Here is a 57,671-nt window from a genome sequence, read left to right on the forward strand (position 1 = left end):
ACCTACCAAAGATGAACTAACGCAAATAGCAAAAGTGCCTATAACGATAGATGTCTTATATGGCACTAGGCAAATGAATCTTTATGATTTTATTAAGCTTAAGGCTGGAAATATTATTGAGTTAGACCAGTTTTTTGATGAACCTTTAGAGTTATGTGTTAATGGCGAGATTATTGCAGAAGGTGAATTAGAAAAATCTGAAATGGGTTGGGGCATTCGAATTACATCTATTCGTAGCAAATCAAAGCGCCTTACCAATCTTGGTAAGGCATGTTATGAAAAAGGTCATAAGTAACGAATTCTTATTGGCACGAATAGTGCATAATTTTCTATAAATAAAAGGAAATGTTTTAAGAAGCTGAGCTGGTTTTAAGGGAGATTATATGACAAGAAAGCAGGAAACTAAAAGTGAGACGAGCTTTCATCATATGTCTAATTTTAAACCTGTAAAAGTTATTGCTGTCTCAGCTGGTAAAGGAGGGGTAGGCAAAAGCAGTGTTTCGGTAAATTTAGCAGTGGCTTTAGCACAAAAGAAAAAGAAAATATTACTTTTTGATGCTGATTTAAGTCTAGCTAATATTGATATCATGTTAGGGCTTTCAGCTAAATATAATTTATCTCATGTAATACAGGGTACATGCCGTTTAACAGATATAATATTAACTGGCCCTGAAGGTATCTCTGTGATTCCTGCTGCATCTGGTACAGAGTACATGACTCAGCTTACGGCAGTACAGCATGCGGGTATTATTGATGCTTTTAGTGAGTTAACAGATGATTTTGATTACATGATAATTGATACTGCTGCTGGTATTTCCGATACCGTTTTAAGTTTTGCTCGGTCTTCTCAGGAAATTATTGTTATTGTATGTGATGAGCCTACAGCCTTAACAGATGCTTATGCTTTGATTAAGGTGATGAATAAACGATTTAATTGGTCTCATTTTAGGATTTTATCTAATATGGTGCGTACCCTACGAGAAGGGCGCGAACTTTTTAACCGACTTTATCAAGTGGCTGAGCAATTTTTAGATGTAAGGCTGGATTATTTAGGTGCTATCCCATTTGATGAACGGATGCATGATGCAGTAAAAAAGCAACAGGCTGTGTTAATGGCTTATCCTAACTGTAGTGCGTCTAAGGCTTTTTATCAGATGGCTGTTACGATAGAAAGTTGGCCTTTTAAACAGGCCCTAGGAGGAAATACCAGTTTTTTCTTAGAACGTTTAGTGTCAAAAGAGTATTAGTGTTTTTTATTATTTAGCTTTCTTAAAGAAGATTAGGGCGTACTTACAAACAGAGAATCAAGATAATAAGGAGACAGTCGTGGATGCGTTAGCAGCATACGGCAAGGCTACTCAAATAAAACAAGAAACTTTTATTAAAGCTTATGCGTTATTAGTAAAACGCATTGCTCATCACCTTCAGGCTAAGTTGCCACATTCTATTCAATTAGATGATCTAATCCAGGCTGGCATGATGGGGCTCTTAGAAGCAGCAAGGCATTATGATATTACTAAAGGTGCTTCTTTTGAAACTTATGCAGGTATACGTATTCGTGGGCATATGTTAGATGAGGTTCGCCGTAATGATTGGGTTCCACGCTCAGTTTACCGAAATGCTAGAGTTATCGCGATGGCCGTTAAAACGGTAGAGAATCGTTTAGGACGGGAAGCAAAAGATAATGAAGTAGCGGCTGAATTAAACATCAGTCTAGATGAATATTATGATATGTTAAGGGATGCAGCTGGTAGTCAGTTATATGGTTTTGAAGATTTAGGCGTCACCGATGATATGCTTAAATCAGATAATAATAGTATTACTGAACCGCACACACATGTTATGCAAGCTGATTTAAAGCAGCATTTAACAGAAATTATTAAAGGCTTGCCTGAAAAGGAACGTTTAGTATTATCCTTATACTATGAACAAGATTTGAATTTAAAAGAAATTGGCGAAGTGCTTGAAGTAAGCGAATCTCGAGTATGTCAAATACATACCCAAGCGATGTTGCGAATTCGAGCCCGCTTAACTGGATAAGCTTCTTTTTAGGAATAGAGTTCTTGCCTCACTTGTGAATTTTGCTTTAGTGCAAGACGTAAACGTGTCGAGGAGCGGAGTTTGCATAGCATAGAGATCTTAGAAATGTTTACAACGCTGTATTAAAGTAAGAGACGCGGGTTAGTCAAAAACTCTAATAAATCTTAGGTAAGGTAAATGCCCTTAAAAAGGTATTATAGATGGCCTTGGTTTATTATCATCATATGTATACTTTTATTACTAGGGATAGTTTATATGTTAACTATGCCAGGCAAATCTTATCGTGGCCCTTTTCTACCATTAACAGTTTTAGAAGCAGAGATTGCTAAGTTAACAAAAAAGCATATTCATGTACTTGCGAAAGATATTGGTGAGCGAAATTTATGGCATGAAAGTAGTTTGCTTGCCGCTGCAGATTACATTGAAAAAGAATTTAAAAGTTTAGGTTATCAGGTAAATTCTCAGGAATACTTGGCTCAAAATAAGCCAGTTAGGAATATTATTGCTGAGCATAGAGGCTTAAAACTGGTAGATGAAGTCATTATTATTGGTGCCCATTATGATACAGTATTTGGTTCACCGGGTGCCGACGATAATGGTTCCGGCGTGGCTGCACTACTTGAGCTGGCGCGATTATTAAAAGATCATCAAATAAACAAAACAGTACGGTTTGTGGCTTTTGTGAACGAAGAGCCTCCTTTTTTTCAAACCCATGAAATGGGTAGCTTTTATTATGCTAATTCTTTAAAGGAAAACAATACTCAAGTTGTTGCTATGCTTTCCCTTGAGAGTATAGGGTATTATTCGACTGTAAAACACTCTCAAAATTACCCGTTTCCATTTTCCTATTTTTATCCTAATACTGCTGATTTTATTGGTTTTGTAGCTAATTTTTCCTCAAGAAATTTACTACAAAGGACGATTGCTTTATTTCGCAAACATAGTTCTTTTCCTTCAGAAGGCCTAGCTGCACCAAGTAGCGTAACGGGTATTGGTTGGTCGGATCAATGGGCTTTTTGGCAAAAGGGTTATCCAGGCATCATGGTTACTGGAACTGCTTTATTTCGTAATCCTAATTATCATCGTGCGTCTGATTTACCGGACACTATCGACTATCCTCGTCTTGCCCGCGTTATCTACGGTTTATATAAAGTAATTTTGGATTTAAGCGAGCGTTAGACTAGTCTCTTATGCCTTACGGTTTTAATCGCCTATGTTAAGCTTTTCATCCATGTACGTTTATGAAGGAGATTGTTGGGCTGCTCAATGCTTAGCCACCTACATTTGCTACTACGTTCCTCGACTTGTGCGTGAAATCCAAGTTGAAGCTATGCTATTGGATCCCGCGGATCAGCCAAGAGAGGTTAGTGTGAGAAAAGAGTTTAATTGAGTAATTTTTAATTTTTGTTAAGTCATTGGCAAATATTAAAGAAATATTGCTCTTTAGGGGCTAAAGCAAATTAATCTTAGTAATAAAGGCTAAAACAGGCTATTATTTACTTAAAATGGGCTAAATTAAAGCAAATAAATGCGCAAGAGTATTATAATTTTGTTTTTCCTAGGTATTGCTCCTCTTTATGCAAATCAACAGGTTTTAGTATTATCTGGCGGTGATAATCCAGGATTAAATCATTATACGCAATACTTGCAAACAAAAACGCTATATGAACATTTACTGACTCGCTTTACTCCTCAAACAGTCACTGTATATTTTGGTGGAGGTAATAATTTAACTAACCAGCCTATGCCTTTTGACGTTCATAAGATTATTAATGCTCAAGGAGATAAACAGGATGTTATGTTTACAGGAATGATTGCCAATAACCAACAAGCTAACAAACATAATATTAATACCTTCTTTTTATCATCTAAAATACAACAGATTAACCCTAGGGATAATTTGCTTCTTTTCGTTAGTGATCATGGTATGCCGCACGAATTTCAAGAGAGTAAAAATAGTAATCCCTATGGTAACAATTGTATTGATCTATGGCATTATCAAAAACCGTTTATTAATAATTTCATTAATCAAAATAACTTTAACAAAGTCTGTTTATCTAAAAATGAATTGTCTTCCATTCTGGCGCTAATACCTAGCCAATACATAATTTTTGCGATGTCTCAATGTTATTCAGGGGGATTTCATCAGTTATCTGTTACAACAAAAGGGCGGTATCCCACCGCTAACCCTAGAATTTGTGGCTTTACTGCTTCTACTGACGATCATTATGCCAGTGGCTGTACAGCGGACGCAAATGGTGCTACCTATCAAGGCTATGAACGATCATTTACTGAATGGTACACAGGCCATAGTGTTATTGATGGTAAAAAAATTAGAGATCCTGCTAAAACCATGTTTGCTGCGCACCAAAACGCAGTAATTGAAGACATGACTGTTGATATTCCTTTAACTACGTCCGATTATTATTTGCTGCAATGGGCAAAAGTGTTTATGGCTAAGGATTTTAAATCCCGTGTTAAAAATTATGACAATCAAGCAATTCAATCGATTTATTTAGATTATAAAAAAGGACTTTTATCGATTAAAAATCCTGCTCTTGCACACTTTATTAACATGGCTCAGTCGTCTGAGAATAAAATAATTCAATTAATGCCAGAAGCGCGTGACTTTGCTGATTTATCCTTAAACGAACAAGAAGAAAAAATAAACGCAATAGAAGAACAATTAGAACAACAAGGTCAAGAACTAGTAGCTATGTGGGAAGGCATGATGAATCTTACTTTGCATATCATTATGCCCATTTGGCAGGAAATAGCTAATCAATCACTCAATTCACCTCTTACTAGTAAACAGCAAGTTTTTGAAAAAGAATTTTATCAAGCCATCATTAAAGAAAATTTATATACTAAGCCTTATCAATTTGATATGTATTATTTGCAATATCTTTCAGAAAAACAAAATGATCCTGACTTAATGGCTTATAAGAAAAATCGCAATACCATTATTTATGAATGGGCTATGAATAATAAAAATTTTATGCTTGCCAACGCAATAATTAATTGGAAAATTTTGGATCAAAGACAACAGGCTTTAAGCGAGAAAATAGCTCAAAAAGAAAAGCAAAAACAATGGCTAAAAAGGATTTTTACTTATCATCAAATTATTGCAGCTTGGGTTACCTTATTGACAATACAAGATGAAAAGGCAATAACTAATCTTGATGGTTTATTAAAATGTCAAAATGCCAGTTAATAAGCTTATAATTATTAAATGGTATGCGGGTGTAGTTCAATGGTAGAACTTCAGCTTCCCAAGCTGATAGCGTGGGTTCGATTCCCATCACCCGCTCATACACAAAATAATGTCTAAATTCTGCTGGATTTACTTTCTTTGTCTAGCTCTGTATTAATTGTGTTGTATAAAATAGAATCTTTTGTTGGACATACTACTTGTCTGTATTTTTCTATTATTTCATCATTAAATTTATCTTTAAATTCTTTTACAATGTTTTTGTAATTTTCATCAGTAAAATTTCTTTTTTAAAAAAATTTTAGTAGATAAAAACTGTTGTAGTTTACTTTTATCAAAGCTTTTCAATAAATGACTGGTTGCATAAGGCGTTAAATTTCTTGATACAGCATTTTGCGCTAGCCTTACTAACTTGAGATCTTTACCCTCTGATCTTTCAGATTTATCGTAAGACATGAAATTCCTTAATCAATTGTATATAGAGAAAATATTAAAAAGTGTCGATTCTAAAAAGTCATCAGGGTAATTTAAGTTTGGAAGCTATTATAAACAGTCTTACTTATTGCAGACATATTTTTGTATTAAACTATATTTAGTTTGTAAAACAAGACTTTTCAAGATGATCTATGAAGAAAAAAGTATCAATGTTCCTGGTTTTAGGATTGGCTTAAAAATTTGGAATGCTCCATGCCCAAATCCAGTATTATGCTTGCATGGCAAAATGGATAATGCTGCAAGCTTTGACTTCTTAGCACCTTTATTTCCTGAGCGGCAATTTATTGCTGTTGATTATCCAGGAACAGGATTTTCCAGTTCCTATCCAGAAGGGGTCATGCCTAATTGGAAAAACGATGCGTATTTAATGTTACATCTTCTAAATAGGTTAGGATGGAAATCAGTTGATATTATTGCTCACTCGTTAGGTTCACTTCTAGCAGCTATTATAGCGGTTGCCAAGCCACAGCAAGTAGGCCGATTAACTTTTCTTGATATTTTAGGGCCAACCATTAATTTTAGTGAACAAAGAATGAATTATTTTCATTCTGATGTGGAAGCCTATTTATCTTATAATCCGCGGCAACGTACTTGCTTTCCCGATCAGGAAACAGCAATTCAAGATAGGATGAAGATTGGTAATATAAGCTATCAAGCAGCACAAGCGTTAGTTGCTCGAGGAACTATAAGGAGTAAAGATGGTTGGCATTGGACATTTGATCAACGATTGCGTTGTGTTAGTTCAACGCTGCCGGGTGAGGATGAATTAAGGCAACTATTGAAAGCTATTTCTTTACCCGTATGTCTTATTCGGGCCAAGCAGGGCGTTGCTTACCCAAAAGAAATATTTCAAAGCAGGGCTAAATGTTTAAAAAAGTTAACTGTGTATGAAGTGCAGGGCGGACATCATGTCCATATGGATGATCCAGCCCCAGTGGCAAAACTTATTTCACAATTTTTTATGTCTTAGCTTAAATGGGCGGTTCAATAAGTCGCCTATTTAAATTTATTAGTATTAACTTTTTTCTATCTTATTCTTCAAGGTTTTAAAATTTAAGAGCAAAGCATATCTTGGCCACAGCAAGTAGGTGATTTAATTCTGCCGCATCCATTAGGACATTTTGCTACTTGTACTTGATTATTATCTTTGGATGTTATTGTATCAGTTACCAGTGATTCATCACATTTACCACATACTATTCCTTTAACGCTCATGCCACATACATTGCATTTACATTCCATTGTTTTCTCCAAGAAAATTAAACATTAAATATCGACAATATCAATTCAAAAACACAAGATCAATAAGATTAAAAAAATTTTAATTATCTATTGTATTTTTATCATAATGAATCTTTCATAACAACTTAAGTGGTTTAACAAAGTTCTGCTAAGCCAATTCAAAATTTTTTCTCTGATTTAACCCTAAAAATAAAGAAATTATGATCTCAATTTGTTTCATATATTTGCTAATAAGTTAAAATGAGTGATCTTTATCAAAAAAAAGCCTTTCTAAATTCTGTTTATTGATTATGAAAACAATAGTCAATGAGGTTGTTAGATACTTGTTTTAGAGGTAACAAAGAAAATGATAATAGAAAATAATGGAAGTGTATTAAAAAAAGTTGATGAGATTGATATTCAGCCTGATGGTTCTTTTAACGTGCCGGAAGGAATTACTGAAATTAGTCATAGTGCATTTTTTATGGATCAGGACTCAAAGAGACTTACCATCCGAAATAATGACACCATAGGGTCTACATTTCCATTTTATTATGTCAATAATATTGAGCCAATCAAATTACTCAGAAATTTGATTAAGTTTTTTTACAGCGCATCCAATTCTATCAATTCCTTACAATCTCTTATATTACCTAATAGTATTAATTTGATTGGTGCATCTGCGTTTGAAGGTAACAGGAACTTAAAAAATATCAACCTGTCACCCAATATTACGGTGATTAAGCAGAATACATTTGCTAACTGTGAAAGCCTAGAGACCCTGACGATACCGGAGCAGGTCACTAAAATTGAAGGTTATGCATTTTACCGCTGCAATAATCTGAAAACAATTACGATACCTGACCGTGTCACCAAAATTGGAATGTTTGCATTCTCCCGCTGCATTAATTTAAGAACAATTACGCTTCCTGCTAATATTTATCAGATTCATTATACTGCCTTAGATAATTGTCGAAAATTAGAGCTTATTATTATTAATAGTCATGATCCGGATGCTATAGCGCGTATGACTGATTTATTACCGGAAAGCTTAAGTGAAATAGTTGTTTCTCAAGAATTTGCTCAGAAAATTTCTAATGTGCGTGAACAGCTGCTAAAAAAAATTATTAGTAAGCCAAACACGAATCCACTTTTTCGTTTTTTTAATTACCATGGCCGTACAATGATAACGCAAAAAAATAAGGTTGAGGTAGTGGAAAAAAACTTAGAAAAGCAAGCTGGAAGCTTTCCTTTAGAAATTCTTTCTTATATAAACACTTTTTCAGTCCATGATAATAGGTTTTATCAAAAAGCAAAAAAGTTAGCCCTTAATCTACCCTTGCCCACCAATGAAAAGGAACTTACCGATTATAAAGATAAAGTGCAAGAAATCGTTAATGCATGCATTGAAAAGGTAGACGAGTTGACTACGCCTGCTGCTTTGTCTACAGCTACTGAAGTGCCCGAAGAAAATTTAACAGCACCCTGTTAGAATAGAACCGACATGATGCATTATGTTATATCAATAAATTTAAGTACTACCTATTTTTGGCTACTTACATTTATTATTTTAAGAGCAGTGTAGGTAAAAGTTAAATATAGTAATCCATTAACGCTTAACGTTTGTTTTCACCCATTTAGCAAATGTATCAATAAAATTTTTTAAGAACTTTTTAGTGTCTTCATTGATAATATTATTTTTATCATCAAATAATTTTGCTACGTTACCAATATAAGCTTCTGGTTGCTGCATACAAGGTATATTTAAGAAAACAAAACACTGTCTTAAATGTTGATTAGAGCCAAAGCCTCCAACAGCGCCAGGTGAAGTACTTATTACAGCTCCTGGCTTGCCATCCCAAGCGCTCTGACCATAGGGCCGAGAAGCGATATCAAGGGCATTCTTTAATGCACCAGGAATTGAGCGATTATATTCTGGTGTAACAAATAATAAGCCGTCTACATTTTTAACTTGATTTTTAAATTCTACCCAGGACTTTGGCGGATTACTTTCTTCGTCTTGGTTAAATAATGAAAGCTTATCTATTTCAATAAGTTTTAAATTTAATGTCTTAGGTGCAAGGGATATCAAGACATTAGCAAGTTTCCGATTCCAGGAGCCTTTACGTAGGCTTCCAACGATCACACCGATATTGTATGTTGTCATCATCATTCCTTTGGCAAGAAGTTAATTTCCTTTTTTAAATAGTAGCGCCCTAAATAAAATTTAGTTAGAAAATTTAAATTAATTTTTAAGAAAAATTGGTATATATTTAATTGTTTTGTACTAAAATTAACAAGTATCCAGCACAAAAAGTGCAAGGACTTAAGTTAAATGGTTTAACAAATATTATTAAGATAATTAAAGTCTAAGTTATAAAAGTTATGAAAAGAAGTAAAACTTATCATCATGTATTACCTAATAGTAAAGTAGGATGGGATATCATTAAAGATAATACTGTTCGTGCTACTAGAAGGCAAATCAAAACGCAACAATTAGCTACTGAAATTGCTAGAAAAATTAGCAAAAACCAAGGTACTTCCTTAATCGTCCATGGTAAGGATGGGAAAATCTATCGTAGAGTTCGCAAAAGACAGCCTGAGTCAGATAACTCTAATTTAATAGACTTCTTCTAAAATTGCCATTGAGGGCTAATCTCAGCCGAAAAAGGTTTTCAAAATGCTCATGTACTTCATGACATGGTACTTTTTCCCTTTTTTCGACAGACCTTGTCTCTTCACTAACAGTTTCCGAAGAAGTCTAATAGGTTAAGCTTCGTTAGCTAAAATAAATCTTTTTGCCTATATTTTACTAAAACAATCAATATAAGGCACTTATGAACCTTAAACGTTCTCTTTTGTTCTTCTCACTTACTATGTTTTTAAGTCCAATTTTTGCCACAACTGAAGAAGGCGAAAAAGCATATAATCAACAACGTTATGAAAAAGCTTACCTTCTTTTATTTGAGCAAGCCGAGAAAGGCGATGCAAAGGCACAATATTTATTAGGTAAAATGTATTATAATAATCAGGGAGTTACTTATAATCCGCAAAAAGCAGAACTATGGTTATTAGCTGCTGCCAAGCAAGGAAATGTTAAGGCGCAAGTTTTATTAGCTGATTTTTACTGGTATCAAAAGTCACCAGAAAGTTATGTAAAGGCGCTTGAATGGTACAAAAAGGCAGCTGAAAAAAATGAGCCCCAAGCACTCTATAGCCTAGGCTATATGTATGAAAAAGGGAATGGTGTGCCACGAGACTATAATTTGGCAATGTCCTACTATAAACAATCAGCACAAGCAGGCAATTCAGAAGCTGCGCTAGCAATAGGTTATATGTATGATAGTGGCATAGGCGTTAACAAAGACTTAGCGCAGGCCTTAGAGTGGTATACCAAAGCTGCGAATCAAGGTAATGCCCGCGCGCAATATAATCTTGGTTTATTATATCAATATGGTGAGGGCGTGCCTAAAGATGAGAGTAAAGCATTTGATTTTTTTCAAAAGGCGGCAGAACAAGGTCATGCTAAAGCTCAGTTACAGTTAGGTACTTTTTATGATGTAGGTAATGTCGTGCCAGCCAATTTTGAAAAAGCTTTTTTTTGGTATAAAAAAAGTGCTGAGCAGGGTGATGAGAATGCTCAATACAATATAGCTGACATGTATTTCTATGGTGATGGTGTTGGTAAAGATACACAGTTGTCTCTTATTTGGATGCGTAAATCGGCAGAGCAGGGTTTAGGTAAGGCGCAAAATAAATTAGGTATATTTTGCCGTGATGGCATTGGCATTTCTGCAAATCCAGTAGAAGCGTATGCATGGTTTGCTACAGCTGCAGCTAATGACTTTACAGATGCAATTAAGAATCGGGATGAATTAGAAAAACAATTAACGTCTGAGCAGTTACAACAAGCGAAAAAGTTAGCAGAAGATTATATTTTGCGGTATAAACAAAAAGATGATTTGCTCGAAAATTAGAGTTATTTTCGTAAAGCCACGTGTAAATATTAAATTTTTTAAGTTAATTTAATAATATATTGAAATTGGCATTTCAATACAGTTGCTTGTATAGTTAAATAGTAAATTTAAAGAGCTTGATATTTAAGAAAAATTTTTATTAACTACATTAAGGATCGATGATGTTAAAACAAATAGCAACTTTAAGCATTTTTGTAATTTCCTTGGTTAATTCTACAAATGTACTTGCAGCTTGTCCTGGAGCAGCTTTACCATCAAGTCCAGCATTTTGTAGTTCCTTTAAAGTATCCGCTCAATGTCACTGCACGAGCAATGGTTTACCTAAGTCAATTTGCAGTAATATGCAACAGTTATATCAACGTATGCTTGGAATATTTGGTACTTTAGAGCGAGCTTGTGCATATCAGCGTGAAACATCTGCTCAAGTCTGTATTGATTCATGGAATTGTTATCGCAAAGGTGGTAAAGATTCTAAAGGTAGATTATGTAGTGGCACAGGAAAAGCCTGCAGATAATTCAGTAAATTTAAATTTTGTTTTAAGTGAATTCTAATGCATAAAATAATTATTCTTTTAAGAGGCTATTTTTTTATAGCTTTACTACCAAGTATTGCCTATGCAGAAATAGCCCCCCCTTTAAATACTATTTATCTTGGCTTATCAGCAGGATATGGTGCAACAACTTGGGAAGGCTTAGTGCCTTCAGAAAAAAATAAAAATGGTGCGATGACTATTTCAACGCCTATCCGCGTACAAGAAGGTGGTGTAATGTGGGGATTTTTTTCAGGATATGAAATTAACCCTTTTTTTGCGCTTGAGTCTCACTATCGACGTTATCCAAATGCACGTGTGAAGTTTGATAAAGATAGCTTATTTGCCTTTAATCATGATATGACCCATTTTAATAGTCATACAGAAACCATTGGTCTTATAGGTAAAGTTATGTTAATTGTACCAGATACACCAGTAAGTATTTACTCTGGGGCAGGGGCGGCTATTCTTCATCGTTACGATAAAATTAATAATGATTGGCGAGCAACACCAACGTTCGATATAGGCTTTAATATTCAGCTAAGTCGCCATTTTATGTTAGGTTTTAATGGTAATTATACAGCCGGTTATGGTGAATCCGAGATTGATCCAGCTAAAGATTATTTTCCTTTTCTCTATTCTGTTTTTATGAATTTAGCTTATCGTATTTAATTTTGGCTATAATTGATAGCTAAATTAATTCATATTTAAGTAATCAACCTCTACCTATCGCAGGTATGTATTTAGTATATTTTACATGAAAATTTGTCCCGCAAAAGGGTCGCATAGGTAGCTATGCTGCACTTTTTGTTCTTATTTTCGTACTCCTGATCTCCAAATTTATATTAAATTATTAGTATAATCAGACAATCAATATTACCAACCTTTACTAGCACAAATTTGTTCATAAGCCTTAGTAATTTTTTGTGTTTTGTCATTAGCCATTTTAATCATTTCTTCTGGTAATCCTTGAGCAATAAGCTTATCAGGGTGATTTTTACTAATAAGCCGACGATAGGCTCTTTTAACTTCTTGTTTTGTAGCTGATTGACTGATTTCTAAAAGTGCATAAGCTTGTGCTAATGAATTAGGTGGTGAAGACGTTTGATAATTGTAATTACGGTTGCCTTGATATGATCCTTGCTGCCTTGAGGAATGGGATGATGAGTGAGAGCGAGTATTTCGTTGGTAATGGAAATCTTCATAAAAACGATATTGTTGGCGTAGAGGTGCAAAACCTAAGCGTATAAATACTGAATCGAGCACTTCAACTTTCTTTTCAGACAATCCATCTACTTGAGCGGAGCGATATTGAATATCCATGAATAATTTTAGTAATTCAAGGTTATCACGGCAAACACTTCTTAAGGTAGACAGCATGGTGTCTAAATTAAAGCGTTTATCCTTGCCTTGGTGAAAAAATCGTTTTGCTAATATTTGCTGTTCTTTACCTAGACGCATTTCATCCATTAATTGCCTAGCCATCTGTATTTCATTTTCCGAAACCCGGCCATCTGCCTTAGCAACATACCCCATTACTGTAAAAGTTGCCTGAAAAAAAATTTTTTGAACCGATTTACGCTTCTCATCATGATATGTCCAATGTGGGCGTGAAAAATGAGAAACTAAGCCTCTATCAAAAAGGTTACCAATTAATATTCCAAAAAGAGCTCCCGTAGCGCCGGCTATCAAGTAGCCAAAGAAGCCTCCTAGAATTTTTCCCCACCAGGCATGGGTGGTAAAGAAATGACGAAAATTCACTATCATAGTTCCGATATAGTTATACTTTAATTAAACCTGACCTAAATCTTACTTTTAATAAAGTACAAGGTCCTTGTTAATTTTAGCCTTAATTTTGCCAGGTGTTTTGAACAATTACGAGTTTTATTAAGTTTTAACAATCTTTATCGTCTAATTTTAATGTTTTTTGCTAGAGTTTGTGCTTTTATACCGGGTATAATGGCGAATTTTGTTATAAATTTTTTTATATGCGCCAACTTTATTCTTTTTTACTCTATTGTTTAAGCCCCTATTTGTTTTTCCGTTTATGGTGGAAAGGACGAAAGTTACCTGCTTATAGGCAGCGTATAAATGAACGGTTTGGTTATGGTAATAAAACAAAAACTCACTATGATGTATGGATCCATGCTGTTTCTTTAGGTGAGGTCATTGCTGCGATTCCACTGATTGAAGCACTACTGCAAAAAAATATGCAATTACTCATTACTACTATGACGCCTACAGGTGCTGAAAAAATTCAAGTCCACTTTCAAAATCGCGTGACACATCGTTACCTCCCTTACGATTTACCTCAGGCTTTGTGGCGTTTCTTTAAATTTCATAAGCCACGGCTAGGTATTATCATGGAAACAGAATTGTGGCCAAATCTGATTACAATCGCAACTAAAAAGGAAATACCGTTATTGTTATTAAACGCTAGATTGTCTAAACGGTCTTATGATGGTTATAAAAAGATTAAATATTTATTTAAACCTTTGTTAAATAAATTTAATTTAATTCTTGCGCAAAGCCCCGAGGATGCTTCTTATTTTAAACAACTAGGTGCTAAAGAAGATAGGGTACAGATTGGTGGTAATATAAAATTTGATTTACAAATACCATCACCCAATAAGCACTTATTAGAGTTTGATAACTATTTAGGTAAAAATAGCATAAGGGTTATTGTTGCAAGTACACATGAAGGGGAAGAGCAGCTTATTTTAGCCCGTTTGCATCAATTAAAAGCCCATATTCCTAATCTTGTATTATTAATTGCTCCTCGTCACCCCGAACGCTTTCAAAAAGTTTATCAATTATCCTGTAAAATGGGCTATAAAACTGGGCTAAGAAGTCAAATTAAAAGTAAGATAAGCGATGAAGATGTTATTATTTTAGATTCTATTGGTGAGCTACTAACTTTTTATAAAATCAGTCATTATGCGTTTATAGGCGGCAGCTTAGTTCCAGTTGGCGGTCATAACGTACTTGAGCCTATTGCAATGCAAACTCCAGTTATCAGTGGTAAGTATACGCATAATTTCAAGGCAATTTGCAATGCATTGCAAGAAGCTAACGCAATTATTTTAGTTGATAATGCAGATGAATTAGTTAGTAAGCTTATAGACCTTCATCAGCATCAAGATAAACGGCAGTCTTTAGTAGAGAACGCAACACAAATTTTAAATAAAAATAAAGGTACTGTGTTACGGTATCTACATCAGATCGATAACTTATTATAAATTTAAACACCAAAATAAATTTTTTCTCTAAGCCAACACCTATAGCTTCTCCGTGGGAGCCAATGATGTTGCCTGATTATAGATTCCGCGAACAAGTCGCGGAACGTAGGTAGTTAACAGGGTTAGTTATTGAAGGCTGCTCAGGAGGTTTGATTATCAACCCAATTCTATTAAATCAACGTCCCGCGGCTTGTCCGCGGGATCCAGTAGTAGAGTTGTTTAGTTGTGGATTCCGCTAACAAGTCGCAGAACGTTAGTAAGAGGAAGGAATTAACTACCTTGGTTCTGCCTTTCTTTTATTTCAGAAAGTGTTTTGCAATCAATACAAAGCGTTGCAGTTGGCCTAGCTTCTAGGCGACGTAAACCAATTTCTATGCCACATGCTTCACAATAACCAAAATCTGCATCTCTCAAGCGCTCAAGGGCGTCTTCAATTTTTTTAATAAGCTTTCGCTCTCTATCACGCGTACGTAATTCTAAGCTAAATTCTTCTTCCTGACTGGCACGATCAGAGGGATCGGGGAAATTAGCAGCTTCATCTTTCATATGGGATACAGTTCTATCTACTTCCTCCATAAGAGACTGACGCCATGCTAGTAATATTTTTTCAATATGTGCTAGCTGCTTTTCATTCATGTACTCTTCACCTTCAGTTTCTTGATAGAAGGGAATACCCATGTTACCGGTAGCATCGCTTTTAAATTTTGACTTAACTGATTGCGCTGGCATAATTGCCTCCCACGTTGGTACTAATCCACATACACGCCCTATCCTTGTTTATAATTCAACAAAAGTTTCAAGCGCATATTAAGCGAAAATAATTCTAAGACCTTATTATTTATATAAATGTTTTAGAATTAACTGTACTTAATTTGCACTTAAATCTGACTTTCCTTTCAGGATTTCTTCTTGTCACTAAAAGAATCAGATGTAAACCTAAGGGCATGACAATTTAAGGCGCTTAGGTATACCAAAAATTAGCTCTGTCATCAACTAATTATATACTTTCCTACACTAACTCGGTCATGCCCTTGTAAATCTTGCCAACATCTTATATCTTGATAGCCATAATTATTAAGCATAGACGCAACTGCAGATTTTTGATCAAAGCCGTGCTCAATTAATAATATGCCATTCGGTTCAAGCCTAGCAATACTGTGTTTAATAATGTGTTCTAAGGCGGCTAGCCCATTGGAACCGCCAATTAATGCTAGTTGCGGTTCAAAACGTAGGTCACCAGAAATCAAATGCGGATCATTTGCTGCAACATAAGGTGGATTGGAAACAATAGCATGGAATTTTTTTGTCTCATCAATTTGTGAAAACCAATCAGAATAACAAAAGTGAATATTAGATAAATTCAAAAGATGCGCATTATTTTTAGCGGTTATTAAGGCACCTTCGCTACAATCACAAGCTGTTATTTCCCAATCTGATTTTTCTTTGGCTAAAGCAAGCGCAATAGCGCCACTGCCTGTTCCTAGGTCTAAGATACGTACCTTAGGGCGATCTTTTAATAAATTTAAAGCAATTTCAACGAGTAATTCTGTTTCTGGTCGCGGAATAAGTGTTTCTTCACTAACTTTTAAAGGTAGAGACCAAAACTCACGTGTTCCAATAATATAGGCAACGGGTACCCCCAGTGAGCGGCGAGCAACAAACCGTTGAAAAAGTTTGAATTCTTCTTTCGTTAGTTCAGCTTCAGGATGAGTATAAATATAGGTACGGGTTTTACCCATCGCATGCGCTAATAAAATCTCAGCATCTGTTCGCGCATCGCCTTGAATATATTCGGCTAATTGTCTTATTGCAAGCTCAAGGGAATATTTAATGTTATTATTCATGGCGTCCAAGTTCTGCAAGAAGCTCAGCATGATGCTCACGTTTGAGCGCATCAAGCACACCTGATATATCACCTTCAATAATATCAGTGAGCTGATAAAGAGTTAAATTAATCCTGTGATCCGTTAGACGACCTTGAGGAAAATTATATGTACGAATACGCTCGGAGCGATCACCTGAGCCTACTAAAAGCTTTCTTGTTTGAGCTTGCTCTTGCCGCTGCTTACTCTGCTCTGCATCAAGTAAGCGGGTTTTTAGTAAAGCCATAGCCTTGGCTCGATTTTTATGTTGAGAGCGCTCATCCTGACATTCTACAACGACACCTGTAGGTAAGTGAGTAATACGAATAGCGGAATCTGTTTTATTAACATGCTGACCACCTGCACCCGAAGAGCGATAAGTGTCAATACGCAGTTCATCAGAATTAATTTCAATATCATCAATCTCTTCAACCTCAGGCAAAATAGCAACAGTACAGGTTGAGGTATGTACTCTGCCTTGGGATTCGGTAGCGGGTACACGCTGCACACGATGCGCACCTGATTCAAATTTTAACTGTGCATAAACAGCGTTACCTGAAATTCGTGCAATAATTTCTTTATAGCCACCATGCTCACCAGCATTGGCACTAACAACTTCCACATGCCAGCCTTGGTTTTCAGCGTAACGACTATACATCCGAAATAAGTCCCCAGCAAAAATAGCAGCTTCATCACCGCCTGCTCCTGCTCGTATTTCTAGATAAATATTACGGGAATCATCTGGATCTTTAGGGACTAAATGCCATTGTAATTCATCTTCAAGTCGCTCTACTTCTTCTTTAGCCTCATCAATTTCCTCAGCAGCCATAGTTGCTAATTCTTGATCAGAGCCTGATACCATTTCCTCTAGGGATTTAAGATTAGATTCTGCTTGTAAATAAGTATTGTAACAATTAGCTAAAGGCTCAAGTTGAGCGTATTCTTTCGATAAATTTTTAAATTGATTTTGATCAGCAATTACGGAAGGCTCAGAGAGTAAGTGGCTTACTTCTTGAAAGCGTTCTAATAATTGTTGCAATTTTAATTCGAGCGATTTTTTCATAACGTTACGGGGTCATTTTCGGTATTAAATAAATAATGAGTAAGATCAAGTAACTCTTGTCTGCCATCCCAGGCCGCTTGTTTTAAACCAATAGTAGGATGATGGGTTAACTTATTTACAAGTCTATCGCAGAATTCACGTAATACTAGATCTTGATTAAGCCCGCTAGATAATTTTGTTTTTGCTCGATGTAATTCTTCTTCAGCAAGCAATTGCATACGTTGGCGATAATCACAAATAACTTCCTTGGCCCGTAGTGATCGATGCCATCGAATGTAGTTATCTAATTCACAATCAATTAATTGTTCTGCTTGTAGAGCTGCTAAGCGCCTTTCGCTCATCCCTTGTTCAATCATAGTCTGTAAATCATCTATATTATAGAGATTTGCATTTTTTAATTTACCTACATCAGGTTCAATATCTCGGGGTACGGCTAAATCTAGAAAAAACATTGGTGCATGATTGCGCTTTGCCAACGCGCCTTCTACTAAGCTTTTGTTAATGAAGGGTAGGGGACAAGCAGTAGCGGAAATGATTACATCAGCTTGGGATAAGTGCTCAGGAATATCACCAATGGTTAGTGCTTCACCATTAAAGGTCATTGCTAACTGTTGAGCATTTTCTCGTGTACGACTTGCCACTTTAAAACGATGCATGCCTTGCTTATGTAAATATTTTGCCACTAAGGTTGCTGTTTCACCCGATCCAATTAAAAAAACGTCCAGATTTTTAGAATTAGAGAATAATTTGTTAATAAGTTGTACTGCTGCATAAGCTACTGAAATAGGGTTTATTCCTATACCACTGCGGTTTCTAACGCGTTTACTGGCTTTAAAAACATACTCAAAAATAAATCGTAAATTGGTCTTTATAGTGCCCACTTCGCAAGCTTGCCTATACGCTTGTTTCATTTGACCTAAAATTTGAGGTTCACCAAGCATCATTGAGTCTAAGCCACTAGCAACACGTAGGGTATGCTTTATACCCTGCTCACCATGATATAAATAACAAAAAGGAAGTAAATCATGTTTAGCTACTTGCTGTTCTTGAGCTAGCCAGGGAATTAGCGCCTTAGGGTCCTCTGTTTCACAATAAATTTCTGTACGATTACAAGTTGATAAAATTGCGGCTTCATTGACTGCAGATTGAGCAATTAAATTTTGCAAAAAGTCGCCCTGCACTGCCGGGGGTAAGGCAATTTTTTCACGAACATCTAGGGGAGCTGTTTTGTAATTGAGCCCACAGGCAACAAACACCATATATTTACACGGTTACGCTATAATTATGAATTGTAAACCAAAACTGTTTTCATTTATAGACATCATAAAAATTTAAGATGGAAATTTTAACTTAAAGCTCGAATTTACATAAAAATCAACGGCTCCACTTAGATACACTATGAAAACACTGATCTAGCGCCAGCTAATAAATTTTAGACAAAGATTGTACATAACTGAGCCGAAGGAGCTTGTAACGTAGTATAAAACTTAGTGGCAAGCGCTATAACTCAAGACATTTTAATTTATGCCGCTAACTATAGTGATTCCTTTTATAAGGAGCAGGAAATGGAAATTATCTTGCAAGGTAAACATACTAATGAAGAAGTAGCCGAAAGTTTATTAAGTGTATTGCGTTTATTTAAAGAGCATTATCAAATTACTCAATTTCGCGAGATTCGTTTAAATGTTACTTTACTGGATGACCAAGGCGATGATGTAGAGTTAGTAGATAGTGAAACTAATCAAGTTTATCGAACATTTGAAGTCTATAGAAAAGGGTGTGAATTAAATTCTGGACGCACGCGTCGTCCTGTGCTGCAATTAGTTGTTGATAATACACGTTAATTTGGATTTAACATGCTTATTGCTTTACTTGCTATCATTTTAACTCTGATATTAGTTGTAGGTTTACACGAAGCAGGTCATGCAATAGCGGCAAAATTATTTGACATAAAAATCCAACGGATTTCTATTGGCTTTGGTAAGCCTATTTTATCTTGGAAAGATAAAAAGGGACGGGAATGGGTATGGGCTATGTGGCCCTTAGGTGGCTATGTTAAATTATTAAACTCACGTATTCAAGAAGTTAAACCTAGTGATTATCCTTATTGTTTTGACAAAAAACCAGCTTGGCAGCGTATTATCATTCTTTTAGCGGGCGGTTTAGCTAATTTTGTTGTCGCCTTGCTGGCTTTAACTATTTTTTATATGGTAGGTTATCAGCAATTAGTGCCGGTAATAAAAGAGGTTAACCCTCAAGGCGTTGCGGCAGCTGCAGGTATCAAGGCATCTGATCGTTTTGTAAGTATTGAGCATTGGCCAACAAATTCCTGGCAAGAAGTAGGAAGTGTCTTAATTGTTAATTTAGGTAAATCTAATGTTATTGCTACTGTTGCTGATGCGAATAATCAAGAAAGACAATTAAAGTTAAATCTAGCCAAACCCTTTAATAAAAATACCAAAGGTCTAGCAGGCTACTTAGGTATAACAATTGATAAAACACCTCAATATAAAAAACAGGTTGCGCCGAAACCGTTTTTAATGGCTTTTAAGGAATCATTTAATACTGTTATTCGAATGTTAATTTTTTTAATTTTTGCTTTAAAGCAGATTTTAAGTGGGGCTATTCCTTTTTCATCGCTGCTTGGGCCAATTGGTTTAATCTCAGTTTCCGCTGGTTCTTTAAATCAAGGGGTAATTATCTTTTTATATTTTATAGCGAATTTTAGCTTAGCGGTTGGACTTGTTAATTTATTTCCTATTCCTGGTCTAGATGGCGGTTCAATTTTGTTAACTATAATAGAGAAAATTCGCGGTAAACCTATTTCTATTGCCTTAGAAGTACTCCTTTATCGCCTGGCATTTATTGCGTTTATTGTTTTTCTAATTCAATTAGTTTTAAATGATTTACAACGGATGGTGCACTGATAACGTACTTAAATAGAATCGATAGAGGCTCTTGCTATACACCATACATCAACGCGTTGAACATGCTGCTTTTTTAGTAATTTTGCAACCTCATTTGCTGTGTTTCCAGTCGTGATTAAATCGTCAATAATAGTTACGTGCTGATAGCGATTTGATTTAGCTATAAATGAAGCTTTTAAGTTTTGATGACGTTGTTTTCTCGATAAAGTAGCTTGAGGAGGCGTATTTATAATTTTGTGTAAAAGCGTTAGGTCGATAGGAATATTTAAATATTTAGACAATAATTTAGCTAATATAACAGATTGATTAAACCCCCGATTATACAGTCGTTTAGGATGCAAAGGTATAGGTATGAAGCAGTCAGGACGGTAGGTTTGACTGGGTAGAGCATCTAACATAAATTTTACCAATAATGTACTTAAGTAAAGGGCCTTATAGTATTTAAATTGATGAATAAGTGTACGCAAGGGCTCTTCAAATGCATAAGCTGTTAATACCTGATCATAAGTTGGTTTTTGCTTACTACAGTAACCACACTGCAAAATGCAATCGCTAGGTAAGGCGACTCGACAGATTGAACATGCATATTTTAATGGAATAAAAAGTTTTAAGCAGGGATTGCAAATAGCAAGTTGTTCATGATGATATTGATTACATAAAACACATACTGCAGTTAAACGTAGTATTCGTGGTATACTCGCGAGCTTATGAAGCATAATCCGTTGGACTTCCTATTAATTAAGCGTTTACATGATGAATCCTAAAACAGAAATTTGCAATGCCTTTAATGAGCATGCCTTCCATTATGAACAAGCAGCGAAAGTTCAATCTGAAATAGGTAACCGATTATTTCAACGCTTAGATTATTTAAAAATAAATCCTCGTTTTATACTTGATTTAGGCTGTGGGCCTGGCATCTTTACTATTTTACTCAAAAAGAAATATCCTAAAGCAGTTATTTTAGGTATCGATATTGCTTACAAAATGCTATTACAAGCCAAACAAAAACAAACATTTTGGCGTAAATGGTTTTTGGTTAATGCAGATATGGCAACATTACCTTTTATGGATGGATTATTTGATTTAGTTTTTGCTAACCAAGTTATCCATTGGGGAACATTAACCTCTTTAATGCGAGAATTAAATCGAGTGATGTCGCCTAATGGTTGTTTCATGTTTTCAACCTTGGGGCCTGATACTTTTAAAGAATTAAAACAAGCTTGGTCGTCGGTTGATAAGTATGCTCATATTAATAGTTTTATGGATATGCATGATATTGGTGATTGCCTATTAAGAGAGCGGTTTTTAGATCCAGTCGTTGATATGGAGTATTTAACTGTTCACTACCGTAATTTAAAAGAACTTATTTCTAGTTTAAAAGCCCAGGGCGTCCGTAATATAAATCCAGATCGTAATCAAGGTCTAACTGCAAAAGGGCATTGGAGAGATTTTGCAAGAAACTACGAATCTTTTCTTATAAAAGACAAATATCCTCTTACTTATGAAGTAGTTTATGGTCATGCCTGGAAGGGAGAGCAGCATCAATTAGAGTCAGGTGTTGAAACCTTTATTCCAATTTCTAAAATTGGTAAGCGTATTTCTTGATTTCTATTATAAATAGCTATAATTTAATTCATATCGTCCTATAGATGACGTATTGTTTTTTATATTGGCATTAGTGGATTGGGTTAAGAGAATAATTACTTGTAAACAGATGTGTGCTTGCTCAAAGAAGTCGATTATTTTAATAATCATAGATAACTATGGGTGCCAGGAGCTATTATGAAATTTGTTAGTCGCTATGTCTCGCATCAACCTAATGCAGAAGGGATTATAGATTATTCTCCAGAAGAAGATGGGATCTGGCAGCAACTCTATGAAAGACAAATGGCAATTTTACCTAATCGTGCTTGTGATGAGTTTTTAAAAGGGCTACAAATACTCAATTTACCATCTAATCATATTCCGCAACTTTCTGATATTAGTTCTAAATTAGTTGGATTAACTGGCTGGCAAGTTAAACCGGTAGCCGCTTTAATCTCTGCACGCGAATTTTTTGAGTTATTAGCGGAGCGACATTTTCCAGCTGCAACCTTTATACGCTGCCAAGAAGAGTTAAACTATATTAAAGAGCCTGATATCTTTCATGAACTCTTTGGCCATTGTCCAATGCTAACTGATCCTGTGTATGCCGATTTTCTTTGTAACTATGCTCGTAAAGTATTGGCCTTCCCAGAGAGCCAATGGCCTTTATTACAACGTTTATTTTGGTTTACTGTTGAATTTGGTTTAATTAAAACGGATTGTGGTTTACGCGCTTATGGGGGAGGAATTCTATCATCAATCAGTGAAACTGCTTATAGTGTTGAAAGCGATATACCTATGCGCGTTTTATTTGATCCGGTGGTGGCATTTCGCACCCCTTATCGCATTGATAAGTTACAGCAAATTTACTTTGTTATTGACAAGTATGAAGTTTTATATGATTTTGTTTGCCAGGATATAGAAAAATATATGCAGCGAGCGTGTGAGTTAGGAGAATTTCTGCCATTATTTGAGGTGGAAAAAGATAATCCGAGTATTCATATTCATGCTTGTTAAAGCGTTTCTGTTATAATTTATATAATGAATTGAATACAGGGACAGACAGTATAAAATCGATATGCAATTAAATTAGACTATTTTAAAGTCATTTGGCGACTTACTAAGACACAATTGCTAAGGTTTGAAAAAATTTAATAGAGTTCTTTAATTGTAATGCCTAGTTAGTCTTGTTAATATCGTCGTACTTTTGAATTGTGAGACCTCTTGCATACATGCAATTTTGCTTTGATACAAAATTGCAAGGTTACTACATTGTTTGCTCAAATAATATTATCTTGCTATAGGCAAAATAGTTAAGTTATGTAAGGGTTTATTGGCTGACAAATTGTCAAGGAGCATCGCTTGATCAAAATACTCATTGTTGATGACCATGCGTTGGTTAGAATGGGTATTCGCCGACTTTTAGAAGATTTGCCTGATATGGATGTAGTTGCTGAGGCTGCAAGTGGCGAGGAAGCCCTAGTGTTGGTGAAATCTCACAGACCAGATGTCGTTTTATTGGATATGAAAATGCCTGGTATCGATGGATGGGAAGTAACAAGGCGTCTTAAAAAATCTAATCCTCATATTAAAATAATTGCTGTAACGGCAATTTGTGCCGAACCACTACCTACACGCATTTTACAGCTAGGGGCTATGGGTTATCTTACCAAAGAGTCTGGTGTACAGGAAATGGCTGCAGCTATTCGTAAAGTGGCCAAAGGTGAAAAATATTTAAGTGCTGAGATTGCCCAGAAAATGGCTATTAATAGTCTTATGGATGTTCAAGGTTCACCTTTTGATGCTTTATCAGAGCGAGAGATGCAAGTCATGCTAATGATTACGAGTGGAATGACGGTACAAGATATTGCTGAGCGCTTGTTCTTAAGCACAAAAACTATTAATGGGTATCGCTATCGAATTTTTGAAAAATTGGGTATTAAAAATGATGTCGAGTTAACCCATCTTGCCTTAAAACATAAAGTAATTGAAAAACCATCTGATGTATTGTTAGATGATCACTAACATACGTTAATTATAAAGAGATGAAAGCTCTTTTATACTGGTATAAAAATGATCGCGTAAGTTAAGAAGTTTTGCGCGATCTATTCTTAGTAGTTAATCTATGAATAAACAAATTTTATCGAATGAATTAAGTAATTTTGTAGCTAACCTTACTATGGAACCTGGCGTTTATCGAATGTTAGACGTAAAAGGTGACATTCTTTATATTGGTAAGGCAGCTAATTTAAAAAAACGGGTAAGCAGCTATTTTTCTAGACAAGTAGTAGGAACTAAGACCCGCTCACTAGTTAGCCAAATTGCTTCAATTGAAGTGACAGTTACAAAAACTGAGACAGAAGCCCTCCTTTTAGAAAGTAGTTTAATTAAAACATTCCGCCCTAAATATAACGTTTTAATGCGGGACGATAAGTCATATCCTTATATTCATCTTACGACAGAACATACTTATCCTCGATTAGAAATGTATCGTAGTAAAAAAAAACCACAAAAGGGCACTTATTTTGGACCTTATCCAAGTGCAGGCATGGTTCGCGATACCTTAAGTACTATTCAGAAAGTATTTAAAATTCGTAATTGCCGGGACAGCTATTTTAATACTCGTTCAAGACCATGCTTACAGTATCAAATAAAGCGCTGTACAGCGCCTTGTACAGGCTATATTTCTGCTGTTGATTACCAGCAATCTGTAAATGATGCTGTTAAATTCCTACAAGGAAAATGTCAAGATATTTTAAAAGAGCTAGAAGCCCGTATGGAATCTGCCGTACAGCAGCTCGCTTATGAACAGGCAGCAGTATTGCGAGATCAAATTAAAAGTCTGCGTTTAGTGCAGGAGCAGCAGGGAGTTGTGCAATTAAGAGGTGATGCAGATGTCATTGCAATTGAAGTTCGAGCCGGGTTCGCTTGTGTTCAGTGTATTTCTATCCGTGACGGGCACGTTATTGCTAGCCAAAGTTTTTTCCCTACAGTACCTGAATTATCTTTACAAGAGAGTGAATTACGTCAACAAGTCCTAGAAGCGTTTATTTCCTTTTATTATGTTGAGGTTCCAGAACGAATCCCGGCCTTACTCATTCTAGATGAAGCAGTAGCAGAATTAAGCCTCATTAAAGATATGTTAACCAAATTGCGCGGCAAAGAATGTCGTATGCAAGTAAATCCTCGAGGCGTAAAAGCTCGTTGGCTTGAATTTGCAAAGAATAACTTGCGTTTAGCAGTCGGTGAACATGAAGCTTCCGCTGCAACGATGACCAGACGCTATACTGCTCTAGCCACACTTTTAGAACTGGAAAAACCTATCGAGCGCATGGAATGCTTTGATATTAGCCACACGCAAGGAGAATTAACAGTTGCTTCTTGTGTTGTGTTTGATGCAGAAGGACCTCGTAAAAGTGATTATCGCAGGTTTAATATTACTGGTATTACTCCATCTGATGATTATGCAGCTATGCAGCAAGTTTTATCAAGACGCTATAAGCGATTATTACAAGAGCAAAATTTACCTGATGTGTTAATTATTGATGGTGGTAAAGGGCAAGTTAGTGTTGCTAAGCGCGTTTTACAGGAACTTGGTATCGAAGGTATTACGCTATTAGGTATTGCTAAAGGTATTGATCGGAAAGCAGGGTGGGAGCGATTAATTCTGGTAGATCAAGAAAAGGAAATTACTTTGCCAAGCGATTCCCCAGCTTTACATTTGTTGCAGCAAATACGTGATGAAGCGCATCGGTTCGCCATTATGGCTCATCGTAAAAAAAGAAATACGGCAGGGCTTGAATCCTCCCTTGAAATGATTGAAGGTGTTGGACCAAAAAGACGGCATGCATTGTTACAACGCTTTGGTGGCTTACGTGAGCTTGCTAAAGCACCTATTGAAGAAATTGTAAAAGTTGCAGGCATTAATGCTGAGCTTGCTTTTCGTATCTATCAGCATTTTCACCCCTAACACACATTTTAAAATCTCATGAATTATTAATTGGCAGCTATGTTTCCGTTTTTGTAAAGCTGTGTCTATCTAATTTTATTAGATCTCTTTCCAAACTGCCGTTGATGGTCAATCTCGGTGGAAAAAAGATCTTCAAAATGCTTATGTATTTCATGACACGGTAATTTTTCAGCCTTTTTTCAACCGACCTCGTCTCTTCACTGCCAGTTTGGAAAGAGGTCTGTTACTACAAGTTAATTAAAACGCTATATATTGGCCTAGTTTTTGCTATAGCTTAGTTAGTAATTAGCTAATTTTCATTTAGCTTATACAACACTAATGAGAGCTATAAAGAAGGTTTGCTAATACCTATTAATTGAAAAGTTAATAAGGGCTTTAAAAAGAATTAAAAATAAAGACAAAGACTAAACTTTTTAGGTAGTTAACCGACACAGAGTGAAGAAGGGTTTAAAGCGCAATCCTTTACTTAAATTATAGGGGATCACGTCATGAAAAGAATTTTGGTGATGATTACTCTCTTAATACCTGCTTTTGCAGTACATGCCACTGCTTATTATGGAAAAGGACTCTGTGCTTATCCGCAATATGAATGTATTAAAGTTGGGAAAGGACAAACTTGGGAAAAGCTTTTTCCTGATGAACAACAGCGTGACATAGTGCAGCGTGTTAATCGTAGCTATAACTATTTATGGTATGGCAAGGAAATTGTAGTGCCTCGTAATTTAACCAATAAGACCATTTTGGATTTTGCTCCTTTTCCTTTGCAAATAAAGCCTGAAGGTGAAAAACAAGTGATTGTTGATCAGGACAAGCTTGCTTGGGGCGCTTATGATGCTGAAGGAAAGTTAGTCAAGTGGGGACCTATTTCATCCGGTACTGATAAGTGCTCAGATAGTAGTCATTCATGCCGTACTATGACAGGCATCTTCCACTTTTTTAGTAAGGAGAATGAAAAATGTCGCTCTAATGTTTACCCAATCGGAAAGGGTGGCGCAAAAATGCCCTATTGCATGTATTTTCATAAAGGATTTGCATTACATGGCTCTGATGATATCCCTGGTTATCGTGCAAGTCATGGGTGTGTGAGATTATTTACTCAAGATGCTCTTTGGTTAAATCATGAATTTGTAGACACAAGTGGTCCAAATGGTCTAGGTACCAAAGTAACTGTACGACCTATTTTAACAACTGCAAGTGGAAAAAGACAATGAACAAACTAAGCCAAAAAAATTTAAAAAATTTGTTCTTTCTTTTACTTTTAATTGGGTGCAATAGCCTTTTTGCTGAAAAAGCTATAAAAGCTGAAAAAGCTGAAAAAGAAAATACAAGGAATCCTATAGGCTGCCGTAATGAAGGCTACGCTTTTGATTTAAAAACGCTAAAATTAAAACCTTCTGATGCGGGAGCAACCCAGTCACTCTATGTTATTTTTAATAAAACAAATCAAACCATTAATCTCTTTCAGATGCGTCCAGAAGACAGTGCTTATAGCGCTTATTTAAACCATTCTATTTCGGGAAGGCAGTGGGCTGTTTTAGCTACAAGTGAACCTGTAGTTAAATATATTTGCTCAATTGCTGAAGGAAAATCACCTTATGGGCGGATAGTTGATTGTCAAGAGCATTTACAAGTTTGTGAATATACCAATGTCAAATATGGTTTAAATAACCGAGGTAATTATTGGCTTGCTAATACAGGCTCCAAAAATGATGCAGTTAGAGCCATAGTAAGGTACGGTATTATTCCTTCTATAGATATGTAAGGATTTTATTTAAAGGTGAGTATTAATTAAATTAAAAGGAAAATTACCATGAAATCATTGCTACCATGGTTTTGCTTAGTTGCTACAGCTTCAAGCCAATTGGTCAATGCTGCTGATGGTTTAGATGCTTATCGACAAGGTAATTATACGCTTGCAGCGAAAACCCTACCAAGCTTAGCGTCTACAGATCCGGTAGCCAATTACTACCTTGGCTTAATGCGTCTTTATGGTTATGGAGAATTAAGAAATGACACTCTAGCTTTACGTTATTTTATGGAATCAGCTAATAAAGGATTTTTACCCGCGCAACTGTTGTTAGCTAATTATTCCCTAAATAAAGGTGAGCCTGAAGAAGCATTTAAATGGTTTAAGAAAGCAGCCGAGGCAGATGATACTATAGCTAATATGTATTGTGCGGCAGCTTATTTATATGGTTATGGTGTTAAAAAGAGCCCAGAGGCAGCTAAAAAATATTATATTGCGGCAGCTAAAAATGGAAACGCCATTGCTCAATATACTTTAGCAGAACACTTTTTAGAAAGTCGGCAAGCGCAAAATAAGAAAATGGGGGTTATTTGGCTTACTAAAGCTGCAGAACAAGGAAATTTTAATGCACAAATAAAATTAGCTGAGCTATATGTTAACGGGCAAGGCGTTACAAAGGATTTGGCTAAAGCTAAAAGCTTAGTTGAAAAATCAGCCCATGAAAACTATCCACCTGCCATGTTTATTTATGGAGAAATAGCCCGCAAGGAAGGAGATAACGCTAAAGCTAAAGATTGGCTAACCAAAGCTGGGGAGAAGCAAAATATCAAAGCTCAAACTACGCTTGCTGAACTTTATCTTGATAAAAAAAACCCTCTCTATGATGAGAAACTAGGCTTTAACTGGATGCTTAAGGCTGCTCAAAACGGCTCAAAAGAAGCCCAAAAGGCGGTCGCTAAATTTTATAAGGATGGTAAAGGTATAGCATCTAATTTAGAGCTAGCTCAGTATTGGGAACAGGAAGCCAAAAAGAAAGTTAAGGAAAAACCAGCCTCTTTACCAGCGAATATTGCCGTTGCTAAATGGTTAAGTGATGATAAAAGTGAAAGTTTTGGTAAAGAATACCAATTAAGCGGCATCTATACTGCATGGAGAAATCCAGCTGCTTTAAAGGAAAATAATTATAATCCAGCGCCACATATCGATAAGATAACGCGGCAAGACTTATATAAACCGCAGTTTGAAATGGTCGAACCAGCGGATATAGCAATTAGTGATTATTTTGATGTTATAGCGCCTACTTTGACATCAGTAGGTAATAATACAACTTGGGCTTATCCACGCTATCCCTATTCACCGGGGATAGAAAGTATACTCCGTGATCAATATTTAGTTTTAAAGCATGAGCCAGATTCTTTAGTTAAATTAAGTACAACTTACCAAACCAGCAACGAAATTAAGCCCTTTGACTATTTAGAGGAAAAGCTTGCAGGCTGGCAGAATAAAGCCAACTTACAATCTGTATTAAATCAATTATATAGTCAAGCTATATTAGGTGATCCAGGGGCGCAATTTGAATTAGGGCAACTTTATCAATATGGTATTGGGGTGGCTAAAAATATTCCTCAAGCCATTACCTATTTTCAGTTGGCAGCTCTCCAGCAAGATTTACGCGCTGAATATAATTTAGGTCTTTTATATTTAGAAGGAAAAACTGAGCCTGTTAATTATCAAAAAGGTGTGCAGTGGATTACAGATGCTGCCTTTAAAGGTAACCCTAATGCTCAATATGTCTTAGCCAATATTTATGAGCAAGGGTTGGTTGCCTCTGATGGCACTCTCGTGGTTAAGCCAGACCATGAGCAAACATTGGCGTTGCTCTCAATTGCTTCTTCCAATAATTTTGGTCCTGCACAATATCAATTGGCCTCTTTTTTAAGTAAAGACAGTAATAACGCCCTTAGTAAAAATGCTAAACAGGCTAGAATGGCTCTTATTAAGAATCTTTATCAAGGGGCAGTGAATGCAGGCGTTGTTGAAGCCCAATTACCGCTAGCATTTTATAATGCTATGGATTCTAACCCTGCAAATCAAAAAGAAGCCTTTGACGTTGCAAAAAATGAAGCACAAAGTGGTAATTCAACTGCAGCAATCTTGTTAGGTTTGATGTATGAAAGAGGAATTGCTGTCGCAGCTGATCCTGTAGAGGCAATGTACTGGTATGAGCAAACCTCTAATAACCCAGCGCATGATTTTATTCTAGGTACCTATTATAGTAATGGAAATGGCCTTAGTAAAAATGTTGCTAAAGCAAAAGAATTATTACAACAATCAGCGCAAGCAGGATTTTCTTACGCAAACTTTAATTTAGCCATCTTACAACACCAATTAGGGGAAAATTTCTTACCCGAACTTGATAAAGCACGGCAATTGGGTAATAGCAAAGCGGGTATATTATTAGCAGATTACTATATGTTAATGGCTAATAATCCAGATAATATGAAGCAAGCAAAAGAGATTTATCAGGATTTCGCTAATAAAGGGGATAAAGATGCTGAGCTTAAACTTGCTTTTCTCTATGATAAAGGATTAGGGGGAGAAGAAAATAAAGAGCAGGCTTTTCATTGGTATCAATTAGCAGCAGAGCAAGATCAACCCATTGCACAATATTTATTGGGTCAATTTTATCAGTTAGGTCGGGTAGATAAAGTGCCAAATTATGATCTAGCTAAAAAATGGTATCGGGAAGCACAAGATAGTTATATACCTGCCGCAGTAGCTTTAGGGTTTATCTATGAAACTGTAGATAATGATTATCGTAATGCATTTAATAGTTATTTATTTGCAGCTAATAAACAAGACAAAATTGCTCAGTATAATTTAGCTTTAATCTATGAAATGGGTAAAGATATCGCAGTTGACTATTCTAAAGCCCAAGAATTTTATACACGTGCGGCAGAACAAGGTTATGCAAGAGCGATGAATCAGTTAGCAGGTATTTATCTACGTGGTGACTTAGGTAAACGTGATGAGCAGCAGGCTCTAATCTGGTATAAAAAAGCTGCCGAAGCGGGCGATAGCAGTGCTCTTTATGAGCTGGGTTTATTATCTGAAACAGGCGTGTCAACAAAGCTTAGTTTTCAAGAAGCGGTAAACTTTTACCAACAAGCTGCTAACTTAGGTAATGCAAAAGCTAAATTAGCGTTAGCACGCATGTATCAACATGGGTTAGGTGTTAATAAAGATGCTCAACATGCTGCCTCTATTTATAAAGAATTAGCTAATAATAATAATGCCTATGCTCAATATCAATTAGCACTTCTTTATCTCGATGGCTCTTTAGGTGAGCGCCAACCAGAACAAGGTAAAGAATTATTAAAACTTGCTAGTGATAATGGTAGTTGGCAGGCTCGTAAAATGGTGCATTGGATGGGCGCTTTAAAAGAACAACGTTTCAGCTATATTGAACCTATAAATTTAAATCAAGTTCCCGTATTTGCCGGTCAAACTGCAGATTTAATGTATATGGATGCTATTAACGAATGGAATCGAGGCGATGAGGCTTCATCGCGAATGATTTTAAATCAATTGATGAAAAAATTCCCTCATTATATGCCAGCAAAGAGAGTTTATGAGCAACTTAACCAGCAAGCAAGTGAAAACAATTTCTTTGGGCAATCAATAGAAAAATCCCAACCAGATGGGTCGGATATTACTTAATTAAAAAGGGATAAAAGATATTTAGAATTAACTATGTTATAAAATAAACTTAAGCAGCCATCGCTTTAACACGAGCGCTTAAACGGCTTTTAATTCTTGCAGCTTTATTTTTATGGATTAATCCTTTGCCTGCTGCTTTATCAATAACAGGTTGGGCTTTAGCATAAGCTGAACGTGCCGCTTCTTGATCACCAGCTTCAACGGCTTTAATAACGTTTTTTATATAAGTACGATACATAGAACGTGCACTAGCATTATGCTTGCGAAGTTTCACATTCTGACGAGCACGTTTGATTGCTGATTTAATATTTGCCACTTAAAAATCTCCACTCATTCAGGTGTCACAAAAGTGCCAATCATGCCTAATCAGGCTATTTTTGTCAATATATATACACTAAATAAATACTTTAACGCCTAATAGCACCGCCACTAAGCTTTATACTACGTTGTAAGCTCATTCGCTTCAGTCATGCACTCCTATGTACACTCCTTCACCTCTCTTCACTTACGCTTTGTCTAAAATTTAGTGGGTGGTGCTATATGTAGGGCTTGTTTTTTCAATTATAGGCTGATTTACATGCTTTACTAATTTACTTTTATAAACATTGACTAAACATGCAAGCAGTGTCACCGTTGCACAGACCAATATATAGAATGCAGGCGCCTCTGAGGTACCTAAATATCGAATTAACCCAGTAAATGCTAATGGGCCTATACCACCAAATACTGCAATACCTAGGCTATAACTAAAGCCTACTGCAGAGTAACGAATATTTTCTGGAAATAATTCGAGAATTAAAATGATGTAGCTGCCATTAGCCAGGCCACCAAGAGTCGCAAGACCTAAAATAAATGGCCATAAAAAGACTTCTCCATATAGCCTTAAGCCATAAAAGAATGGATAGCTAAAGACAATCAATAGTATCGTACTAATTATTAACAGCTTTGTTCTGTTTATATAATCTGAGACACGGCCCGAGAAAAAAGTCATTAAACCTAGACTTAAAAAAGCAAAAAAGTTAATGATATAGGTATGTGAAACCTGAATATTAATATTATTAATAAGATAGGTTGGTAAATAGAGAAAAAAAGAAATAATGCTTGCGGGTACTGCTGTTAATAAAAAAGCACTTAATAATTTGATAGGCGATAGTTGTAGAACGCCTAAGAATGGGAGACGATGTAAGTTATTTTCTTTTAATATTGCTAAAAAGGTAGGTGTTTCTAGCGTTTTACTCCTAATTTCATAGCTAATAATACCAACTATAAATCCTAAGATAAAAGGTATACGCCATCCCCACAATAGCATTTGCTGAGAGGTTAAACAGGTAGTTAAAATCAAGCCAACCCCAGCACCAATAGTATTTCCCAGGGTAATACACATAAACACAAAACCAATGGCCACGCCTCGTTGATTAGATGGCATATGTTCGCTGGTAAAAATGGCGGCGCCAGGAATTTCTCCACCTACCGAAAATCCTTGCAGTAATCTTAATAGAATTAAAAGAATAGGTGCTGCCATGCCTATAGATTGGTAAGTGGGTAAACACCCGATAAGTAAAGTTGCTATTGCCATTATAAATACGGATAATGAAAAAGCTGATTTACGTCCAAACTTATCCCCTAAATGGCCAAAGACAATGCCGCCTAAAGGTCTGGCTAAATAACCCAGTGCAAAAACAGCAAATGTATTAATTAAATTTATGAATTGATTAGTATTAGCAAAGAAATGCTGGCTAAGGTATGGCGCAAATAAGGCGTAAATTGTAAAATCATAAAATTCTAACGCACCGCCTAGAGCAATCAATCCTATCATTTTATACTGATTTTTTGTCATGAGGTAAGCCTATACTCTACAAGCTGACTATTATGATATGGTGTTTTATTAAAGTCTATTTTAGCAGGCTAAAAATTGGGCATAAATTGGTCTTGAATTTTTATATCAAATTTAGAGTAATTAAGTGTAATAGTCTGATTTTAATTTTTTTTCAATGGGTTATATAAATTAGTAAACAAAAAGATTAATGAAATCTATTTAATTGTCGCAAAACGCCGCATTAACATTATATGATAAGACTTTTTTATAATCCTTAAAATTATGTCTACAATCGAAACTATGGTCCCAAAACGACAAAGCTTGCTACGTTCAAGTACACTTGTTTCTCTTATGACTTTTTTATCTCGGATGACAGGGTTTGCACGAGATATGTTATTAGCTCATTTATTTGGCGCACAAGCAGGGATGGACGCTTTTCTGGTTGCCTTTAGAATACCTAATTTTATGCGTCGACTTTTTGCCGAGGGTGCTTTTTCACAAGCATTTGTGCCTGTTCTTGCTGAATATCAGCAAACACAATCACATGAAGATGTACGAACCTTTATTGCGCGTGTTGCAGGTCGATTAAGCTCTGTACTGACTTTAGTGACGTTACTTGGCATTATCGCCACGCCTGCAATTATTTTTATTTTTGCCCCAGGCTTTGGTGAACATAGTAATCGCACACTATTGGCCACAGAAATGCTAAGAATTACTTTTCCCTATTTAATGTTGGTTTCGCTAACTGCAATGGCAGGTGCTATTTTAAATACTTATGGACACTTTGTTGTGCCTGCGATTACGCCTGTGTTTTTAAATTTATCTTTAATTTTATCAGCGCTATTCTTAGTAAATTATTGTCATCCTCCAATCATGGCTTTGGCGTGGGGGGTGTTATTTGCTGGAGTTGTACAATTTTTATTCCAACTGCCATTCTTGCATCGACGTCAATTATTAATAAGGCCTAAACGAGCTTATGCTGATGAAGGTGTTAAACGGGTTATGAGATTAATGGTTCCTGCCTTATTTGGGGTTTCTATTGCGCAATTAAATTTAATTATTGACTCCATATTTGCTTCTTTTTTAAAAGTAGGTAGCGTTTCATGGTTATATTATACAGACCGGTTAACTGATTTTCCTTTAGGAGTCTTTGGGGTAGCTATTGCGACGGTCATTTTACCTCACTTATCACGGCGTCATGCTGAGGAAAATGATACTCATTTTTCTTTGGCAATTGACTGGGGATTAAGAACAATATTGTTAATTGGAATTCCTGCTAGTATTGGACTTATTTTTTTCTCTATGCCATTGATAGCTTGTTGTTTTGCATATGGAAAATTTACAAATTTTGATTTAATACAAACACAGAAAAGTTTAATAGCGCTTGCCGCAGGCATTCCTGCATTTATGATGATCAAGGTACTGGCCTCAGGCTTTTATGCTAAACAAAATATCAAAACGCCTGTTAAGATAGGCGCGATTGCCATGGTGGTTAATAGTATTTTATGTGCCTTGCTTATTTGGCCTTTAGCCCATGCAGGTTTAGCCTTAGCTTCTGCATTAGCAGGATATGTCAATAGTGGTATTTTGTTATTCCTTCTTCGGCGTCGTAAAATATATAAGCCAAAAGCAGGTTGGGGATTTTTTATTTTGCAATTAATATTAGCTAATACCGTTATTGCTATATATTTATATTTTATGACAGGCACAGCCTTTGACTGGCTTGGGCTTACTCCCTGGGCAAGATTAGGTAAACTTTTTTTTCATGTTAGTGTGAGCATAATTATTTATTTTCTACTTTTATATTTTTCTGGTATGCGAGTGGCACAATTTCGCGGCTTTAATAAGGAATGACTATGAATAGTGAACTATTTTATCAAAGCGTTGCCGAACAAGCATGTCCGCTAATTTTAATTACCCAAGATCAATGGAATAAAGGTTTAGTAAATTTAACCGACTATGAGCGTAATTTATTTAATGTACAACAGTTTAAAGGTAAGTTAGGGGATATATGTTTAGTTAGTCATCAAGATGGCTCGCTGGCAAAAGCTTATATAGGTACAGGAGAGCAAAGTGATATCTTAGCAATAGCGCATGTTGCTACTCATCTTCCAGCCGGCTCTTATAAGCCTGAGCAAGCCCTCTCTCAAGCTGCATTGATTTTCTGGGCTTTAGCGCAATACCAGTTTGCTGATTATAAACAAGCATCTGACACGGTCGTTCGCCGTTTAATTGTCTCGAAAGAAGAATTGGTTCAAATTAAGAGGCAAGTAGATAGTATTTTTTTTATTCGTGATTTAATTAATAAACCTACAAATGATCTAGGGCCGGCAGAACTTGCTCAGGTTACACAAAATCTTGCCGAACAATATCAAGCTAATTTTAAGCAATGGGTTGATAAGGAATTAATAGAGCATAACTTTCCGGCAATTTATACAGTAGGTAAAGCGTCAGAAAATAGACCACGACTCGTTTCCTTCACTTGGGGTTCTCCTAATCATCCTGCTATTTGTCTGATTGGAAAAGGTGTTTGCTTTGATAGTGGTGGCCTTGATATTAAACCATCATCTGGTATGCGCTTAATGAAAAAGGATATGGGCGGCGCGGCTCATGCTTTAGGATTAGCGCAATGGATTATGGCTTGCCAATTACCTGTTTATTTACAGGTACTTATACCTGCTGTGGAAAATTCAATTGGGCCGCAGGCATTTAGGCCAGGTGATATCATCACTATGCGCAATAAGCTAACTGTGGAAGTAGATAATACGGATGCAGAAGGTCGATTAATTTTGGCTGATGCTTTAGTAAAAGCAGCAGAGTTTAATCCAGAGCTTATTATTGATTTTGCAACCTTAACCGGTGCTGCTCGAGTTGCAGTAGGTACAGAAATTGCAGCAATGTTTGCAAATAATGAAAGTTTGGCACAGGAATTAATGATGGCAGCTAAAGAAGTAGAAGACCCAATCTGGCAATTACCACTTTTTGAAAATTATAATTCCTTATTGGATTCAAGTATTGCAGATTTATCAAATTGTGGAAATACACCTTATGCAGGCGCCATAACAGCTGCTTTATTTTTAAAACGATTTGTACCAATAACGGCTACTTGGGCTCATTTTGATATTATGGCCTGGAATACAAGCAGTAAACCGGGGAAACCTGAAGGCGGAGAAGCAATGGCTATACGTGCTTTGGCTCATTATTTACAAAAAAAATATGGTTCTAACGTAAGCTGATAGTTAATAGTCTTAAATAGAAGGAAAAGTTATGGATCAAAAAGTTTTTGTAAATCGTATTATAAATATGAAAAAAATTAAGCTCATAGGCTTAGATATGGATCATACGCTTATACGCTATAACACTAAAAATTTTGAAACACTCGTTTATAAAATTGTTATCGAGAAACTTATTAAGGATAGAAATTATCCAACTAGAATTCGCGAATTTCAGTTTAACTTTGATGATGCAATTCGCGGTTTAATTGTTGATAGCCGCAATGGTAATATTTTAAAATTAAGTCGATATGGCGCTATTCGACAAAGTTATCACGGTACTAAGCTTATTAGTTATCCTGAGCAGAAAAAAATTTATCAAAGTATTTATGTTGATTTAAAAGATCCTAATTACATGGCTATTGATACATCCTTTTCAATTGCTTTTTGCGTTTTATATAGCCAGTTAATTGATTATAAAGATCAATACCCCAATGAGTTACCTAGTTACAATAAGATTGCCTTAGATGTATTGAGCAGTGTTGATAAAGCGCATGCAGATGGCAGCATTAAAAATTATATTAGTGAACATCTTGATGACTATGTTCTTAAAGAAAAGGCAGTGGTTGAAGGCTTAAAGCGATTAAAACGTTATGGGAAAAGAATATTTATTCTTACTAATTCCGAGTACAGTTATACAAAGCTATTATTAGAATATGCTATTAATCCTTTTCTAGAGCCTAATGAAGATTGGCGTGATTTATTTGAATATGTTATCACTTTAGCCGGTAAACCGCGTTTTTTTTATGATAATCCACGCTTTCTTGCCGTAAATCCAGTGGATGCTACCATGACCAATTTTCATGGTGAAATTAAACCTGGTATTTATCAAGGAGGCTGTGCCCGTAAGTTTACCGAAGATTTACAAGTCAAAGGCGACGAAATTTTATACATAGGTGACCATATCTATGGTGATATTCTTCGTTTAAAGAAGGATTGTAATTGGCGAACAGCACTCGTTGTTGAAGAGCTGAGTGAAGAAGTAGCTTCACAAAAGCGTGCTTTACCTGTTGAGAAACAAATTATTGCTGCAATGGAAACTAAAAAAGAATTCGAACAAAAATATATTGATTTATATACAAAAAGTATTGATGAAGATACTCAGATCTATCAAGAAGAAATTAATAACTGGCAGCAACAAATTGCTAAAATTGATACTCATATAACAGCATTGCTTAAAGAACAACAAGCTTTTTATAATCCTCGCTGGGGCCGGATTTTTAGAGCAGGGGCCGAAGAAAGCTATTTCGCTTATCAAGTTGACAGATTTGCGTGTATTTACATGGAAAAGTTATCTGATCTACTAGCACATTCACCCTTAACTTACTTTCGGGCAAATCGTCGTAGGCTCGCTCATGATATAGAAATTTAAAAATTATTAAGTCATGTTGTAATTAACTAGATAAAGGGCTAATTAGGGTAATTCGATAAGTAGATTAAAAATGAGTTATAAAATATTTATCTTTTACGTTCATATGAGAATCAGTTTTTTTACAATTTGATGTTATCCTTATTGAAATTTAAAAAAGGGAGTGATAGTAAGCCTACGGCAAATTATAGCTAATTTCCAGCAATTTTGTTTAGCTTAGTTTATCCGCGGCTTGGCCCGATAGATGGTATATGTTTATTTGCAGTATTATTTGTCTCATCTACGAACCTGAAAAGTAAATCTAAATAATTGTTGGGGATAGGTTGATCGTAGGGATGTTTTTGATTTTTGATACCTTCAGTAAAAGAATATATTGTGCCCTCTAAATCTTTTTCTAAACTAGTCACAGAAAATAAATTATTCATCATTTTTAATTGGTCTAAATAATAAAGATAAACACCACCACGGGCGGAGTTGGGTAAATTTAATATTAACCTATTCATTTCTATATAGATTTTTTGACTTAGATAATACCATTCTGCAGAAAAGGTCTGAGTATAGAATAATTCATTATTTTCTAAGAGACTTTTATAAGTGTGTAACTCAGTTTTAATTTCTGAAATGATATCTGGCTGCGGTGTTGCTTCACTTATAGCAGGCGGATTTTTACTCAAATTAAAGGCTGAAAAATGCCCTAAAGTTCTATTGTAAAATCCTAAATAACTAGTATTTTGTTTGATTGCATTTAAGTTTCTTTCGGTAATTATTTGAATATTTTCTTCTGCAATATGAAACTCACTTTTTGGATTTTCTAAAAGCAAAGTGTTTTTACTTAAATTTTCAAATAACTTCTTCTTCCACTCTTTATTTAAAGCATTAGGGATTAATTTATTTACAAAATTTTCAAACTCTTGAGATAATCTTATAACCATAGCTTGATGTCTTTTACTTGATGGATCTGGGTGATCTGTAATTTGATTAAATATATATAAATATCTTTCGCGAATTTCTTGTAGCTGCTTGGCTAGATTGGGGGGTAAAGTTTGGGGCTCTTCAATAAAAAGAGAAGCGCTATCTTTCTCAGTAGATACAGGAAAGTCGTTGCCATCATTTTTAGCAATAGGTAGCGGGGGGGTATTAATGCCAGGTTGGACAAACTGAGGAAATAAACTATCAATATAAGAATTAATCAAATCAATATGGTCCTGTAGGAACTTTTCATAATTAGCAAAGGTTTCTACAAAGTCTGCTTCATTTGATTCAGAGTAATACATAGCACTAGCATATACCATACTGCATTCTAATCCATTATTGACACCACGGGCCAATACTAAGCCTGCAGCTGAATCACCAACTAGTGCATAAAGTGTTTCATTTCTTAATGCAACGAGTCTCTTTGCGCTAAAAGTAGATAAAGCTAAAGTGGTAATTTTTATAGTGTCATAATTAATATTCTGATCGCCTATGATAGAGCTAATAATTTCAGCAATAGGTTCCCTAAATTGTTTAGGTAAATCAATTAATCGGCGGTAGGGATTAGTGAAGGTGCCATAGGCTTGACCCTTATTATCACGCTTATCTCTTAACTTATCATAGACTTCTTTATCAATAAAAATACGCAAAGTTGCTGAATTATTTTTGCTTTGCATCCAAACATGGAAGTTTCCTCTAAAGAGAGTTGGTAAAATAGTTTTATACACTTGATCCTCAATAAATGAAGGATTTTTTTCGCGTACTTCAAGCTTAATTTCAAGTATATGGCCTGCTTCAACTTTTTTACTTTCATCGCCTTCCGGATCCAGAAATATTTCTTTTCTAATTAAACTGCGTGCTCCATCAGCACCAAAAATTATACTTGCCGTCTTAAGTAGATCAGTTATTTCATGATCTTCAGAAAAATCTAAACGAGTAGGAGTAACTTCATCTAATATATAATGGATATTAGATCGGCTATTAGATAGACTTCTTAATTTTTCAATTAATGTTTGTGTAGGAATAAACGTTCCACTTCTATTCTGCAAGAAATTTTTATTTAAAAAATCAATGGTCTCATCAATTTTTTCGACACGTGTATGAGTAGTGTTAGGCTCAGGCTCTTCCTCTAATGTTGATATTAGGTGATTACGAATTTGACCAAGCTGATGGACAATATGCTCAATGGTTTCAGGCCAAATTAAAAGACCATGTTGGCGTTTTATATCTCTTACTTTGTCTATGATGTGAATATTTTGGTCAGGAAAAATTGCTCCTAAAAGCACAGCTTGCATTTCTCCTACTGGTCCTCCACCCACAATAACCCAGGGTTCTGTTTGGTTTCTCATGGATTCATCATACAAAATAATCTTAATTTAATTATAGATAACTAATTTTGTTCACTTTAAATTATTGGAAAGCATTTGGTTTTTGATTGTTAAGCTGTTTATTTTTGTAAGATACAAGATTAAAATGGTTTAATTAAAATGAAGATTAAGTTGGATTGAGAAACAAGCATCTATAGCAATCATAATTGTATAAATATTAAACAAAATGATTAATTATTTGATAATATGATTGAATTGAGCTACTTTTAATAGTAAGGATGGTAGTTTCTGCTCAGCTAACACCATTATTTAGGAAGTCGGATTGTAAGCGTGGTGTGAAGCTTTACGAGATGTAAGTTTCCTAAAACGTTTCTGAAGACATCCAATAGCAGCTAAAGGACTGAAGTCAGGAATGCCATCTTACCCTCATAAACACTTCTTTTATCCATCATTAAAAGCATATATTAGTTAGCTGACTTTATACTATAGCGTCGCCCCCTAAGCTTTTTTAGACAAAGCGCAAGTGAAGCGAGGTGAAGGAGTAAACGTAGAAGTACTGTACTTAGCCGAATGAACTTGCAACGCAGTATAAAGCATAGGGGGTGATGCTATATTTTATAAGATCTTGTATCTTAAGTAGATAATCTCATACCTTTTGCTTAATTTTCTACTATAATTAAACCAATGTTCTACGCCATCTTTAGCAGATATTTTGGGGTAGAGCTTAGATTCAAAGGGTTTTGCAAGTTAATTTCATGGAGCGAATTATGATGAAAAAGTTAAAAAATATTATATCTCTACTAGTTTTGGGCGTTAGCTTTTCTGCCTCTGCAGCTGACAGAGTTGTAATTACAGGTGAACCTGTTGTATTACAACAATCAGGTACAGGTGATGCAGTTGTCTATACATTACCAGCAGATGCAGCAGCTACAGCTACAACAACAACTTATCATTATGTTACAGTTAATGGTACAAATCGAGTATGTTACAGTAGTACTCAACCTAATTTAGGCAATATTGATATGGTAACTATTAATGTATCAGTTAATGGTACTACTATGCCATGGTATTGCTATGCTGCTGATACTACTGTTTTTGATATACAACCAGCTACTGCTACAACAACCACGACAACCACAGTTCCAGCTGATACTACAACTACAACTACACCATAGAAGCTTGAATATTGCTCAATTAACCTAGATTAATTGAGCAATATGTTCATGTAGTTAAATAATTAGCTATGGCTAATCTTGTTTCTTCTATAACTTCCAGTAATTGTAAGCCTAACTTCTCAAATAGCTTCGGATCATCAACCTTTAAATTATCCTCTGTATATTGACAAGCTTTATGTAGTTTAATAGCGCCACAATAAATAGCACTACTTCGCATCTTATGTGCTAATTCTGTGAGGCGCTTTTGGTCATTATTTTTATAAGCATCGTAAATAGATTCTTTATCGAGAGCTAACTCTTCTTTAAAAAGGGTTATCAATTCTCTTAGGAAATCTTCACCCCCTGTATTATTAATACCCACTGTTAGATCTAAAATTGGGAAGTCAACTAATTCAAATAGGCAAGGCTCATATTGAGGCTGTGAAGCTTTCATTAATTCTTTTGACGGCGTTAAAGGCTTGCTAAATTTAGGAAAAAATTTAGCAAAAATAGCTTTTATTACTCTTAAATCAAGTGGCTTAATGAAAACATCATTCATACCTGCCTGTAAGCAGGCTTGTTCTTCTGTATCAGAAATAAGGGTTGTAAGGCCAACAATAGGAGTTTTATATTCAAGTGCACGAATCTGTTGAGATAATTCTATACCAGAAATATCTGGTAAATTTATATTAGTAATAATAATATCAAAAGGCCTTTGTTTAATTAATTTTATAGCTTGCGCCCCACTTGTTACTGAAGTTAAGTGACAACCCATCTTGCTTATTATGATTTCAACTAAACGAGAGGCAATAGGATTATCTTCTATTAGTAATAAATGAAGAGATTCGACTGACCTTTGTTTATTAGCTTTATAATTATTAGAAACTTTCTTATCTTTAACTAAATCTCTCGATTTAGATTCAGCTGGCTTCTTTCTAGCTAAAACTATCTTGTAAGCAGATAAATTTTTTAAATTTAGTGGGTTTTTATGATCTGGCGTATTATTTCCTCGTAGTCGATAGCCTAAGAGTTGGCTCATATGTATAGCGCCTTAGTGAATAAAAGCTCAAGCTTATTACTTAAATAGCTAAATTGTTATTCCTATTTAAGGATTTAAGTTTATAGTAAGTTCGCTTAAATAGTGCGTAAAAAGAGTTGCGTATAATAAATTCTCCCTTTTTTATCATAAGCAATTCCTATACCAGTTAAATTATAGTTACCCACAATATTTCTTCTATGGCCGGGGCTCTTTATCCATTCACTAACAACAATTTTTGCAGTTTTATAATTATAGGCCACATTTTCAGCACCACCTCGTGCATCTTTAATAGCTGAATATAAGTGTTTAATGCGTTTAGAAAAACCTTGATGTCCGAAAGGTACTTGATGGGCCGCCATCTCTTGACTATGATTTGTTGCTTCAACAGAGATAACTTTATTAATTTTTAAAGGCCCTAATCCCCGCTTAATTCGATATTGGTTAATATAATGAAGTATATCTTGCTGCATCTGAGTAACAGAGTTTTGTGTAGGCGCTGTTTGTGTATGGGCTTGCGCTTGAAAACAAGAAACAAGAATTAAGAAAATTAAGCTATGTAGCAATAGTTGGCTATTTTTCATGATCTTTAATTTTTGCTCTGATTGCGAAAAGCCATATATTATACAAAGTTAACCTTTTTGAAAAATTATTTTTAAAATTGGTTAGTGTTTTTTCATTTAAAGGTAATCTAGCTAGATAGCTTAATTATTGTGTTTACTTTAGCCTAATTAAATTTAATTTAATCTTTTGTAGAAATCGTGGCCAATAAATCGTGCGCCAGGGCCTTCTTGTGTAATGTTTTCAGCCTGTTTATTTAAAATAGAGATGGTATCAAGTGTTTGCTTATTTTTATCAAAATTTCCACTCAAACTCAGTACAGATTCACACATAGGATAAGCGATGCTAACTGTAATTGCGTTACCAATCATGAAGCCTGTAATGGGTCTTTTTACGTTAATAGCTTGAGGGCAAGTTTTAGAAGCAACCGCAGTGGTAAAATAGCCTTCAATTTTATTATTAGAGCCCATACTTAACTGTAAAATCGAGCCCCGCTCATTTTTAAATGAGATAACATTTTGCGCTCCAAAGGTTGGCTGGCTTACGACAACAAAGGTAATTAATAGTGGGTTTAAAAATTTAGCCTTCATGGATCTGCTTAGAAAGAACAAAGTGGGTATATTTTATCATGTCATCGGTATTCTTCAATAGACTTCTTCGGAAACTGCCATTGAGGGCCAATCGCAGCTAAAAAAGATCTCCAAAGCCTGTCCCATGTAGATAGGGGATGCTCATCTACTTTTTTTAGATGGTATATTTTCACACTTTATCAAAGACATACTATAGTATTAAGAGAGTGCTTTAGTTATGCTATGGATAAATTTTTTAGTAGAATGAATAATTATGAATGAAATTGATATCTTAAGATTATTTTATGATGAAATGAAAGTGCGCGGTGAAACTCGTGATAATGTTTTTTTAAGTATTAATGAAACAGCTGCTGATATTCTTTCAGAAAAATTGGGTTATCCTGTGACTTTAGAAGAAGCGCAACGAGCTACCGATATTTGTATTTCCAATGAGTGGCTAGAAAGGACTACAATCGATCCAGGATATAATTTTTTATCGTTAACGGCTGCAGGTTTACAAATTGTTTTAGCGAATCAGTATCCTTAAAACATTTTTAAGTACTCAACCCTTCACCAAAATAAAAAATACTCTCTAATTTGTAATATCATTTCTAATGAAACTTCATTCTATCGAGTGAGTATGTAAGTCATATTGATTGTTTCGATATAATCGATAGTGAACTCGACTAACTTCCTTTGCATGTTCTGTATTAAGCACTACTTCTATAATTCGCGAAAAGCGGGTATGAAATGAAGGCACTTCATCGGCTAAGTTAAATAAGATATCTTTAAATCCTTTGGGTTCTTCATAGCCAATTTGAATAGGTGGTGGGGGTTTAAGCCCCTCACCTTGTAAATTATGTGGAATAAAGCTGTCGTCTTTAAAAGTCCAAAGTAGCTCGTCTATTAATTCAGCCTCATCTTTATTATTACAAAAGACAAAGACGTTATGTTGTCGACTGTAGGCTTTTTCTAACAAACGACAAACAAGTAACCAACGTGCTTTTATATCAGCACTAGACATTAAGTAAAAATCAACGCGTGGCTGCATGGTGTAATAACTGTATTAATAAGGGAATAGGACGGCCTGTAGCTTGCCGTTTTTTACCTGATACCCAGGCAGTTCCAGCAATATCTAAATGGGCCCAACGATATTTTTTGGTAAAACGTGATAAAAAACAAGCCGCGGTAATGGCACCAGCTGACCGATCAAACCCTGCATTAATCATGTCAGCAAGAGGACTATCTAATGCATCTTGATAATCTTCTTCCAGTGGCATACGCCAACACTTATCGCCACTTTCTTTGGCTGCCAATAGAAGTTGATCAGCAAGCAGGTCATCTGGAGTCATAAAACCTGTATTAACAGTACCTAAAGCAACGACCATAGCACCAGTTAAGGTAGCAATATCAATAACAAATTCAGGGTCAAATCGTTCAGCATAGGTTAAAGCATCAGCGAGAGCTAATCTGCCCTCAGCATCTGTATTTAATATTTCAATAGTTTGTCCCGAAAGACTGGTAACAATATCTCCTGGTTTGACAGCAGAACCACTAGGTAAATTTTCTGCACTAGCAATAAGTCCTATTACATTAATAGGTAGTTTAAGCAGAGCACAAGCTTTAAGTATACCTAGAACGGTAGCGGCGCCTGTCATGTCATATTTCATCTCATCCATAGCATTAGCAGGCTTAATAGACAAACCACCAGAATCGAAAGTAATGCCTTTACCAACTAAAACAATGGGCTTACTATTATTACCACAATGATGTTGTATCTCTATGAAACAGGGTGGCTCTGTTGAGCCTTGACTAACAGCAAGTAAAGCCCCCATACCTAGTTCTTCGATTTCTTGCTTTGTAAATGCCTTGGCTTGTATACTCTCATGTTCTTTGGCAAGCTCTAAAGCCTGCTCTCCTAGTACAGTTGGGGTGCAGTAATTGGCTGGTAAGTCAGCCAAGTTTCTACTAAGTGTTATGCCTTCGGCAATGGCTATACCTGTATTAATTGATGACTCTTCTGCATTCTTTAAATAAAATTGAACGAAATCTAAGCTATTTTCTTTTTTACTGACTGTTTTAAACTTATTTAATTGATAACTCTGTGCATTGATTTGTAAAATCATTTGTGTAATTTGCCAATTAGCATCCTGGTTATGGACCTGCGGTAAGCAAATTGTTGCTGATTGGACGCGTTGTTTTAACAACAATGTGGAAATTTCATTAAGTCGTTTATTAAGGCTAGAGAGAGTAAACGTATTTTGTTTACCACAATGAATTAACAATATGCTAGGATTATCCACATTTGTATGCCAGACCCAGTCACCTGCTTCTTGTAATTTTTGTGTTAATTGAGGCAGTAAATTAGAGTAAGATGGGATTTGATTAGGAAATATTGGTGCTTCATCGTTTGCAAATAAACCAATAACAAGGCATTCAGTGGTAATTGAATCTAATGTTTGGGTTAAACTATATTGCATTGTGCTTCCTATCATCCATAAAAATTGCTAGTTTACAGAAAGTTAATGGCTATGCAAGTAGGTTTTGTTTAGTATGTAATGGATTAGGGGCCTATTACTCTAATAGTAAAGAGTTAGAGTTGTTCACTTACGTTAGGATTAAAGGTTAATAATTTTGAGAGCTAAGCTGTGCTAATTTTCCGTTATTTAGCAAAAGAGGTATTTGTAACCTTAACGTCACTTACGACGATTTTGGTTCTTATTTTTATGAGTAACCAATTCGTCCGTTATTTAAATAGGGCAGCTAGTGGACAAATTCCTCTCACCATTATCATGAAATTAATGATGCTTGAATTGCCTAATTTAATGGCACTACTTTTGCCTCTAGGATTTTATGTTGCATTGCTTGTTGCTTATGGTCGTTTATATGCTGAAAGTGAAATGACCGTATTACAAGCTTGTGGTTATGGGCCATCACGCTTACTTAAGCATAGTTATATAATGGCTATTTTTGTAGGTGCACTGGTCATGGTTTTAATGCTTTGGGCAAGTCCTCTTATTGCAATCGAGAGAACGAAATTAATCCGTACCACAGGCGTGCAAACAGTAATTCAAACCATTATACCTGGTCGCTTTCGTGCGGTTGCACAAGGGCGAGAAATCTTTTATATAGAATCAATGAATCGCAATCACCAAAAAGCTAAAAATATCTTTTTAGCTAAATTGTCGATTAAAAATAATCTACCTCATTGGGATGTTTTATGGGCAAATCAAGCGTTTGCTAAAACGGATGAAGACTCTCATGAAGATTATCTGATTTTGAATAAAGGCAATGAATATGAGGGTCAACCTGGGGAAAGTGACTATCGTATCGTTAATTTTGAACAATATCAGGCACGTTTACCACATCCAACACTTGAGCTTAAACAAGATGTACGCAGCATAGAAACAAAAAATCTTTGGCCTTTAAATAATCCTGATAAGCGTAAGGCTGCTGAATTACAATGGCGGTTTTCAATCCCTTTAATGGTTCTCACTTTAACCTTGGTTGCTGTGCCATTAAGTCGTGTTAATCCTCGTTCTGGAAAATTTGCTAAACTTCTGCCCGCCATTATTTTATATATTATTTATGCAAATTTTATGTTCGTGGCCAGGGATTGGATGATTGACGGTAAAATTCCTGTGACTATAGGAATTTGGTGGATTCATATTGTTGTCTTACTAATTGGCTTGGCTCTTATTTGGCGAAACTGGCTGAAATTAGGATAATTAAAGAATGAAATTAATTGATCGCTATATCGCTAAAAATATTCTAGCCGCGACGGGTTTGGTTACCTTAATGCTTGCTGGGCTACAAGTATTTATTCTCTTTGTTAATCAATTAGATGAGTTAGGACGCGCTGATTTTGGTTTTATACAAGCAGCTTTTTTTGTGCTTCTACAGATGCCTTATCAAGTTTATTTGTTTTTTCCTATGGCAAGCTTATTAGGCTGCTTAATTGGGCTTGGCGTTATGGCTAATAACCGCGAACTTATTGTAATGCGAGCAGCAGGCCTTTCTATTACTCAAATCACGCTATCTGTGCTTAAAGTTGCGCTCATTTTAATACTTACTGTGACTTTGGCCGGCGAGATATTAATACCTCGATTAGCGCATTACGCAAATAAGCAGAAATTACAGGCTGTTAGTGGTGGGCAAACGTTAAGTACAGCTCAAGGAATATGGTTACGCAATCATAATGATTTTATTACGATTACCAGTGTTTTACCTAACCATTCTTTATTTAATGTTTATCAATTTCGCTTTAATGATGAGCATAAATTAATATTTGCTCGCCAAATGTTATCTGTGGTGTTAATTAAGAATCAATGGATTGCCTTTGGTGTTAAGGAAACTCTTTTTAAAGACAACCAAGTTCAAACACGCCAAATACCTAGCATGCCTTGGGATGTTTCAGTGAAACCTATGGTTTTAAATTTAATTAAGAGTGAACCAGACGAAATGACTTTACGAGAAATAAAGCAATTTCTAGCAATTCAAAAGCGTAGCCATCAAACTGATCTTAATTATCAATTAGTTTATTGGCAGCGTGTTATTCAACCATTAACTACCGTAGTGATGATGATACTCGCAATACCTTTTGTTTTCGGTCCATTACGCTCTTCGACTATGGGTTCAAAATTATTAGCAGGAGCCATTGTAGGATTTGGTTTTCATATTTTAAATCGATTTTTTGGTCCAATTAGTCAAGTATTACAGTGGCCAGCGGTAATTGCAGCCTTAGGGCCTACATTTTTATTCGCTGTATTGGGTATCTATTTGATGCGCCGGGTTAGATAATGTTTGCGCTTAGACACTTAATCGAAACAGTACTTAATCCTTTTTTTATTTTCCTGTCTTTATTTGCCATTTATTTAGTTATTCTTTATAAAAGAAGGGCAGAACGTCTTATTTTTTTAGGTTTTTCAACCATTTTTATCTTACTAATTTTGTTTAGTACTGGATGGATTCCTAAATTAATGACTAAAACTTTAGAAAATCAATATCCTATTGTGGACCGACCTAATCCACATATTCAATGGGTTGTTGTGTTAAGTGGAGGGCAGTCTCCGGCTATTAACAAGCCGGCCAATATGTTGCTATATGGTGCTAGTTTAAAGCGTTTAATTGAAGGTATTCGCTTATATCAACAATTACCTAATGCAAAATTATTGTTATCGGGTGGAGGATATGGGACTGATATCGCAGAGGCAAAACGTATGGCAAACGTGGTAAAGCTTCTAGGCGTTCCTCATAATAAAATTGTTTTAGAAACCTCTTCAATTAATACTGCAGCACAAGCGAAAATGTTAAAAAGATATTTAGGTAACGCACCTTTTTATCTGGTCACTTCAGCAACGCACATGCCTAGATCAATGTATATGTGCAAGCAAGAAGGGTTACACCCTCTGGCAGCACCTACTGACTTCACCATTTACTGGGATAGTGAATATTGGCGCAAAGTTATTTTACCTAATCCACAAAACTTAGTTTATTTAACTATAGCTTGGCATGAAATTTTAGGACTTTTATGGGCAAAGATAACATAAGAAAAGAATAGTGGGCTTATGAATTAGGCTAGAATACGTTTATAATTTAACCTTAGCCTACGTGCCGCAACTTGGTCGCGGCATCTAGAAATAGTTTTAATCCTAACAAACAAAATCCTGTGGAAATACCACCGATGCACTATTATCTTTAGAGCCAAGTATGATATGACCTGCTCTTAAAGTACACTGTCCAATGAGCTTAGGTTGTAGTAACGATTTAGAAGGCGAAGTGTAAAGGGTTGCACTGATAACGTAAGGTATGTCAGTACACGGTAGTTCTGAAATAAATTGAGGTGCGCTACCGCCTCGCAAGGTAATAGATTTGGTGACACTTTGATAATTAGTAACATTAAATGCAACCTGTTGACTGAAATCAACCGGGGGAGTTGAAACAGCAACTTGGATTTGGCATGAATCTATATTCTGGGCATAGCTAGAAAAACCAAACATTAAACCTAGAATGGCTGAAGTGAATTTAACTAACATAGGAGGTCCTTTAGTAAAAAACTAATTAATTTACGTTAAGCTATGACATATAATTAAATTATTAATATTTAAGCTTAATAATTCTAAACATCAGTCATTTATGCTCTAATTTTAACAATACTAACAATGACCTAGACAGGATATCTTAAAAATAATCTATTTTTCAATAAAAACGGGTATAAATTTTGGGCTAAAGACTGTAAAATAGCGTAATTTGTTTTTTTAGTAGTAAAAATGCCAAAACGTACTGACATAAAATCTATTTTAATCCTAGGCGCTGGCCCTATTGTTATTGGTCAAGCATGTGAATTTGATTATTCTGGTACACAAGCTATTCGTGCTTTAAAAGAAGAAGGGTACCGAATTATCTTAGTTAATTCTAATCCTGCCACGATTATGACCGATCCAGAACTTGCCGATGCTACATACATTGAGCCTGTGCAATGGGTAGAAGTTGCTAAAATTATTGAAAAAGAGCGGCCTGATGCACTATTACCTACCATGGGTGGCCAAACAGCGCTTAATTGTGCACTTGATTTAGTAAGAGAAGGAGTTTTAGCTAACTTCAATGTTGAGATGATTGGCGCAACGCAAGAAGCAATTGATAAAGCTGAAGATCGAGATCGTTTTCGTAAACTAATGAAAAAAGTTGGCTTGGAAATGCCGCGCTCAGCAATTGCGCACAGCTTAGAAGAGGCATTTCAGGTGCAAGCACAACTAGGGTTTCCAGCGATTATTAGACCATCTTTTACCATGGGCGGTAGCGGTGGCGGAATCGCTTATAATAGAGAAGAGTTTGAAGAAATTTGTACCCGCGGCTTAGATTTATCACCTACACGTGAATTATTGATTGATGAGTCCGTATTAGGCTGGAAAGAGTATGAAATGGAAGTCGTACGCGATAAAAAAGACAATTGTATTATCGTTTGTACGATTGAGAATTTTGATCCAATGGGCGTACATACAGGCGATTCTATTACCGTTGCGCCAGCGCAAACATTAACAGATAAAGAATATCAACGTATGCGCGATGCTGCGATTAAAGTGTTACGAGCAGTAGGTGTTGACACAGGTGGCTCCAACGTTCAATTTGCAGTAAATCCCGAAGACGGCCGGCTGTTAGTTGTTGAAATGAATCCTCGAGTATCACGAAGTTCAGCACTTGCTTCAAAAGCAACAGGTTTTCCTATAGCAAAAGTTGCTGCCAAACTGGCAGTAGGCTATACACTTGATGAACTCCAAAATGAAATTACCGGCGGTAAAACACCTGCCTCCTTCGAGCCTAGTATTGATTATGTCGTTACTAAGATCCCTCGTTTTAATTTCGATAAATTTCCAGAAACGTCTACTACTTTAACTACTCAAATGAAATCGGTAGGCGAGGTAATGGCAATTGGTGCTAATTTCCAAGAATCATTACAAAAAGCTATTCGTGGTTTAGAAATTGGTCGTACTGGATTGCATCCTATATTTAAGAAAGGTGAGGATTTGGCTCGTTTACGCGGCCATTTACGAGAACCTACACCTAATAGATTATGGTATATTGCTGATGCTTTTAGACAAGATTTATCTTTAGAGGAAATCCACAATGAAAGCAAAGTTGATCCTTGGTTTTTAGCTCAGATTCAAGAGTTAGTACTTACTGAGCGTAGTATTTTCGGTAAAACAATTGATGAACTTGATAAGTTAACATTACAGCAATTAAAAAAACGTGGATTTTCAGATGCTTATCTTGCGCGCCTTCTCTACTGTAATGAAGAGATGATAAGAGCGCGTCGTTTAGAGCTAGGTATAGCGCCTGTTTATAAGCGTATTGATTCTTGTGCGGGTGAGTTTCCGAGTGATACAGCTTATATGTACTCCTGTTATGAGACAGTCTGTGAAGCCAGACCTGATTCAGATAAACAAAAAATTATGATTTTAGGCGGCGGGCCGAATCGAATTGGGCAAGGAATTGAATTTGATTATTGCTGTGTTCATGCAGCCATGGCTTTGCGAGAAGCAGGTTATCAAACCATTATGGTAAACTGTAATCCTGAGACAGTATCTACCGACTTTGATATCTCAGATCGGCTTTACTTTGAACCTGTAACGTTAGAAGATGTTTTATCAATTGCTGTTATTGAGAAACCGATGGGCGTTATTGTTCAATATGGCGGCCAGACACCCTTGAAATTGGCACGTGCACTAGAGGCAAATGGCGTACCTATTTTAGGGACTTCTCCAGATGCTATTGATATGGCAGAAGATAGAGAACGCTTCCAACAACTTGTACAAGAATTGAAACTGCATCAACCGCCAAATGGCACAGTTAGAAGCCTTGATGAAGCTATTGAGGTCGCTAAGCGAATTGGTTATCCATTAGTTGTTAGGCCTTCCTACGTATTAGGGGGTCGAGGCATGGAAATTGTCTATCATGAAGAAGATTTACGTTACTATTTAGAGCATGCCGTTGCTGTTTCTAATGATTCTCCTGTATTACTTGATAAATTTTTAAATGATGCTATTGAAGTGGACATAGATGCTGTTTGTGATGGCAAGGATGTTGTAGTTGGCGCTATCATGGAGCATATTGAACAGGCCGGTGTGCATTCTGGTGATTCGGCGTGTACATTACCACCTTTTAGTTTAAGTGTGGTTGTACAGCAAGATTTAATTGAACAATTACGACAAATGGCTTTAAAACTAGGCGTAGTAGGGTTAATTAATGCGCAATTTGCTATACAGGCAGATGATATCTATGTTCTTGAGGTAAATCCACGTGCATCACGAACGGTGCCCTTTGTTTCAAAAGCAACAGGATTGTTAATGGCAAAAATTGCTGCTCGCTGTAAAATAGGGCAGACTTTAAAGCAACAAGGCTTAAGTCAACATTATCCTATGCCACCTTTTTATTCGATTAAAATGCCTGTTTTTCCATTTATCAAATTTCAAGATGTGGATTCAATTTTAGGCCCTGAGATGAAATCAACGGGTGAGGTAATGGGGATTGCAAGACGTTTTGGACAAGCTTATGCTAAAGCGCAATTAGGCGCAGGTTCGAACATCATAAAAAGACGACGTGCTTTTGTTTCAGTGCGTGATGCTGATAAAGCGCGAGTTGGCGAGATTGCTAAGCGCTTAATCCAATTAGGATTTGAAATTATTGCAACGCGTGGTACAGCTCTCGTATTACAGGCAGCAGGCATAGATTGTCGCCGTGTATTTAAAGTAGCTGAAGGGAGGCCGCATGTCGTTGATTTTATAAAAAATCATGAAATTGACTTTATTGTTAATACAACAGATGGCAAGCAAGCCATTGCCGATTCTTTTGCAATACGTCGCAATGCGTTGCAACACAAAGTTAGCTATACAACAACCTTATCAGGTGCTGAAGCAGCTTGTTTGGCAATGAAATATGAGGATCGGGAAACAGTAACACGACTACAGGATTTACATTAGAGGTAATTATGCAAAAACACCCTATGACAGTACAAGGAGCTGAGGCTCTTCAACAGGAATTACATCGTCTAAAATTTGTTGAACGACCACGAATTGTAGATGCAATTGCTACTGCTCGCGCGCATGGTGATTTAAAAGAAAATGCTGAGTATCACGCTGCAAGAGAACAACAAAGCTTTAATGAGGGCCGGGTTTTAGAACTGGAAGCAAAGCTTGCTAATGCTCAGATTGTTGACATTACTAAGCTTCCTAATAACGGTCGAGTTGTTTTTGGCGCTACAGTGCGGGTTTGTCATATTCAGAATGATACAGAAATGACTTTTCAGATTGTTGGCGAGGATGAAGCGGATATCAAATTAAATAAAATCTCTTATAGTTCGCCAATTGCTCGAGCACTTATTGCTAAGCAAGAAGGTGACACAGTTACCGTACAAACCCCAGGGGGAATCGTAGAATACGAAATTCTTGAAGTGGAATATATTTAAATATATTAGTAGAGGTCAATCCTATACCATTTTAAATTCTAAGATGACATGCCCTATCTTATCTAAATTCTGTATAATTTTCTTATTGTAGGTCTAGGCCTTCTATTCTAGACCTATATCATTCCTCCAACCTTAAGCTTTTTCGGTGCGTTTAATTAGGCCTATACTCTATCTGTTCTAAGCTTACGTGCCTAAATCCTATTCCCAGCCTACATTTTGCAACTTGTTAGTGACACCTAAGCTTCTGCCGTATTACTGGATCCCGCGGACAAGCTGCGGGACGTAGGCGTGAGAAAGGAGCTTATTTATTAGCAATCGTAGCAACTGCAGGGAATTTTAATTCAAGACGGTTATTACCATTACTCAGGCTAGAGTTATAGTTAGCGAGGCTAGCTTAATTCTATGCCTAAGTTCCGCGACTTGTTCGCGGAATCAAAAGATCTTAATAAGCTGTAAATTTTTTTTATAAGGTTAAAGACTTATCGACTCAAAGCCACTTTAAAAGGTATATAACTAAAAGAAAAGATCCATATCCCATATCATATTAAGTCACTTACGGGGAAAGCCATGCCAAGTCAACTATTAGAAGAGTTCAATCGATTATATATTGATAGCCAGAGTTCCGGTAGAAGTAGAAGTGGGACAATGTACAATAATGCTACTATAGAGGATGACAATTTGCATACATTTACCGTTACCAATTATGACGAATTGGTAGAAGAGCTATCAGAAAAAGTAAAGCAAGAAAAAAGTTAGAAGAAGGGCAAGAGTGGAATTCCTTGCTAGCTTCTGAGGAAAAACTTGATTATGTTCAACGTATAATGGCAGAGCATTATCAACATAACCGGCCACATACTTAATTTAGGCAACAAAAAAATATTAAAAATTGATGCTATAGCCAAACGCACCAAAGAAATTAGTGTTAGCTTTTAGATTTAAATTATACTTAAGTTTAACTGAGCCAAGACTTATGAAATAACAAATCAACCAAGTCATAAACCTGCCAAAGTTTCTAAACTAAGGCAAGTAATAAAAAGGATTAGGCAACTTAAATTCCTTTTTAGCAAATCCACCTAATAAATCACTGTATTGATCACCAATAGTTGCTACAACAGTATAGCCTTTTTCGGTAATAAGCTTTCTCATCTTTGTTTTAAATTTAACAATAGAATATGAATTATAATTATCGGGTTTGCAGTAAAGGCCAGCCCAGTCTTTATAACCGGCAACTAATAGATTTTTTTGAGTTGCATCACATTCAGATTCAGTTCTACCCGTTACAAAAAAAACTTTTATACCATTTTTTAAAGCATCTTGATAAAGGGCAAGCATAGGTTTAATAGGTGCAGAATCTGCAGCGAGTATTTCATTATGAATAACCTCACGAGTACCCATAAAATTACGGCGCGCAAGCTTATCATAGTTACTTAGGCTAGTCTCATCAATATCTAACACTAGAGCAAGTTCTTTTTTTGTTTGGCGCTGCTTATTTAATGCGACTTGGTTAAGGAGATATTGACGTGCTTCTTCAATAACAGTAGTTAATTCTCTTTGGTATGCTCCAGAATCGTGATAAACCTCAATTTCTTTCTTTACCCAGCTAAGATTAGGAGGTTCTGCAACAGCATTAAGAGAAACAAAACAGGAGAGGGCAAAAAAAAGTCTGAAATAGCGCATGATGAAATCCCAAGTTTTTTAGGCATTATATTCAGTTAAAATTGTTTGTCAATTGCTCATTCTGCGCATGTTGTCTTCATTTTCTTCCTTTTGGTATAAAAAAAGCATGCTGTGACCATATTTTAAGCTATTAAAATAAAATTTTTTACCCTACTATAGGCACTTTTTTAGGAGAAGCTGTGATTATTTTCTTTATTGCTGGTTCATCAGGTGGTGGTAAATCCACGTTGGCAGCGGAACTTGAGACAGAGCTTAATCGCTTACATTTTGGGACAAAAATTTTGAAAATGGATAATTATTACAAAATTAAGGATGTGAATAATCCTCGCAAAAATTTTGATATGCCAGATGCAATAGATATTGAGCTTTTAGTAGAACATTTAAATCAATTACAAGCAGGTCAGTCAGTAGAAAGTCCGCTATATAGTTTTGAACAACAAAATAGACTCCCAGAAACAGTGCGAGTAGAGCCTACTGATATTTTGATTGTTGAGGGTATTTTTGCTTTAAAGATCATAGATAGGCTAGAAACTTCAGAGAAATTGGGCATATTCATTCAACCTGACTCCTATTTGGCGAATGTGGAAAGACGAGCTAGCCGTGATGTTAATGAGCGAAGCACCTCAATTGAAGAAACTAAAAGACGAGAAATAAAATCAAATGTTAGAGATGGTTTTTTCAGGTATATCGCTCCGACAAGATATCAAGCAGACATTGTTATTTCTAATAACCACTTAGATGATATTGGTAAAGGCGTTAATCAAATTATTACACTTTATAGAGAAAAATTTTTACCGGTTAATGAGAGTGAACAAAGTTTAATACAAACAATAATTTAATAATAAAAGTAAAGGTTAATCGGTTGTTAACCTTTACCTAAATTCTTTATAGATCAAATGCTGGCCTTAATTTTTTAACAATATCCGCTTTATGTGCTTTCAATGGATCAATAGTTAAGGTTGGCGCTCCCGGAGCAAAATTAACTTTATCTAATGCAATCCAAATCACATTGGGATTTGATGTTGAATGAAAATAATAAGTTTTATTAGTTAGATCAGCTATGGCAATCCATTGAGTTGGCCAAGCTAGTTCTTTTTTACTTTCAGATGTATAAACTGCACCAAAAGGTACCATAGCTGATCTGATAACTGACAAGATATCACTAATTGACTGGTTAAAATCAGCTGGTTTAGGCATTGTTTTCAAATAAGTTGCCGCACGAACAAATCGACTAATTGGATCAGCATCACCAGGAAGTGGGCGTGTACCGCCAAATCCTTGGTAATTTTTAAGGTTGGCAAGTTGAATATTATAAGCTGGCTCATTGGTTACTACTCGATATTGAGGGCCATGATAAACATTCATTTTTCCGTCAATAAATTCAATAACAGCAGAATCTCCTGTAGCATCTTCAATCGTTAAATGAAGTGGCCATTTTTTTCCTTGTACTTCTGTTGCTACAATTTCTAGATTCTTAGTGCCTGCCAGTGCTTCATTTACTGTAGCAAAGTTATCTAAAATATATTTACCCCACATGCCATTAGATATTTTTGGTAAGTTATTATTGTAGTTTGGGTATTTAGTATTTTCTAAATAAAGTAGATGAACAGCTAATCCTTTTTCATTAATTCCATCGGTAACAGCATTAGTATGTAAAGCAGTTACCATGACTGTACCATATTTAGAGCGCCAATGTAGCGAGTTTTTACCTGCCTCTCCATTATGTTCTACACCTCGGGGCTCAGCAACAATTAATGGCATGTCTGAAGTATAAAGATCCATAGTACGAGCTACAAGCAGCCTATTGGGTGTGGCGTTTGCAAAGATTGTTGTACAGGCATTACTATAAAAAGAGCTTGCTAATAAGCAAACTAGTGTAAGTTGTCGCAGGCTATTTAAATTGATAAGCATATAATAAATCCTTAACTTTATATTCTTAAGCGTAGTCTAAAAATAAAATAATGCTCGCAAAGTATTCTTACTGCTAAAAATAGTTTACAATATTGCTGTTTTCACTGTAAATAGAACTAAATTAGTACTATATTATTAGTAATTAGACATATTAATTGCTATGGCAATTCCTATTACTTAATAAACAAATTACAGTAGATTAATAGTTTTGTTTTCTAATTAAGGACCGATTCGGTACTAGATTATTTAGGGTGGTAATGGTATGCTGCGTATCAGCAAATTGGCCGATTATGGAACAGTAATCATGGTGTATTTAGCAAGGCGTCCTAATACACTTTGCAATGCGCGGGATATTGCCTTACATACTCATCTCTCCGTACCGACAGTAAGTAAATTATTAAAACGATTAACGGCAGCTAAATTACTCACCTCTGTACGTGGGGTGTCTGGTGGTTATCG

At 35.7% G+C, this 57,671-nt stretch carries 54 protein-coding genes and 1 tRNA gene (2 of these 55 cut by a window edge); 35 read left to right on the forward strand and 20 right to left on the reverse strand.

Annotation, left to right across the window (positions count from 1 at the left end):
* From E1P04_RS02090 to E1P04_RS02115, 6 genes are all read left to right on the forward strand, one after another.
* On the forward strand, positions 1 to 295 hold the 3' portion of the coding sequence (locus E1P04_RS02090; protein WP_131781280.1) for a FliM/FliN family flagellar motor switch protein. Its footprint begins 47 nt before the window's first position; the window shows 295 of its 342 coding nt (coding positions 48–342); its start codon lies off the left edge, out of view; the stop codon is at positions 293 to 295.
* Between the two features lie 88 nt (positions 296 to 383).
* Positions 384 to 1,247, forward strand: a complete 864-nt coding sequence (locus E1P04_RS02095) for a MinD/ParA family protein (RefSeq protein ID WP_427853042.1) — start codon at positions 384 to 386, stop codon at positions 1,245 to 1,247.
* Positions 1,248 to 1,326: 79 nt separating this feature from the next.
* The gene (locus E1P04_RS02100; RefSeq protein ID WP_131781281.1) at positions 1,327 to 2,040 is read left to right on the forward strand and encodes an RNA polymerase sigma factor FliA; all 714 of its coding nucleotides are present in this window, start codon (positions 1,327 to 1,329) and stop codon (positions 2,038 to 2,040) included.
* Between the two features lie 255 nt (positions 2,041 to 2,295).
* Entirely contained in the window at positions 2,296 to 3,219 is a 924-nt protein-coding gene (locus E1P04_RS02105) for a M20/M25/M40 family metallo-hydrolase (protein WP_131781282.1), read from the forward strand.
* 349 nt (positions 3,220 to 3,568) lie between these two features.
* Complete coding sequence (locus E1P04_RS02110) at positions 3,569 to 5,254, forward strand: hypothetical protein (RefSeq protein WP_131781283.1); 1,686 nt, start codon at positions 3,569 to 3,571, stop codon at positions 5,252 to 5,254.
* 25 nt (positions 5,255 to 5,279) lie between these two features.
* Positions 5,280 to 5,350: transfer RNA gene (locus tag E1P04_RS02115), tRNA-Gly, on the forward strand.
* 174 nt (positions 5,351 to 5,524) lie between these two features.
* Here E1P04_RS02115 and E1P04_RS02120 read toward each other — a convergent pair.
* Entirely contained in the window at positions 5,525 to 5,707 is a 183-nt protein-coding gene (locus E1P04_RS02120) for a hypothetical protein (RefSeq protein ID WP_131781284.1), read from the reverse strand.
* 163 nt (positions 5,708 to 5,870) lie between these two features.
* Here E1P04_RS02120 and E1P04_RS02125 point away from each other — a divergent pair, with 163 nt between their 5' ends.
* On the forward strand, positions 5,871 to 6,716 hold the full coding sequence (locus E1P04_RS02125) for an alpha/beta fold hydrolase (RefSeq protein ID WP_131781285.1): 846 nt from the start codon (positions 5,871 to 5,873) through the stop codon (positions 6,714 to 6,716).
* A gap of 83 nt (positions 6,717 to 6,799) precedes the next feature.
* Here the strand turns inward: E1P04_RS02125 and E1P04_RS02130 are convergent, their stop codons facing one another.
* The gene (locus tag E1P04_RS02130) at positions 6,800 to 6,988 is read right to left on the reverse strand and encodes a hypothetical protein (RefSeq protein WP_131781286.1); all 189 of its coding nucleotides are present in this window, start codon (positions 6,986 to 6,988) and stop codon (positions 6,800 to 6,802) included.
* A gap of 346 nt (positions 6,989 to 7,334) precedes the next feature.
* On the opposite strand from E1P04_RS02130, the gene E1P04_RS02135 reads away from it, so the two are divergent.
* A complete protein-coding gene (locus E1P04_RS02135; protein ID WP_131781287.1) occupies positions 7,335 to 8,459 on the forward strand; it encodes a leucine-rich repeat domain-containing protein in 1,125 nt (374 codons plus the stop codon).
* A 117-nt stretch (positions 8,460 to 8,576) separates the two neighbouring features.
* Here the strand turns inward: E1P04_RS02135 and E1P04_RS02140 are convergent, their stop codons facing one another.
* Positions 8,577 to 9,134 carry an NADPH-dependent FMN reductase gene (locus E1P04_RS02140; RefSeq protein WP_282433088.1) on the reverse strand — a complete coding sequence of 186 codons (558 nt, stop codon included), beginning with the start codon at positions 9,132 to 9,134 and terminating at the stop codon, positions 8,577 to 8,579.
* A gap of 218 nt (positions 9,135 to 9,352) precedes the next feature.
* Here E1P04_RS02140 and E1P04_RS02145 point away from each other — a divergent pair, with 218 nt between their 5' ends.
* The 4 genes from E1P04_RS02145 to E1P04_RS02160 all read left to right on the forward strand — a co-directional run bounded on the left by E1P04_RS02145 (position 9,353) and on the right by E1P04_RS02160 (position 12,146).
* Complete coding sequence (locus E1P04_RS02145; RefSeq protein WP_131781288.1) at positions 9,353 to 9,604, forward strand: DUF2188 domain-containing protein; 252 nt, start codon at positions 9,353 to 9,355, stop codon at positions 9,602 to 9,604.
* Positions 9,605 to 9,804: 200 nt separating this feature from the next.
* Complete coding sequence (locus E1P04_RS02150; RefSeq protein ID WP_131781289.1) at positions 9,805 to 10,944, forward strand: SEL1-like repeat protein; 1,140 nt, start codon at positions 9,805 to 9,807, stop codon at positions 10,942 to 10,944.
* A 161-nt stretch (positions 10,945 to 11,105) separates the two neighbouring features.
* Positions 11,106 to 11,459, forward strand: a complete 354-nt coding sequence (locus E1P04_RS02155) for a hypothetical protein (protein ID WP_165482653.1) — start codon at positions 11,106 to 11,108, stop codon at positions 11,457 to 11,459.
* Positions 11,460 to 11,495: 36 nt separating this feature from the next.
* The gene (locus E1P04_RS02160; protein WP_131781291.1) at positions 11,496 to 12,146 is read left to right on the forward strand and encodes a hypothetical protein; all 651 of its coding nucleotides are present in this window, start codon (positions 11,496 to 11,498) and stop codon (positions 12,144 to 12,146) included.
* A 204-nt stretch (positions 12,147 to 12,350) separates the two neighbouring features.
* Here E1P04_RS02160 and djlA read toward each other — a convergent pair whose 3' ends face one another.
* Positions 12,351 to 13,235 carry a co-chaperone DjlA gene (gene djlA / locus E1P04_RS02165; RefSeq protein WP_427853047.1) on the reverse strand — a complete coding sequence of 295 codons (885 nt, stop codon included), beginning with the start codon at positions 13,233 to 13,235 and terminating at the stop codon, positions 12,351 to 12,353.
* A gap of 227 nt (positions 13,236 to 13,462) precedes the next feature.
* On the opposite strand from djlA, the gene waaA reads away from it, so the two are divergent.
* On the forward strand, positions 13,463 to 14,713 hold the full coding sequence (waaA, locus tag E1P04_RS02170; protein ID WP_131781293.1) for a lipid IV(A) 3-deoxy-D-manno-octulosonic acid transferase: 1,251 nt from the start codon (positions 13,463 to 13,465) through the stop codon (positions 14,711 to 14,713).
* 270 nt (positions 14,714 to 14,983) lie between these two features.
* Here waaA and dksA read toward each other — a convergent pair whose 3' ends face one another.
* The 4 genes from dksA to hemA all read right to left on the reverse strand — a co-directional run bounded on the left by dksA (position 14,984) and on the right by hemA (position 18,897).
* Positions 14,984 to 15,442, reverse strand: a complete 459-nt coding sequence (gene dksA / locus E1P04_RS02175; RefSeq protein WP_115331598.1) for an RNA polymerase-binding protein DksA — start codon at positions 15,440 to 15,442, stop codon at positions 14,984 to 14,986.
* A 260-nt stretch (positions 15,443 to 15,702) separates the two neighbouring features.
* Positions 15,703 to 16,557 (reverse strand): peptide chain release factor N(5)-glutamine methyltransferase, encoded by an 855-nt coding sequence (prmC, locus tag E1P04_RS02180; RefSeq protein ID WP_131781294.1) that lies wholly within the window; start codon positions 16,555 to 16,557, stop codon positions 15,703 to 15,705.
* Positions 16,550 to 17,638, reverse strand: coding sequence for a peptide chain release factor 1 (gene prfA, locus E1P04_RS02185; protein ID WP_131781295.1), 1,089 nt, complete (start codon positions 17,636 to 17,638; stop codon positions 16,550 to 16,552). The genes prmC and prfA overlap by 8 nt, the downstream gene beginning before the upstream one ends.
* Positions 17,635 to 18,897: a glutamyl-tRNA reductase gene (hemA, locus tag E1P04_RS02190; protein WP_131781296.1), complete on the reverse strand. Its 1,263-nt coding sequence runs from the start codon at positions 18,895 to 18,897 to the stop codon at positions 17,635 to 17,637. The genes prfA and hemA overlap by 4 nt, the downstream gene beginning before the upstream one ends.
* 306 nt (positions 18,898 to 19,203) lie before the next feature.
* Between hemA and E1P04_RS02195 the strand changes: the two genes are divergently transcribed.
* Together E1P04_RS02195 and E1P04_RS02200 are read left to right on the forward strand one after the other, a co-directional pair.
* Entirely contained in the window at positions 19,204 to 19,482 is a 279-nt protein-coding gene (locus E1P04_RS02195) for a hypothetical protein (RefSeq protein ID WP_115332557.1), read from the forward strand.
* A 12-nt stretch (positions 19,483 to 19,494) separates the two neighbouring features.
* On the forward strand, positions 19,495 to 20,565 hold the full coding sequence (locus E1P04_RS02200; RefSeq protein WP_131781297.1) for a M50 family metallopeptidase: 1,071 nt from the start codon (positions 19,495 to 19,497) through the stop codon (positions 20,563 to 20,565).
* A gap of 8 nt (positions 20,566 to 20,573) precedes the next feature.
* Here the strand turns inward: E1P04_RS02200 and E1P04_RS02205 are convergent, their stop codons facing one another.
* Complete coding sequence (locus E1P04_RS02205) at positions 20,574 to 21,281, reverse strand: ComF family protein (RefSeq protein WP_131781298.1); 708 nt, start codon at positions 21,279 to 21,281, stop codon at positions 20,574 to 20,576.
* A gap of 37 nt (positions 21,282 to 21,318) precedes the next feature.
* Between E1P04_RS02205 and bioC the strand changes: the two genes are divergently transcribed.
* The 7 genes from bioC to E1P04_RS02240 all read left to right on the forward strand — a co-directional run bounded on the left by bioC (position 21,319) and on the right by E1P04_RS02240 (position 31,586).
* Positions 21,319 to 22,170: a malonyl-ACP O-methyltransferase BioC gene (gene bioC, locus E1P04_RS02210; protein ID WP_131781551.1), complete on the forward strand. Its 852-nt coding sequence runs from the start codon at positions 21,319 to 21,321 to the stop codon at positions 22,168 to 22,170.
* 177 nt (positions 22,171 to 22,347) lie between these two features.
* Positions 22,348 to 23,166: a phenylalanine 4-monooxygenase gene (gene phhA, locus E1P04_RS02215; protein ID WP_131781299.1), complete on the forward strand. Its 819-nt coding sequence runs from the start codon at positions 22,348 to 22,350 to the stop codon at positions 23,164 to 23,166.
* Positions 23,167 to 23,511: 345 nt separating this feature from the next.
* Positions 23,512 to 24,174 (forward strand): two-component system response regulator LetA, encoded by a 663-nt coding sequence (gene letA / locus E1P04_RS02220; protein WP_165482654.1) that lies wholly within the window; start codon positions 23,512 to 23,514, stop codon positions 24,172 to 24,174.
* Between the two features lie 100 nt (positions 24,175 to 24,274).
* The gene (gene uvrC / locus E1P04_RS02225) at positions 24,275 to 26,119 is read left to right on the forward strand and encodes an excinuclease ABC subunit UvrC (RefSeq protein ID WP_131781300.1); all 1,845 of its coding nucleotides are present in this window, start codon (positions 24,275 to 24,277) and stop codon (positions 26,117 to 26,119) included.
* 488 nt (positions 26,120 to 26,607) lie between these two features.
* A complete protein-coding gene (locus E1P04_RS02230; protein ID WP_131781301.1) occupies positions 26,608 to 27,330 on the forward strand; it encodes a L,D-transpeptidase in 723 nt (240 codons plus the stop codon).
* Complete coding sequence (locus E1P04_RS02235; RefSeq protein ID WP_131781302.1) at positions 27,327 to 27,881, forward strand: endopeptidase IV; 555 nt, start codon at positions 27,327 to 27,329, stop codon at positions 27,879 to 27,881. Before E1P04_RS02230 ends, E1P04_RS02235 begins: the two co-directional genes overlap by 4 nt.
* Before the next feature lie 48 nt (positions 27,882 to 27,929).
* Complete coding sequence (locus tag E1P04_RS02240; protein ID WP_131781303.1) at positions 27,930 to 31,586, forward strand: tetratricopeptide repeat protein; 3,657 nt, start codon at positions 27,930 to 27,932, stop codon at positions 31,584 to 31,586.
* A gap of 49 nt (positions 31,587 to 31,635) precedes the next feature.
* Here the strand turns inward: E1P04_RS02240 and rpsT are convergent, their stop codons facing one another.
* Positions 31,636 to 31,902 carry a 30S ribosomal protein S20 gene (rpsT, locus tag E1P04_RS02245; RefSeq protein ID WP_131781304.1) on the reverse strand — a complete coding sequence of 89 codons (267 nt, stop codon included), beginning with the start codon at positions 31,900 to 31,902 and terminating at the stop codon, positions 31,636 to 31,638.
* 207 nt (positions 31,903 to 32,109) lie between these two features.
* Positions 32,110 to 33,423: an MFS transporter gene (locus tag E1P04_RS02250; protein ID WP_131781305.1), complete on the reverse strand. Its 1,314-nt coding sequence runs from the start codon at positions 33,421 to 33,423 to the stop codon at positions 32,110 to 32,112.
* 261 nt (positions 33,424 to 33,684) lie between these two features.
* On the opposite strand from E1P04_RS02250, the gene murJ reads away from it, so the two are divergent.
* From murJ to E1P04_RS02265, 3 genes are read left to right on the forward strand one after another with little or no spacing between them, the layout of a single operon-like run.
* Positions 33,685 to 35,256: a murein biosynthesis integral membrane protein MurJ gene (gene murJ / locus E1P04_RS02255; RefSeq protein WP_131781306.1), complete on the forward strand. Its 1,572-nt coding sequence runs from the start codon at positions 33,685 to 33,687 to the stop codon at positions 35,254 to 35,256.
* A 2-nt stretch (positions 35,257 to 35,258) separates the two neighbouring features.
* Positions 35,259 to 36,638 carry a leucyl aminopeptidase family protein gene (locus E1P04_RS02260; protein WP_131781307.1) on the forward strand — a complete coding sequence of 460 codons (1,380 nt, stop codon included), beginning with the start codon at positions 35,259 to 35,261 and terminating at the stop codon, positions 36,636 to 36,638.
* A gap of 31 nt (positions 36,639 to 36,669) precedes the next feature.
* Positions 36,670 to 38,046, forward strand: coding sequence for an HAD-IG family 5'-nucleotidase (locus tag E1P04_RS02265; RefSeq protein ID WP_131781308.1), 1,377 nt, complete (start codon positions 36,670 to 36,672; stop codon positions 38,044 to 38,046).
* 218 nt (positions 38,047 to 38,264) lie between these two features.
* On the opposite strand, the gene E1P04_RS02270 is transcribed toward E1P04_RS02265, so the two are convergent.
* A complete protein-coding gene (locus E1P04_RS02270; RefSeq protein ID WP_131781309.1) occupies positions 38,265 to 40,364 on the reverse strand; it encodes an FAD-dependent oxidoreductase in 2,100 nt (699 codons plus the stop codon).
* Between the two features lie 746 nt (positions 40,365 to 41,110).
* Here E1P04_RS02270 and E1P04_RS02275 point away from each other — a divergent pair.
* Complete coding sequence (locus E1P04_RS02275) at positions 41,111 to 41,518, forward strand: hypothetical protein (protein ID WP_131781310.1); 408 nt, start codon at positions 41,111 to 41,113, stop codon at positions 41,516 to 41,518.
* Between the two features lie 46 nt (positions 41,519 to 41,564).
* On the opposite strand, the gene E1P04_RS02280 is transcribed toward E1P04_RS02275, so the two are convergent.
* The 3 genes from E1P04_RS02280 to E1P04_RS17960 all read right to left on the reverse strand — a co-directional run bounded on the left by E1P04_RS02280 (position 41,565) and on the right by E1P04_RS17960 (position 43,684).
* Entirely contained in the window at positions 41,565 to 42,536 is a 972-nt protein-coding gene (locus E1P04_RS02280; RefSeq protein WP_131781311.1) for a response regulator, read from the reverse strand.
* Between the two features lie 95 nt (positions 42,537 to 42,631).
* Positions 42,632 to 43,117, reverse strand: coding sequence for a CAP domain-containing protein (locus tag E1P04_RS02285; RefSeq protein WP_131781312.1), 486 nt, complete (start codon positions 43,115 to 43,117; stop codon positions 42,632 to 42,634).
* 153 nt (positions 43,118 to 43,270) lie between these two features.
* Positions 43,271 to 43,684, reverse strand: a complete 414-nt coding sequence (locus E1P04_RS17960) for an avidin/streptavidin family protein (RefSeq protein ID WP_242604368.1) — start codon at positions 43,682 to 43,684, stop codon at positions 43,271 to 43,273.
* Between the two features lie 253 nt (positions 43,685 to 43,937).
* Here E1P04_RS17960 and E1P04_RS02295 point away from each other — a divergent pair, with 253 nt between their 5' ends.
* A complete protein-coding gene (locus E1P04_RS02295; protein WP_131781313.1) occupies positions 43,938 to 44,210 on the forward strand; it encodes a hypothetical protein in 273 nt (90 codons plus the stop codon).
* Between the two features lie 75 nt (positions 44,211 to 44,285).
* On the opposite strand, the gene E1P04_RS02300 is transcribed toward E1P04_RS02295, so the two are convergent.
* Together E1P04_RS02300 and E1P04_RS02305 are read right to left on the reverse strand one after the other, a co-directional pair.
* Positions 44,286 to 44,714: a DNA polymerase III subunit chi gene (locus tag E1P04_RS02300; protein WP_131781314.1), complete on the reverse strand. Its 429-nt coding sequence runs from the start codon at positions 44,712 to 44,714 to the stop codon at positions 44,286 to 44,288.
* Positions 44,698 to 46,143 carry a leucyl aminopeptidase gene (locus E1P04_RS02305; protein WP_131781315.1) on the reverse strand — a complete coding sequence of 482 codons (1,446 nt, stop codon included), beginning with the start codon at positions 46,141 to 46,143 and terminating at the stop codon, positions 44,698 to 44,700. The genes E1P04_RS02300 and E1P04_RS02305 overlap by 17 nt, the downstream gene beginning before the upstream one ends.
* Positions 46,144 to 46,311: 168 nt before the next feature.
* On the opposite strand from E1P04_RS02305, the gene lptF reads away from it, so the two are divergent.
* Genes lptF through E1P04_RS02320 form a run of 3 tightly spaced genes read left to right on the forward strand, consistent with a single transcriptional unit; the run spans position 46,312 to position 49,212 of the window.
* A complete protein-coding gene (lptF, locus tag E1P04_RS02310; protein WP_131781316.1) occupies positions 46,312 to 47,391 on the forward strand; it encodes an LPS export ABC transporter permease LptF in 1,080 nt (359 codons plus the stop codon).
* 7 nt (positions 47,392 to 47,398) lie between these two features.
* Positions 47,399 to 48,463: an LPS export ABC transporter permease LptG gene (lptG, locus tag E1P04_RS02315; RefSeq protein WP_131781317.1), complete on the forward strand. Its 1,065-nt coding sequence runs from the start codon at positions 47,399 to 47,401 to the stop codon at positions 48,461 to 48,463.
* Entirely contained in the window at positions 48,463 to 49,212 is a 750-nt protein-coding gene (locus E1P04_RS02320; protein WP_131781318.1) for a YdcF family protein, read from the forward strand. The genes lptG and E1P04_RS02320 overlap by 1 nt, the downstream gene beginning before the upstream one ends.
* 102 nt (positions 49,213 to 49,314) lie before the next feature.
* On the opposite strand, the gene E1P04_RS02325 is transcribed toward E1P04_RS02320, so the two are convergent.
* The gene (locus E1P04_RS02325) at positions 49,315 to 49,698 is read right to left on the reverse strand and encodes a hypothetical protein (protein ID WP_131781319.1); all 384 of its coding nucleotides are present in this window, start codon (positions 49,696 to 49,698) and stop codon (positions 49,315 to 49,317) included.
* 234 nt (positions 49,699 to 49,932) lie between these two features.
* On the opposite strand from E1P04_RS02325, the gene carB reads away from it, so the two are divergent.
* From carB to E1P04_RS02340, 3 genes are all read left to right on the forward strand, one after another.
* Entirely contained in the window at positions 49,933 to 53,139 is a 3,207-nt protein-coding gene (gene carB / locus E1P04_RS02330; RefSeq protein WP_131781320.1) for a carbamoyl-phosphate synthase large subunit, read from the forward strand.
* 8 nt (positions 53,140 to 53,147) lie between these two features.
* A complete protein-coding gene (gene greA, locus E1P04_RS02335) occupies positions 53,148 to 53,624 on the forward strand; it encodes a transcription elongation factor GreA (RefSeq protein WP_115331570.1) in 477 nt (158 codons plus the stop codon).
* Between the two features lie 567 nt (positions 53,625 to 54,191).
* A complete protein-coding gene (locus tag E1P04_RS02340) occupies positions 54,192 to 54,380 on the forward strand; it encodes a hypothetical protein (protein ID WP_131781321.1) in 189 nt (62 codons plus the stop codon).
* A gap of 261 nt (positions 54,381 to 54,641) precedes the next feature.
* Here the strand turns inward: E1P04_RS02340 and E1P04_RS02345 are convergent, their stop codons facing one another.
* A complete protein-coding gene (locus E1P04_RS02345) occupies positions 54,642 to 55,301 on the reverse strand; it encodes an HAD family acid phosphatase (protein WP_131781322.1) in 660 nt (219 codons plus the stop codon).
* A gap of 179 nt (positions 55,302 to 55,480) precedes the next feature.
* Between E1P04_RS02345 and E1P04_RS02350 the strand changes: the two genes are divergently transcribed.
* Positions 55,481 to 56,140, forward strand: coding sequence for a uridine kinase family protein (locus E1P04_RS02350; protein ID WP_165482655.1), 660 nt, complete (start codon positions 55,481 to 55,483; stop codon positions 56,138 to 56,140).
* A 46-nt stretch (positions 56,141 to 56,186) separates the two neighbouring features.
* Here the strand turns inward: E1P04_RS02350 and E1P04_RS02355 are convergent, their stop codons facing one another.
* Positions 56,187 to 57,212 carry a linear amide C-N hydrolase gene (locus E1P04_RS02355; protein WP_131781324.1) on the reverse strand — a complete coding sequence of 342 codons (1,026 nt, stop codon included), beginning with the start codon at positions 57,210 to 57,212 and terminating at the stop codon, positions 56,187 to 56,189.
* A 262-nt stretch (positions 57,213 to 57,474) separates the two neighbouring features.
* Between E1P04_RS02355 and E1P04_RS02360 the strand changes: the two genes are divergently transcribed.
* A protein-coding gene (locus E1P04_RS02360; protein WP_131781325.1) for an SUF system Fe-S cluster assembly regulator crosses the window boundary here: on the forward strand, positions 57,475 to 57,671 show its 5' portion. The gene runs 268 nt beyond the window's last position; 197 of the gene's 465 nt are visible here — the first part of the coding sequence; the start codon lies at positions 57,475 to 57,477; its stop codon lies beyond the right edge, outside the window.

The organism is Legionella gresilensis, from assembly GCF_900639865.1.
Classification (GTDB): Bacteria; Pseudomonadota; Gammaproteobacteria; order Legionellales; family Legionellaceae; genus Legionella_C; species Legionella_C gresilensis.

Coding starts and splice junctions, on each gene's coding strand:
- E1P04_RS02250 (WP_131781305.1), bottom strand. CDS start 33,423: ATGACAAAAAATCAGTATAAAATGATAGGATTGATTGCTCTAGGCGGT.
- waaA (WP_131781293.1), top strand. CDS start 13,463: ATGCGCCAACTTTATTCTTTTTTACTCTATTGTTTAAGCCCCTATTTG.
- phhA (WP_131781299.1), top strand. CDS start 22,348: ATGAAATTTGTTAGTCGCTATGTCTCGCATCAACCTAATGCAGAAGGG.
- hemA (WP_131781296.1), bottom strand. CDS start 18,897: ATGGTGTTTGTTGCCTGTGGGCTCAATTACAAAACAGCTCCCCTAGAT.
- lptG (WP_131781317.1), top strand. CDS start 47,399: ATGAAATTAATTGATCGCTATATCGCTAAAAATATTCTAGCCGCGACG.
- greA (WP_115331570.1), top strand. CDS start 53,148: ATGCAAAAACACCCTATGACAGTACAAGGAGCTGAGGCTCTTCAACAG.
- E1P04_RS02200 (WP_131781297.1), top strand. CDS start 19,495: ATGCTTATTGCTTTACTTGCTATCATTTTAACTCTGATATTAGTTGTA.
- murJ (WP_131781306.1), top strand. CDS start 33,685: ATGTCTACAATCGAAACTATGGTCCCAAAACGACAAAGCTTGCTACGT.
- E1P04_RS02130 (WP_131781286.1), bottom strand. CDS start 6,988: ATGGAATGTAAATGCAATGTATGTGGCATGAGCGTTAAAGGAATAGTA.
- E1P04_RS02260 (WP_131781307.1), top strand. CDS start 35,259: ATGAATAGTGAACTATTTTATCAAAGCGTTGCCGAACAAGCATGTCCG.
- E1P04_RS02125 (WP_131781285.1), top strand. CDS start 5,871: ATGATCTATGAAGAAAAAAGTATCAATGTTCCTGGTTTTAGGATTGGC.
- uvrC (WP_131781300.1), top strand. CDS start 24,275: ATGAATAAACAAATTTTATCGAATGAATTAAGTAATTTTGTAGCTAAC.
- E1P04_RS02150 (WP_131781289.1), top strand. CDS start 9,805: ATGAACCTTAAACGTTCTCTTTTGTTCTTCTCACTTACTATGTTTTTA.
- prmC (WP_131781294.1), bottom strand. CDS start 16,557: ATGAATAATAACATTAAATATTCCCTTGAGCTTGCAATAAGACAATTA.
- E1P04_RS02205 (WP_131781298.1), bottom strand. CDS start 21,281: ATGCTTCATAAGCTCGCGAGTATACCACGAATACTACGTTTAACTGCA.
- E1P04_RS02345 (WP_131781322.1), bottom strand. CDS start 55,301: ATGCGCTATTTCAGACTTTTTTTTGCCCTCTCCTGTTTTGTTTCTCTT.
- carB (WP_131781320.1), top strand. CDS start 49,933: ATGCCAAAACGTACTGACATAAAATCTATTTTAATCCTAGGCGCTGGC.
- E1P04_RS02160 (WP_131781291.1), top strand. CDS start 11,496: ATGCATAAAATAATTATTCTTTTAAGAGGCTATTTTTTTATAGCTTTA.
- bioC (WP_131781551.1), top strand. CDS start 21,319: ATGAATCCTAAAACAGAAATTTGCAATGCCTTTAATGAGCATGCCTTC.
- E1P04_RS02145 (WP_131781288.1), top strand. CDS start 9,353: ATGAAAAGAAGTAAAACTTATCATCATGTATTACCTAATAGTAAAGTA.
- E1P04_RS02240 (WP_131781303.1), top strand. CDS start 27,930: ATGAAATCATTGCTACCATGGTTTTGCTTAGTTGCTACAGCTTCAAGC.
- E1P04_RS02285 (WP_131781312.1), bottom strand. CDS start 43,117: ATGAAAAATAGCCAACTATTGCTACATAGCTTAATTTTCTTAATTCTT.
- E1P04_RS02275 (WP_131781310.1), top strand. CDS start 41,111: ATGATGAAAAAGTTAAAAAATATTATATCTCTACTAGTTTTGGGCGTT.
- E1P04_RS02355 (WP_131781324.1), bottom strand. CDS start 57,212: ATGCTTATCAATTTAAATAGCCTGCGACAACTTACACTAGTTTGCTTA.
- E1P04_RS17960 (WP_242604368.1), bottom strand. CDS start 43,684: ATGAAGGCTAAATTTTTAAACCCACTATTAATTACCTTTGTTGTCGTA.
- E1P04_RS02300 (WP_131781314.1), bottom strand. CDS start 44,714: ATGCAGCCACGCGTTGATTTTTACTTAATGTCTAGTGCTGATATAAAA.
- E1P04_RS02295 (WP_131781313.1), top strand. CDS start 43,938: ATGAATGAAATTGATATCTTAAGATTATTTTATGATGAAATGAAAGTG.
- E1P04_RS02325 (WP_131781319.1), bottom strand. CDS start 49,698: ATGTTAGTTAAATTCACTTCAGCCATTCTAGGTTTAATGTTTGGTTTT.
- E1P04_RS02320 (WP_131781318.1), top strand. CDS start 48,463: ATGTTTGCGCTTAGACACTTAATCGAAACAGTACTTAATCCTTTTTTT.
- E1P04_RS02135 (WP_131781287.1), top strand. CDS start 7,335: ATGATAATAGAAAATAATGGAAGTGTATTAAAAAAAGTTGATGAGATT.
- E1P04_RS02305 (WP_131781315.1), bottom strand. CDS start 46,143: ATGCAATATAGTTTAACCCAAACATTAGATTCAATTACCACTGAATGC.
- E1P04_RS02120 (WP_131781284.1), bottom strand. CDS start 5,707: ATGTCTTACGATAAATCTGAAAGATCAGAGGGTAAAGATCTCAAGTTA.
- E1P04_RS02280 (WP_131781311.1), bottom strand. CDS start 42,536: ATGAGCCAACTCTTAGGCTATCGACTACGAGGAAATAATACGCCAGAT.
- E1P04_RS02265 (WP_131781308.1), top strand. CDS start 36,670: ATGGATCAAAAAGTTTTTGTAAATCGTATTATAAATATGAAAAAAATT.
- E1P04_RS02095 (WP_427853042.1), top strand. CDS start 384: ATGACAAGAAAGCAGGAAACTAAAAGTGAGACGAGCTTTCATCATATG.
- E1P04_RS02140 (WP_282433088.1), bottom strand. CDS start 9,134: ATGACAACATACAATATCGGTGTGATCGTTGGAAGCCTACGTAAAGGC.
- E1P04_RS02235 (WP_131781302.1), top strand. CDS start 27,327: ATGAACAAACTAAGCCAAAAAAATTTAAAAAATTTGTTCTTTCTTTTA.
- E1P04_RS02155 (WP_165482653.1), top strand. CDS start 11,106: ATGTTAAAACAAATAGCAACTTTAAGCATTTTTGTAATTTCCTTGGTT.
- dksA (WP_115331598.1), bottom strand. CDS start 15,442: ATGCCAGCGCAATCAGTTAAGTCAAAATTTAAAAGCGATGCTACCGGT.
- E1P04_RS02270 (WP_131781309.1), bottom strand. CDS start 40,364: ATGAGAAACCAAACAGAACCCTGGGTTATTGTGGGTGGAGGACCAGTA.
- E1P04_RS02230 (WP_131781301.1), top strand. CDS start 26,608: ATGAAAAGAATTTTGGTGATGATTACTCTCTTAATACCTGCTTTTGCA.
- E1P04_RS02195 (WP_115332557.1), top strand. CDS start 19,204: ATGGAAATTATCTTGCAAGGTAAACATACTAATGAAGAAGTAGCCGAA.
- E1P04_RS02110 (WP_131781283.1), top strand. CDS start 3,569: ATGCGCAAGAGTATTATAATTTTGTTTTTCCTAGGTATTGCTCCTCTT.
- prfA (WP_131781295.1), bottom strand. CDS start 17,638: ATGAAAAAATCGCTCGAATTAAAATTGCAACAATTATTAGAACGCTTT.
- E1P04_RS02105 (WP_131781282.1), top strand. CDS start 2,296: ATGTTAACTATGCCAGGCAAATCTTATCGTGGCCCTTTTCTACCATTA.
- E1P04_RS02340 (WP_131781321.1), top strand. CDS start 54,192: ATGCCAAGTCAACTATTAGAAGAGTTCAATCGATTATATATTGATAGC.